Source organism: Lentibacillus halophilus, assembly GCF_039522485.1.
Taxonomy (GTDB): domain Bacteria; phylum Bacillota; class Bacilli; order Bacillales; family Amphibacillaceae; genus Lentibacillus; species Lentibacillus halophilus.
The window spans coordinates 1-57671 of the sequence record NZ_BAAADM010000006.1 but is presented as its reverse complement, the minus strand read 5'-3'; the positions used below and the strand labels follow the sequence as shown (position 1 = coordinate 57671).

Genomic DNA, 57671 nt, shown 5'->3' with positions numbered 1-57671 from the left:
CAGATGCTTGGTTTCCTTGTGTAACGCTTCATATAACGAGTAATTTCCTTGCATATCTCCGTCCCGCAATGCTTGAAGATAGCCGTTCAAATTGGTGATAGGGGTACGTAATTCATGCGACAGGTCGGAGATGATTTTTTGTCGGTTTTCATCGTTGGTCTCCAGCTGACGGATAAGTGCGTTGAAGTGCGTTACCAGCTCGCCGACTTCCCCTTGAGCTGTATCCGGCGCTGGGGCTGGGTACGCCCCTTTTTTTAATTGTTTGGTCGCTTCAATCAAATGGTTAATAGGCTTGATAAGCTTTTTTGTTAAATAATAATGAAGCAGGCTTCCCGTAATAAACGTTAAAAGAGCGAACATCAGTAAGTATTGAAGCAAAGTGGCATTAAAACGTTGCTGTTGCGGCCTATTGAAATTTCCCATGGCATCCGCCAAAAAACAAGCCGTCTCGTAAATGGCCAAACCGCTCAGCAGAATAGCAGCGGCGATAATCATCATGTTAAGGGCGGATAGCCGCCATAAAAATCCCTTTGGCAGCAGAGACAAAAGTCGTTTAAACACGTGCAAATTTATACCCCATTCCCCGCACAGTCAAGATATGTTCCGGTCGGGAGGGTGCTGTTTCGATTTTCTCCCGGAGTTTTTTAATATGGGCATCAACCGTCCGGTCTAGTACAGTATGTTCAGCATGTGGATAGAGCTGGTCGATTAGTTTTTCCCGGCTGAATACAAAGCCTGGGTTCTGCATGAATAAATGTAGCAAATGGAACTCATGTGTCGTTAGCTGGATCGGTTCATTATTAAGATGTACTTCCCCTTCTCGTGGCTTGATGCACAATCCGTTATGGACCATGGCTTGGCAATGATGGCTTGTTCGGCGCAAGACAGCTTCGACATGGGCCACAAGTTCTTCAGGTTCAAAAGGTTTGGTGAGATAGTCGTCAGCTCCCATTTTTAAACCTGAAATTTTGTCATCGACGCGAGATTTTGCCGACAGCATAATAATGGATGGTTTCGTCTGTTCCTGAGCTTGAACCCATTCACAGAACGCTTCGCCGCTCATAGTCGGCAGCATCAAATCGAGTATGATTAAACACGGGTTGTATTTGCAATAGGCTTTTTGAGCTTCTTCTCCGTCGTGCGCTTCCACAACGTCATATTGATGCTTTTCCAGATGCATTCGTATCAATCCACGAATCATTGAATCGTCGTCCACGACCAAAATGGTTTGTTTCATTCAGAACACCTCTATGTTCCATTATAAGACAACGTGTTCATCATTTCATCTTTTCAAACTCCTGGACCATCTGTTCATAATTCATGGGTCCCAGCTGTTTATACTGAATGCGGCCTTCCGAATCAATCATATACGATGTGGGAATGGGCTTAATCTGATACGTATTGGCGACGTTGCTATTTTTATCCATCGGTATCGGAAAGGTGAGGCCGTATTCATCGACGAAATCCACCACATCGCTTTCACTGTTTTCGGCCGTTGTTAAGTTAACAGCTAAAATTTCAATATCTTTATTCTCATAAAATTTCTGCATATCCGGCATTTCTGCGCGGCAAGGTGCGCACCACGATGCCCAGAAGTTAACGAGAACCCGTTGCCCTCGGTAATCAGTCAAGGAAACCTTTTCTCCCTGCAACGTTTGCAGTTCAAAATCAGGGGCTTTTTTCCCGATTTGAAGCCCATACGAATCGGCACCGCTGTTGTCACCACTGTTTTCATTTTCCTCCGCTGTGGTAAAATCTGAGTTATCAGCTGTGTCCTTGTTATCGGAACTGAGTGCCAAATCATAAATAGCCCACACAAACATGCCTGCCAAAACGACGATAATAATGGTTTTTTTCATAAGCGAATCCTCCCGTTCATCCTAAATTTCCCATCCATGTCCCCTCGACCAACTTCAACAGATAACTGGAAATACGTGACATTTGTCCGGTGAATAATAATACCCCCATGACAATCATAACCGCGCCGCCAGCTTTCATGATCTTTTGGCTTTGCCGGACAATCCACCGTGTGGAACCAAGGAAAAACGTCAGTATGAGAAAAGGGAGTGCAAAGCCGATAACATACATGATCGTATAAATGGTTCCCTGTCCTGGGTTACTCGCGGCTATAACCAAGATGGAAGAAAAAATCGGACCGATGCATGGGGTCCATCCGGCTGCAAACCCGATGCCGACAAAAATGGTACCGATATAGCCAACCGGTTTTTTCGTGAATTGAAGACGTTTTTCCTTCATAAAACTGCCAATTTGCAGCCATCCCGCAACAAACAGTCCCATGACAATGATGAAAATCCCTGCTATTCGCTGCAGAAACAGACCGGACTCTCCTGTCAGAAGCCCCTGAATCCATTGTCCGAGAAACGATACACCGACACCGAGACTAATGAATACCAGGGAAACGCCAAATAGGAAAAAGACAGAGTGAAGAAGCAATTTGCTCCGAATCCTAATATCTTTGTTACCTTCTAATTCCTTTACACTCATGCCTGTAATATACGACAGATACGCCGGGAAAATAGGCAGTGTGCACGGGGAAAGGAACGACAGAATCCCGGCTCCTACTGCAAGCAAAATGGTTACGTCTGCAGACATGATGCCACCTTCCTTCTGTTAAAAATAAGTACGATGATACTCGTGATAAATACGGGAAGCAAAAACCAAACTGTCATCATATACCCGAATAGCGATGTGAATGGCAAAAAGAACGATAGGAGCAATTGCCCCGCGCTCCAACCGGCAAAGATCATACAGGCCATAGTGACGGGTGCAAGCTTTTCCCGCAGCAACATAAAAGCAACCATAAGTATGAGCAGCAGCCCTTGCTGCCATAGGGATAAATGATTGCCATGCCAAATAATATCCAGAAATTCATAGGAAAACGCTGCCCCTAGAAAAACGGGCAGAAAAGCTGTCAAAAATCCGTGGATATCCATCGCGTGGCGTTTAACCCGATATGCCACATTCACCACCATTAGGATAACAGCTGTGAAAAAAGCGGGTGAAGCGCTTGGGTAAGCCAGAACAGCCAGCGGATCTGACAGAAATATAGGGAGGTTCATTAATAGTTTGCCTGCCCATACAAACAGAATAAAATTGATCAAGATTGATACTATTTCCTCCCGTTCCTTCTTTTTTCCGGATTTGCGGGCGGAGGTGGCTATGTAATAAAACAAAAGACCGCCAGCCAAGCTTGCTATAATAAAAAATACGTTTTCCAGTGACCATGCATTCATTGTATTGCCTCCATTTGTATTTTATTATAAACCACTTATGTGAACGTTTGATGAAAATAGAGGATATTTTTAAAAAGAATTATTTCCTTTCATTTGAACAAACTAAAAACCATATTACCGAATTTCTAACTAGCACAATCGGTGTAACCAGTAATATATGTCTGAAAAGGTGTGTATTTCGAGCATTTTGGAGGAATTTTGCGATATAAACCTTGTAAACATTATAAAATAAAAAATGTACGGATTTTTAAAAGTTTATAAATGTATTTGCTTGTTTTCAGAATCGTGACGTTTCTTCTATACTAACCAACATGAGTTAAAGAAAGTCATTATGGAGGTGTGAACAATTGCTATCGTTTGAAAATGTGACTAAGCAATATACAGACGGAACACCGGCCGTCAAAGATCTTAATTTGAATATAGAAAAGGGTGAGTTTGTTTGCTTCATCGGACCGAGTGGATGTGGCAAAACAACCACCATGAAAATGGTCAATCGGTTAATTGATATTACCGGAGGCAACATTTATGTGGATGGAAAAGATATTAAGGAGCAAAATGCGGTTGAACTGCGTCGGTCCATCGGCTATGTGATCCAGCAGATTGGTTTGCTGCCGCATATGACGATCAAGGATAATATTGTCCTGGTCGGCACGCTTCTGAAATGGTCCAAAGAACAAAAAAATGCCCGTGCCCGTGAACTACTGAAGCTGGTTGACATGCCCGAAGATTATTTGAATAAATATCCGCATGAATTAAGCGGAGGCCAGCAACAGCGTATTGGCGTGTTGCGTGCACTGGCGGCGAACCCACCTTTGATTCTAATGGACGAGCCATTCGGGGCGCTTGACCCAATTACACGAGATTCATTACAGGAAGAGTTTAAGAAACTGCAAAAAGAATTGCATAAGACCATCGTTTTCGTGACGCACGACATGGACGAGGCTTTAAAACTCGGCGATCGCATCGTCATCATGAAAGACGGAGAAGTCGTACAAGCGGACACGCCGGAAGAAATACTCCGCAACCCCGCAAATGATTTCGTTGAAGCATTCCTTGGTAAAGAGCGTTTGATTCAGGGGCGTCCGGATGTCACAACGGTTGGTCAAATTATGGATGGGTACCCAGTGACAGTCCAAACCGGTACAACATTGAAATCTGCTATTGCCACGATGCGTGACAAGCATGTTGATTCGTTGCTTGTTGTTGATTCAAACAATACGCTACAAGGATTTCTGGACGTTGAGGCCATTAATCTTAATTATAAAAAAGCCAATACAGTCGAAGAGGTCATGGAGACGGATCTCTTTTACGTATCCGAGGATAGCCTGTTGCGTGATACCGTCCATAAAATCTTGCGCCGTGGTGTGAAATACGTCCCTGTTGTCGATGAAAACCAGCATTTGGAAGGCATTGTTACCCGTGCCACATTAGCAAATATTGTATATGACACGATTTGGGGCGATGGAACAGAATTAGAAGAAATAGCAACCACAACACAATAGGAGGTGAATAACAATGATGGATTTTTTTGCAGAACACGGTAGCAACCTAATGTACAAAACATGGGAACACTTTTATATTTCATTGGCAGCTATGTTGCTTGGCGTCATTGTCGCGGTACCATTGGGCGTAGCGCTTGCAAGAATTCCCAAATTCGCTGATCGCATTATTTCGCTCGTCGGTATTCTGCAGACCATCCCGAGTCTTGCTATTTTAGCGTTTTTCATACCGATCATAGGTATTGGGAAAATTCCGGCCATTATTGCCTTATTTGTTTATTCCCTTCTGCCGATTTTGCGCAACACTTATATTGGTGTACGTGATGTTGACCAAGGTGTAATAGAAGCAGGCAAAGGCATGGGGATGAGCCATTGGCAAGCTATCGCGAAAATGGAACTGCCGCTGTCCATCCCGGTTATTATGGCCGGCATTCGTCTGTCAACCGTTTATTTAATTGGTTGGGCAGCGCTGGCCGCATTTATCGGCGGTGGTGGTCTTGGTGACTTTATATTTGATGGACTGAATCTGTATAAGCCATCACTCATCCTGGCAGGAACCATCCCAGCCACTATATTGGCGGTGATAGCGGATCGTTCGCTTGCGCTTTTGGAAAGCAGTCTTACCCCTGAAGGGATGAAGGATACCCAGAACGCAACATAATAAACGTAATAATGGAGGTGAATACGGTGAAACGCGCACTTTATAAAGGGAGCATCCTTCTGATTCTCGTAATGGTATTAACAGGATGTTCCTTGCCCGGACTGTCCGGAACATCAAAAGAAACCATCAACATCGGATCACTGACGCAATCAGAATCCCAACTCATGGCAGAAATATTGTCGATCATGATTGAACGGCAGACCGATGCTCAGACGAATCTGGTTACCAAACTCGGTTCATCCATTGTGCAGCATCAGGGTATGCAACGTGGTGACCTTGATATTACAAGCACACGCTATACGGGGACAGATATATCCGGTGCTCTCGATATGGAGCCAATCAAAGACCCGGAAAAGGCGTTAAAAACCGTCAAACGCGAATTTGATGATCGCTTTAATCAAACGTGGGCCGAAACGTATGGATTTGCAAACAGTTATTCCATTGCTGTAACACAGGAATTCGCTAAACAGAATAACATTGAAACGATATCCGATCTGGAACCTTACGCTGACGATATGGATTTTGGCGTCAATAATGCCTGGATCAACCGGGAAGGTGATGGTTATGACGGATTCAAACAGACGTATTTTGACTTCGGTCAGGTTTTTCCGATGAATCTCGGTCTGGTATATCAGGCAGCGGCCAGCGGTAATATGGATGCTGTACTGGCGTATTCCACCGATGGGCGAATTAAAGAATATAATCTAAAAGTTCTCAAAGATGACAAACGGTTCTTTCCGCCTTATGATGCATCACCGGTCATTAATAACGAGACTTTGGAAAAATATCCTGAAATCCGCGAAATTACAAAACGGCTTAGTGGAGAAATTTCAACCGAAGAAATGCAGCAGTTAAATTATAAAATGGATGTTAAACGCATGAACCCACGCAAAATTGCAAAGCAGTTCCTTGAAAAGAATAATTACTTTAGAAATACCGGAAAAGGAGGGGAGTAGTATGGAGACATTGCAGGAATTTATTAATTATGCCAGTGCAAACGGAAATTACATTTGGACGCAATTTTACAGGCATTTTCTTATGGCCATATACGGCGTTCTATTTGCATCCATTATCTCTATTCCTCTAGGCATCCTCATTGCCAAATACACGAAATTAAGCAGTTGGGTGCTGGCTGTTGGAAGTATTATTCAGACCATTCCGGCATTTGGTGCTATGGCTGTCATCATGCTTATTATGGGACTTGGAACCAATACGGCTATTGTGACATTAGTGCTGTATTCCATCCTGCCGATCACACAGAATACGTACGTTGGTATGAAAAGCGTTGATAAAACAGTTGTTGAGGCAGGGCATGCTTCCGGGATGACCAAATTTCAATTATTGCGAATGATTGAATTGCCATTGGCGGTCAGTGTGATTATGGCCGGCGTTCGGACAGCACTGGTCTTAGGCATTGGAATTGTTGCCATCGGTGCATTCATTGGTGCTGGTGGACTGGGCGCCATTATCGTAACAGGGACAAACGCGACGGACGGAACACCTATTATATTGGCGGGAGCTATCCCGGCAGCATTGATGGCCATTATCGCGGACGTGGCTTTGGGATGGACAGAACGCTTATTGCAACCTGGTAAGACGTAAATGATATAAACATTATAAAATTTAAATTGTAAACAGTTTATGTTTTTCTTGCCTCTTTATGATTCCATATGTTTCTATGTAGACAGGTTCGGAATTTGATCGATGATGATTTATTAGGAGATGATTGGATAAATGAAGATGGGGGAAGAAACAGGTGATAACATGGAAAAAATTGAAGACATACGAACGCAATTTATTGAAAAAATAACAGATAATATGAATGCGTTCGGTGCACCAACAAGTGTTGGTCGTGTTCTGGGAATTATTTATATGAACGGGGAACCGATGACACTTGATGAATTATCCGATGAAACCGGAATGAGCAAAACTAGGATGAGTCAGGTTGTCCGGGAAATGATGGATATGAATGTGGCTGAACGGGTCTTTAAGAAAGGTGTCCGCAAAGATCTTTACCAGGTTGAAGAGGATTACTACCAGACGTTTATTTCCATTTTTACGTCGACTTGGCAAAAAGCCATCAGCCGGAGCCGTCATTTTGAACAGCGTTTGATGAAAAAACTGGACGAGCTTCAGCAACAGCCGGAATTGTCGGATGAGGACGAACAGGCGATTAATGACTTGTTAGCGGAACTCCATGAATGGACGGAATATTATGATTGGATACGCCGCGTAACCGACTTCTTTGAGAGCGGCGAAATATTTAATTATGTACCCAAAAAGCGAGCAGGAGGAGATTCGAATGAGTAAAAAAGTAATGCTTTCATGTGCATTGACAGGAGCTGGAGAGACGACGTCCAAAAATCCGGATGTGCCGGTGACACCGAAAGAAATCGCCGATTCAGCGATTAAAGCAGCGAAAGCCGGGGCCACAATCGCTCATATTCATGTGCGAGATCCGGAAACCGGGCAACTGAGTCACGACGTCAACTTGTTCCGCGAGACGGTGGAACGCATTCGTGAATCGGAAACGGATGTCATTATTAATATTACGTCCGGCGGCGGCGGTGACTGGATTCCAAGCGATGCCGATCCAACCAGAGGTGGCGAAGGAACGGATATACAGACACCGGAAGAACGCCATGAGCCGGTAGGTGAACTTCTGCCGGAGATGTGCACCCTCGACTGCGGCAGTACGAACATTGGCGATATGATGTATGTTGGCCCGACGGACTGGTTGCGCCGGCAAGCTAAACTCATCCAGGAAAGCGGTGTGAAACCGGAGCTAGAATGCTTTGACACAGGGCATGTACGTTTTGCGAACCAGCTCATTAAGGAAGGCCTTATCGACGAGGATCCGCTTTATCAATTTTGCTTGGGCATTCCATGGGGAGCAGCAGCTGATGCGGAGACATTGGCTTATATGAAAAGCCGCATCCCAGAAAACGGCAGATGGGCATCGTTCGGAATTGGCCGGATGCAAATGCCGATGGTCGCCGAATCCGTCCTGCAAGGTGGCAACATTCGTGTCGGCCTGGAAGATAACCTGTACTTGAAAAAAGGCCAGCTGGCAACCAATGAACAACTGGTTGATAAAGCGGCCGGCATTGTTGAAACGCTTGGATCAGATCTCATGACACCGGCAGAAGCCCGGGAAGAATTAAATTTGCGTAATCCACACGGAAAGGAAGACTAACATGACTGCACCATCATCCATCAAACAAATTACCATTGTCGGTACAGGTGTTATCGGCAATGGTTGGATCACCAGATTTCTGGCCAACGGTTACCGTGTAATTGCCTCCGATCCGGACCCGGAAGCGGAGGCGCGTACGCGGGATTCCGTTAAACGGTCTTGGAGCTCGGTGGAAAAAATGGGGCTCGCAGACGGGGCTTCTCAGGATAATCTCATTTTCGAGCCGGATTTGCAAAAAGCTCTGGCTCAAGCTGATTTTATTCAGGAAAATGTTCCCGAACGTGAAGAATTAAAACGAAGCGTGATTGCGTCAATTGATCACTATGCCCCGCAGAATGCTGTTATCGCGTCAAGCACATCCGGTATCCTGCCCAGTACATTGCAGGCTGATTGTGTGCATCATCCGGAGCGGGTCATCGTTGCGCACCCGTTTAATCCGGTTTATCTTATGCCGCTTGTTGAACTGGTTGGCGGTGAGAAAACGGATGATACGTTCGTTGAAAACGCTAGGCAGTTTTATGAAAGCATGAATATGAAACCACTCGTTGTTCATCAGGAAATTGAAGGGCATATTGCTGACCGCCTGATGGAGGCTATTTGGCGCGAATCGTTGCATATCGTCAATGACGGTGCGGCGACAACGGAGGAAATTGACGCGTCCATTGTGTATGGCCCTGGACTGCGCTGGGCATTGATGGGGCCATTCATGACGTTGCATATGGGCGGCGGCAAACAAGGCATGCGTCATATGCTGGAACAGTTCGGCCCGGCCTTGAAACTGCCTTGGACCAAACTCGAAGCACCGGAATTAACTGATGAACTGTCGGAAAAAGTTGTTACCGGCTGTGAAGCACAGACTGGTGATGTGGAAATGGAAAAACTGGAAGAACGCCGGGATGCTTTTCTAATTGAACTGCAGCAGCTTCTGGAAAAATACTGGCCAAGTGCCAATTTATCCGCAGGCGTGAATGAAAAGGCCTAACAGCAACTAAAAAGGGGGCAAATAGCGTTGAGCGATGGTAAGGTGATAATCCAACATCACGTACCCGACGAATGGATAGACTACAACGGTCACATGAACGACGCCGAGTATGTACGTGCTTTCAGTTGGGGCGTTGACCGTTTCATGAAACACATTGGTATTACTGATGCATTTCGTGAGCAACATATGTATACCATTTACACATTGGAAAGCCATGTATGTTATCTGGATGAAATGAAACAGGACGAACCGTTTGAGGTTCACTTGCAAATGATTGATTATGATGCCAAACGTGCTCATGTCTTTTTTGAGCTATTCGGCGAAAACGGCAAACGTGCCGCCACGAGTGAACAAATGCTTATGGGCATTGACCAGGAAAGCGGACGACCGTCTCCTTTTCCGGACGATGTATGGACCAATGTTGAAGAATTGGCGGAAAATCATACACCGGCGGAAAAACCGAAAGAAGCTGGCCGTGTTATTGGTATCAGACGAAAAAAATAGCAATGTACAACGTTTCCCGACCGAAATGCCGGTTTGGGAAACGTTTTTAGTACGATAACAACTGGAATGACTATGATTTTCTCTCAGCCACACGAGAACGTTTAAGGAGAGGAAATGTCCTTGAGGCCACTTCTCTCAGCCACACGAGAACGTTTAAGGAGAGGAAATGTCCTTGAGGCCACTTCTCTCGGCCACATAGAGAACGTTAAAGGAGGGGAAATGTCCTAGAGACCGCTTCTCTCGGCCACATAGAGAATGTTAAAGGGGAGAAATGTCCTCGAGAATGTCTCTATTGGACGTCATAAGAGAATCAAGGGCGCTAAACGTCGTCGAGACCGTCTTTAATATTCAGGCGGGTCAGATTCATCACATAGAAAAAGGGCTCTTATGCAGAGGAGTATATGAATCCTTTTTTATTATTTCGCTGATTGACCTCGCTTAAGTAATAGCCGGTGCATGATCCAGCCCACAATAAGACCGATAGGCAAAAACATTATTGGCAGCCACATCGGACCGATAAGGACACCAAATATGGTAAATGAAGGCGAAAAAATTAATCCCACGGTGACAAAGTAGGCAGCAGAAACGAATACTACAAAGATATATGGTTCACGTTCACCTGAAGCATCACGGTAGGCATCCCACATAGCAAAAAAATAAAGACACGGATAAAACATGAGCCATTGGTAATTGGTATGATCAATGGCTTGTTGAATGTCTCCATGGAAACTAAGGACAATGACCTCATTAAAATTTCCCATCACATTAATAATAATTTCCAACGCAATAAAAATAAACCCTTTGAAATAGTTGTTGTTCAGTAATTGAGCAAATCCGGGAAGGGCAATACTCCAGAGCAGCTTTTCGAGTTTATCATGCTTTTTTCCTGTCGCTGTCTTCATATGCCCGACCTCCTAAAAAACGTTGTACGGATAGTTTGGCTTATACCAAATGTCTTATACCGTATAAATAACCAACATTTAGGGAAAGCGAAGGGCAGCGGTTAAAGTTGGGAGGGAAACATATGGGACTTGGATCATTATTTAAACGAAAGGACAAACAGCCATCGAAGCAGGAGCCAACGATTGAATTTGATGCTGAGTTGAAGGCCAATCTGGATCAAAACCTTGAAACCTTGGAAATCATGCTGGAAAAACCGAACGACCTGGTCATCCGCCCATTTTCCCTTGGATCACAGGATCATCGCTGTGCGGTTGTCTATATTGATGGATTGGTCGACAAACAAGAAATAAACAATAATATATTGAAAAATCTGCAATACTATGCGGAGGAACAGGAACTTCCGACTAATAGCCATGCGTTACTGGATGAAATCGAAAGTGATCTTGTATCCATAGGTGATGTCAGTAAAGGAAAAACCCTTGATGAATTGTCATTTGCTCTTTTATACGGCAGCGCCATTCTTTATGTGGATGGTGTTGATCAAGCGTTAATGTTTGATTTAAAAGGGTGGGAGATGCGTGCCATCGAAGAACCTGTAACCGAATCTCTCATCCGTGGGCCTCGGGAAGGGTTTATCGAAAATTTACGCACAAATATGATTTTGATCCGGCGGCATATTCGCGATCCAAATTTGCGCTTTAAAACATATCAAATCGGGCGACGTTCCAAAAAGAATCTTGTTGTTACGTACATAGAAGGCGTCATCCATCCGGATATTGTAAAGGAGGTCAATCGGCGGTTGAAAACCATCGATCTTGATGATGCACCGGAATCCGGATACGTTGAGGAGTGGATCGAGGACAGCTTTTTATCGCCATTTCCGCAGTTGGCCAATACGGAACGGCCAGACCGGGTAGCCACATCGTTATTACAAGGGAAAATTGCCATTATGCTGGACGGAACACCGTTTGTTTTGGTTGCACCGGTTACATTGGGAAACATGCTGCAGTCACCGGAAGATTACTATGAGCGCTGGCTCATTGGGACGTTTCTCCGTTTCCTGCGTTATGGGGGAGCATTCCTGGCGATGTTTTTGCCGTCATTGTATATTGCATTAGTCTCTTATAATCCGGGGTTAATCCCTGCTAAATTGGCTTTTTCGATTGCAGCTACACGTGAGGGCGTTCCGTTCCCGGCAGCGATTGAAGCATTCATCATGGCCTTTACGATGGAATTGCTACGGGAAGCAGGTGCCCGCCTCCCGAAAACCATTGGCCAGACCATCGGTATTGTAGGGGGGCTGGTGATTGGTGATGCTGCAGTTCAAGCAGGGATTGTCAGTCCCATTATGGTTATTGTGGTGGCGGTGACCGCTATTGCATCATTTGCCATTCCTTCATACAGTGCGACGATTTCGTTTCGTCTTATCCGGTTTGGTTTTATGCTTGCGGCGTCGTTCCTTGGGTTATATGGTGTTATTCTCGTTTACATTATGATCAATATTCATATTGTCAATCTGAAAAGCATTGGGGTTCCTTATTCAAGTCCCTTTGCACCAAGCTTTTTCCACGATTGGAAAGACCTTGTACTGCGGACGCCGGTTACAATGCGGACAAGACGGCCGGCTTATATGCAGACGGTTGATAAAAAATCGAGGAATAAGGAGAAAAGCTGATGAAAACGTTTGAGTATGCGGATGATCAAATCAGTGATAAGGAAATAATGATTGCCACCCCATCCGTTGTTATCGGCGTTAGTGTTCTTTCGCTCCCAAGGACACTTACTTCACCGACCAATGGCATGGACGGGGTGATCGCGTTGGGGGTCGCAGGGCTGTTCGTGATAGCTTTGACGTGGCTGGTAGCGAAACTTGCTGTCCAATTTCCACACGAAAATTTTTATTCGTATGCGTCATCACTCATCCCGAAGCCCGCAGCCAGCATGTTTACGATGTTGTTTGCGGTTTATGGACTGTTGACCACCGCCTATGAAACGCGAGTCATCGCTGACGTTGCCGAGCAATATTTGTTCACCCGGACGCCGTTTGGTGTCATCGCTCTTACCTTTTTATTGGTTGTTATATACGCGGTTTCCGGGTCAAGGGCTGGGCTATTTCGGTTGCATATGATGTTTTTTCCGTTTATTGTTCTGATTATTTTAACTTTGGTACTGTTCACGTCTGGACTGTTTGACCCTGACAATCTGTTTCCCGTTTTGACGACCGGCGCCGGCAATCAATGGCCTGCATTCATTGGCAGCACGTTTTCTTTTATGGGATTCGCCCCTCTGCTATTTTACACATCATTGGTGAAGAAACCTCGTAACGTTCCGAAAAAAGCCGCCATTGGTATGTCTATAGCAGTGACGCTATATATGGTGATTGCTGTCATGAGCATTGGAGCATTTGGCAATCTGACAGCAGGCAATTTGCAATACCCGACGGTTGAGCTGGCTAAAGATGTGGAGATTCCCGGGGGGTTCTTTGAACGGTTTGAAACGGTCTTCTTTGTCATTTGGATCATGACTATTTTTAATACAACCATCATGTTTTTGGATATGGCTGTTTTTGCCATGAATCAACTGTTCACAAAAATTAGTAAAATGCAGCTTATTTTTATATGTTCCCCGTTTATATACATGGCTGGTATGATCCCAAAAAATAATGAGGACGTTGATGCACTTGGGACGTTTATCAGTATGTATGGGTTTACCGTTGTGATTCTTATAGTGGCGTTGTTCTTTATAGCACGGAAATGGAAAAGAGGGAAAAAACAATGAACCGTCAAACGTATTGCTATGTGCTCATGGGTCTGTTGATGATTCTGTTGCTTACCGGGTGCTGGGACCGGGTGGAGATAGAGGATCGCGGCTTTGTTGTTGGTGCAGCATTGGATTTGCCGGAAGACAGCGCACAAAGCAAAAAGGTGAAGCTTACGAATCAATTTGTCGTTCCATCCGGAATCGGAGCGCCCAGTCAGGGCTCATCAGGCGGACAGCCGGCTCATGCGAATGTCGCAGCCACCGGCAAAAGTCTGCTTGCGATCGAACGGGAAATGGGAGCTATGACGAGCCGTTCGCCGTATTTACCGAATATGAAGCTGATTTCCCTTTCCAGTGAGTTGGCCAAAACAGACATGTTTGAAAGCGTGCTGGATTTGTTTATTCGGGATCATGAAATGCGTCGAGGCGTTAAAGTGGCCATTACGGAGGGAAATGCAGCGGGGATATTTAATATTGATGCTAAGAATGCAAAGCTGCCAGTCAATCATATAGAATCGGTCATGAATAATCATTTCAAGTATTTAGGCAATATCAGACCACTACGGGTTGGGGGGTTGCATGAATATTTGCTGAAGAAAGAAAGCTTTCTTGTTCCGAAAATCACGAAACAGGGAAATGACATGACGTATCAAGGGGCGGGGGTTTTCCATGGGTATAACAATCGTATGACCGGCGTTATGAATGTGAAGGCGACAAAAGGCTATAATTTATTGACCGGCCAGGCCCACAGCGGCACGATAAAAATAAAGATGGACGATAGTCCCGTTACATTGGAACTTATGGAAGTGACTAGTTCAATGAAAGTCAGAAGCCAAGCACAATCGGCTATTAAAGCGTCGATCCAAACAGATGTCGAGTCGAGGGTAGCCGAAACATTTGCCAGCCAAAGTTTACAAAACGAAAAAAGACTCCAAACGATGGGAAAGAAAGCCGAAAAGAAGATGGAGAAGCTCATGAAAACAACTATAAAAAAAGCTCAGAACGAATGGAAGGCTGACATTTTGGGAGTGGGCCGGAAATTGCATAAATACCATTATGACGTGTGGCAAACAGTAAAGAAGGACTGGGATCGCGGACAAAATTATTTTTCTGAAGCGGACATCGATGTTGCATCGGATATCACCATTAAAACTACGGGGGTTACGGATCAGTCGAAAAAATAGGAGGTGTGGCCATGTGGCATGCGGTGCTTGAACACATTCCGGACATGTGGGTGTTTTTAAATGCGTTTCTTGTTTTTATCATCCCGTATACGATCTATAAAGTGAACCAAAAACTTCATCACTACGGCGATCCGCCCTGGAAGAAAGACAACCAGGACGAATAGATAAGGCAATCATTCATGCACGTCGTCGGAACTGGCTCTAACACGTGATACAATGGGATCATCTGATAAAGAAGTGGAGGAGTATCGTTGAAGTTCGAGACGTACGCACGTTTGCAAGCAAGAGATATGGCTGAGTTGGTGAACATGAAGGAGATTCGTCCTTGTGAGCTGTTGGAAGCGGCTTTCACACGGTTGGAACAAGTGAATCCGTCTTTAAATGCGGTCGTCCATGACCGGAAAGATCGGGTGATGGCTGAAGCGGATGACATAACGAATGGACAGCCTTTTAGCGGAGTACCGTTTTTATTGAAAAATTTGTCCCAGTCATTGGCCGGAGAACAAATTACATCGTCATCCCGATTGTTGAAAAAAACAGTCAGTAAAACGGATTCCCATTACGTCCGGCGACTCCGGGAATCAGGTCTGCTCATGATGGGGCATACGAACACACCGGAATTTGGTCTGAAAAATACGACCGAACCAGAGTTGCATGGTCCATCAAGAAATCCTTGGGATACGACGCATTCCCCCGGTGGTTCCAGTGGCGGGGCTGCGGCGGCCGTTGCTGCTGGTGTCGTTCCGGCTGCCGGTGCAAGTGACGGTGGGGGCTCGATTCGCATCCCGGCCTCATTTACCGGCCTGTTCGGGTTGAAGCCGACACGCGGACGTACACCTGTTGGCCCTGGTGCAGGACGGCAATGGCAGGGGGCGTCGATTGATTTTGCACTCAGCCGGAATGTGCGGGACAGTGCTGCATTGCTGGATGTGTCACAGGTTGTCCAGCCGGAAGCGGCATTTCAGACCCCTTTGTTTTCCGGTTCGTACCAAGAAGCGATAGCAGCCCCGTTTAAGCAGCCGCTTCGGATTGCCTATACAATGACGTCGCCGGTTGACACACCGGTTTCCAGAGACGCACGAAAAGCGGTGGAAAAAACGGTCGGATGGCTGGAGCAGCAAGGGCATATTGTGGAAGAAACAGATAATGGCGTGGATGGTATTCGGTTAATGCAAGATTACTATACTATGAACAGCGGGGAAATTTCATCCGTAACCCAGCGGCTGGAATACGCCATGGGACGAACACTCACTGCTGACGATATGGAAATCGAAACGTGGTTAATGCATGAGGCCGGAAAATCTGTGTCAGCTGCAGCCTTTTCCGACAGTTTGAAATCATGGGACACGGCAGCGGCATCCATGGAAGCACTGCATCGGACCTATGATTTGTATATAACGCCTGCCACAGCGTACACAGCACCGAAAATAGGCGAACTGTCGCATTCGCCGGCAGAACAGGAAGAATGGCGCCGAAAAATGAACGAAGCAGAGGGAAACGATCAGCAACAGTTGATTTGGGACATCTTTCTTCCAAGCCTGACGTACACACCGTTCTCGCAATTGGCTAATTTGACCGGCCAGCCGGCTATGTCGGTTCCGGTTCATCTGTCGGAAGAACAGCTGCCCCTTGGTGTCCAGGTTATGGCGTCCAAAGGTGACGAAAATAAACTGTTGCAACTAGCCTTCCAGCTTGAGCAATCGGATATTTGGGTAGGTCAGAAAGGGAACCCAATGATGACAAGTACATGAGCCGACTGGTGAGAATTCGCTTTTACTTTATAGGCCATTTTTAGTATGATAAAAAGTGTATACGTGCTAAAGATGGGGAAGGAGTTTTGGCTCATGCAGGATACTGCTGTTTATAATGAAAAAATCGAACGCGTGTTAACCAATATAAATAATGTCATCGTCGGGAAACAAAAAGAAGCGGTGCTGAGCCTGGTTGCTCTGTTGGCCAAGGGACACGTTTTGCTGGAAGACGTGCCGGGTGTTGGTAAGACCATGCTTGTCAGAGCCCTTGCCAAATCATTGGGTTGTGATTTCAGACGGATTCAGTTCACACCTGACTTACTGCCAACCGATGTAACCGGTGTTTCCATTTATAATCCGAAAGAAATGGAATTTGAGTTTCGGGCCGGACCAATACTCGGGAACGTGGTTCTAGCCGATGAAATCAATCGCACCTCACCCAAGACACAATCCGCCCTTCTGGAAGCCATGGAAGAAAAGAATGTAACGGTTGATGGTACCACGTTTTCGCTCAAGGAACCGTTCTTCGTTATGGCAACCCAAAACCCGATTGAGTATGAAGGCACCTACCCGTTGCCCGAAGCCCAACTTGACCGGTTTATTTTAAAAATGCGATTGGGTTATCCATCAGCTGAACAAGAGATGCAAATGCTTGGTTTGACGTCCAAAGACCACCCAATCGACTATCTGTCAGCTGTTATGAATCAGGAAGAATTGTTAGCTATCCAGGACGAGGTAAACCATATATATATGGATGAGAATGTACAGTTTTATATTATTAAACTAGTAACCGCTACCCGCGATGATGCATCTATTTATCTCGGTGCCAGCCCTCGTGGATCCATTGCTCTTATGAAGGCTGCGAAGGCCTATGCCTATATTCAGGGGCGTGATTATGTGCTGCCGGATGATGTCAAATACCTTGCGCCGTTCGTTCTGGCCCACCGGATTATTTTAACCGGTGAAGCTAAGTATGACGGTCTTTCAAGCCATCAGGTCATTGAAATGGTGATTAAAAATACACAGGTGCCGATACGGAAGGAATTTCATTCATGAAAGCAATAATCCAATTCGTGGGAAAGCTAGCGTTTGCCATTATTTTGTTTTTGCTTCTTTTTTCGTTTGCCATGTTTCAAGGTGGCTTTGTCAGCTGGTTTCTCTTTTTTGGTTTTTTGCCTATTTTTTTATATCATCTTGGCCTACTATTATATCCGATACAAAAGTGGAAGGTAACGCGGGAACTCTCCCGTCGTGTTATCCGTGCCGGTGACCGAGTTTCTGTGACCATCCGGATCAAGCGTTCCACTCCTTTTCCACTATATTATTGTATTTTTGAAGAGGTTTTTCCCGATACATTGCAGGAGGTGGGTGGTGCCCCAGAGCGTTATTCTGATCTGGACAGACCGGATAAGCGGCATGTGAATCGCACCATTAAAAAGATCATTTTCCCCGGGTTCCGGCGTACCATTAAACTTCCCTATGTGATCGAGCAGGTTCCGCGCGGGGAACATAAACTGACGTCAATTCGGATCCGGACCGGGGATATGTTTGGAATGGTGACGAAAGAGCATGTATTTCAAACAGCGGATCGGTTAACGGCATTTCCGAATGAGCGCCCTGTCCGAATTCCGGAAAACACCACCCGCGTTGAACAGGAAGCGGTCCCGTCCCAGGCCATGAGTGCGAAAAATACCAATGTGGCAGCAGGCATTCGCGAGTACACGCCGGGAGACAAGTTTTCCTGGATTGACTGGAAGCAGACAGCGAAAAAGAATACGTTGATTACCAAGGAATTTGAACAGGAAAAACGGACGGACACAGTGATTGTGTTGGATGCCTGTCGCTACCAGGGCATGAATGAACTGGCGTTTGAGGCGGCTGTGGAGCTGACGTTGTCCTTGCTCGGTGTGATACGTAAACAAACATCGCAAGCAGGCTTTTTGTCTGTGGGCGAACAAGCGGCATATTTTCCATTGACTCAGGACCCATTGAACCAGGATTGGATCAATCGGTATTTGACGAGGCTTCATCCGGGTGGGAACGTTTCGTCTCCGGTGAGATTGCGTGAAGAAATCATGCAGTTGCCCTCGAGTGCTGTCATGATTCTGGTGACAACTCATATGGATTCATCATTTCCGGAAATGATACGGCAAACCGGTCGACGCATGAAAAAAATAGCGGTTGTTTTGATTCAAGGATCTTCTTGGCTAACACACGATGTACAGATGATTATCCGGCAGCTTCGTTTGGAAGGCGTGACCGTTAATGTACAGACCGAAAACGAACTAAGTCAAAAAACGATTGAGGTGATGATGACTTGAACACAAAAGTTCCTTTTCTGTTCACCTCATTATTGTATATATGTGCTTTTCTTCTGTTTTTGGAATGGCTCTACCCGGTGCGGGAGATTGGTGACGTAACCAATCTGACTGTATTTATCTTATACACACTTTTTTGTTTTCTTTTATCCATGCTTCATGTGACTTGGTGGCTCTCCATTCCGTTAAAAGGAATTGGTATGCTTGTGATACTGGATGCCCTGTATTTGCCGGGACCATTTCTGGGCAGTCAGTGGATGACGGCGTTGGCAACACAGATCAGTTTTAATGTCAATGTGTTGTTTTCCGGGCAATGGCATGAGTTGACACCAATGTTCCGAAGTGTGCTGTTTCTCATCATGATCTGGATGTTGAGCTATCTGCTTTATTATTGGTTTATTGTCATGAAGCGCATTTTCATTTTCATTATGCTGACGTTTGTGTACTTGAGTGTGCTGGATACATTTACGGCGTATAATGCGAACATGGCCATTGTTCGTACCTTTATCGTATCCTTTGCCGCGTTGGGAATGTCCCATTTGTATAAGGTGGTTGATCAGGAATCCATCCGATTTGCGTGGTTAAAGAAAGCATTGTTTTGGACCGTTCCATTGGTCGCTGTTATTGCATTGTCCACATTGATCGGCTATGCGGCACCAAAGTTTTCCCCGCAATGGCCGGATCCGGTTCCATTCATCCAAAATGTTGCCGAAAATGGTCCTGGTTCCGGCTCCACCGTTCGGAAAATTGGCTATGGAAGCGATGATACCAGGCTTGGTGGCGGTTTCGTACAGGATGACACACCAATCTTTCATGCAACAGCGATGAATGATCATTACTGGCGGGTCGAAACAAAAGATATTTATACCGGGAAGGGTTGGAAAAAATCGGATAACGCAAGCTTTGAGCCACAACCGAATGGAAACATTTCATTGGACACGTTTCAGGATTCCGTGAAGACGGAGCAACGAATGACCACGGTGGATTTTCAAAAACAGGAAGCGATGCAAAAACTTGTTTACCCCTATGGAATCGACAACGTGGAAACAGCGCAACCGACAAAATGGCTGTTGGATAACACATTTGATGAAATAAGGCCGGAACGTAACGGAAAAGCGGTTGGTCTCAGCCAATATACCGTGACGTATGAGGCGCCGTCCTTTTCGGTGGATAAGCTCAGGGACGTGAGTGACAATGACAGCGGCCTTACGGAACGTGTGCAGGCACGTTATACACAGCTGCCCTCGTCATTGCCGGACAGGGTTGGGGAACTTGCTGCGGAGATAACGGCCCAGGATGATAATCGCTATGACAAGGCCAAATCGCTTGAAACCTATTTTGGCCGAAATGGTTTTACGTACCAAATACAAAATGTGCCGGTTCCGGATGAAGATCAGGATTATGTTGATCAATTTCTGTTTCATTCAAAGGAAGGGTACTGTGACAATTACTCCACGTCCATGACTGTTATGCTCCGTTCGCTGGATATTCCCGCCCGATGGGTGAAAGGTTTTACAAGCGGGAAGATTATTCAATCCGGTGATAAGCCAAATGACGACGATGTGTATGAAGTGACGAACGCTAACGCCCACTCTTGGGTGGAAGTCTACTTTCCGGGATCAGGATGGGTGCCGTTTGAACCGACACAAGGTTTTTCCAATCTGGCAGATTTTCATAACGACGATGGGGCGACAGAGGATGATGAGCTGAATGCACCGGATAACGAAGACCAGGAACAGCAACCGGAAGAGGAAACGGAACCGGAAACGTCGCAAAACGCCGAAAGTGCAACAGGGTGGATCCGGAACGGGTGGTATATACTGGCCGGTATCCTTTTGATAGCAGTTGCTGCATGGCTTGCCTACCGCTGGCGTTTTCGATGGATGACGGCATACGTATTCCGGAAACTGCAGCGGAAAAACGATGCAAAAGCATTCCAGGACGCGTATCATTATCTACTGAAGGCATTGGCCCATTATGGCATGCCGAAATATCCGGGGCAGACACTAAGGGAATTTGCTGAACAAGTTGACAAACACTATAATATGGAGGCTATGAAACCATTGACCCTATATTATGAACGAGTGCTGTACAATAATGAGCTGTATATGCGGGAAACGAATGACTGGTTGCAGTGGTGGAAACAGTTGATGGATCAGATACTTTCTTGACGTCCCATTGATTGCTTAGTAAAATATTGTTCGTTATGACGATAATAAACGATAAGCATCATATATCCTCGATAATATAAGCTGACATTTTTGCGAAAGCATCGGCCCCTGCCTTGATGCTGAAGACGGACTATGCTTTGACAAAACGATTAAGAAAAACAGGAAAAGCTAAAACGCAGATGGTAATTGCCATAGAATGGAGCGAAATGACATGGAACACAATGAAAAAGTTGTCGTGCTGGATTTCGGTAGCCAGTATAATCAACTGATTACAAGACGAATCAGAGAGCATGGTGTATATAGTGAGTTACATTCACACCGGATAAGCGCTGATGCCATTAAGGAGATGAATCCGAGTGGTATTATTTTATCGGGTGGTCCGCACAGTGTGTATGATGAACAGAGTTTCCGTTGTGACCCGGATATTTTTGAATTGGGTATTCCGGTGTTAGGTATATGCTATGGAATGCAGCTGATGGCATCGCATTTCGGCGGTGATGTGTCTAAAGCGGCTAACCGGGAGTATGGAAAGGCGGAGATCAATCTGCAGAGTGAGCCGACGTTGTTTCAAAACACACCAACGACGCAGACTGTTTGGATGAGTCATGGCGATAAAGTGTTGGAAGCACCGCGATCATTTCGGATCGATGCCACCAGTCCGTCCACACCGATTGCGGCGATGAGTGATCAAGACCATCGGCTGTATGGGGTGCAGTTTCACCCGGAGGTGCACCATACCGACCACGGCGATACGTTGCTGCGCCAATTTGTGTACAATGTTTGCGGATGCATCGGTGATTGGACCATCGACAATTTTATTGACATGAAGGTCGAGGAAATCCGCCATCAAGTGGGAGACCGGAATGTACTGTGCGCCTTGAGTGGTGGGGTGGACTCATCCGTTGTTGCTGCGCTTATTCATAAAGCGATCGGCAATCAGTTGACATGTATCTTTGTTGATCATGGTCTCCTGCGCAAAAATGAGGCTGAGGACGTGACAACAACCTTTTCAGACGACTTTGATATGAATTTTATTAAGATCGATGCTGCTGATCGGTTCCTGTCCAAGCTGGAAAATGTTACGGACCCGGAACAGAAGCGAAAAATTATCGGCAACGAATTTATTTATGTTTTCGACGACGAAGCGGATAAACTGACCGACATTGATTTTCTGGCACAGGGAACGCTGTATACCGATGTGATTGAAAGCGGCACGGAAACAGCGCAGACGATTAAATCCCATCATAATGTCGGGGGATTGCCGGAACATATGCAATTTGATCTGATTGAACCGTTGAATACCCTGTTCAAAGATGAAGTCCGTGAGCTTGGTCTGCAGCTGGGATTGCCGGAAACGATCGTTTGGCGGCAGCCGTTCCCCGGTCCGGGACTTGGTATTCGTGTTTTGGGCGAAGTCACCAGGGAAAAACTCGAGATTGTTCGTGAATCGGATGCCATTCTTCGTGAAGAAATTGCCGCAGCCGGGTTGGAACGCGACATCTGGCAATATTTCACTGTTCTTCCGGATATCCGCAGTGTCGGCGTTATGGGGGACGTGCGCACCTACGATTATACCATCGGCATTCGGGCCGTGACGTCGGTCGACGGCATGACATCGGACTGGGCGCGTATTCCATGGGAGATATTGGAGAAGATTTCCACAAGGCTCGTCAATGATGTTGAACAAATCAACCGCGTTGTGTATGATGTCACCAGTAAGCCGCCGTCAACCATTGAATGGGAGTAAAATACGAATGTTGAGACGAATAGATAAATAAAAGTTCGCAATTTATATTGACGTTTTCTCTTTTTTCACGTAAACTCGCCTCGTAAATAAAACATGGCGTATAACTTCGGGGATATGGCCCAGAGCGTTTCTACCGGATCACCGTAAATGATCCGACTACGCAAGCATGTCATTATGAGGCTGGTTGAAATGATGATGTTTCTAATGACTAACGCTTGTATTGCTTTTTCAGCCACTCTTGTCCCAGGGCAGGAGTGTTTTTTTATTTGATGTTTATACGTGAATAAATGGCATGTCTGTTTGTTCGGATGTTTATTTTATAAACGTGACGTAACCCTGAGGACATCGGCCACGAAGGAGAGAGTGGAGGCAGAAAACGCCCACGAGGTCACGTCTTTTGGCTGAACATTAAGAAATGCTATATAGGAATAAACAGAAAAGCTGGGGGGAGAACCTTTGAGGAAGTATTTTCGCTTTAACGAACTGAATACGAATTACAGGCAGGAATTTATGGCTGGCATGACCACATTTTTAGCGATGGCGTATATTTTATTCGTTAACCCTTCCACATTGGCTCTCGTCAGTGTCGACGAACTGCCGGAAGGGATGACACGGATTGACCAAGGGGCAGTGTTTACGGCGACAGCTATAGCTGCTGCACTCGGGACACTGATCATGGGGGTCTTTGCAAAATATCCAATCGCTCTGGCGCCCGGAATGGGATTGAATGCGTTTTTTGCCTATACGGTTATCTTGGGCTACGGAATACCTTGGGAAACCGCTTTGGCCGGTGTGTTGGCATCCGGATTAATATTTATTGTGTTGACACTGACCGGCCTCAGACAAAAAGTGATCAATGCTATACCATCCAATTTGAAAATGGCTGTTGGTGCTGGAATAGGTCTTTATATTGCTTTTATCGGCTTTCAAAATGCCGGCATTATTGTCGGTGATGAGGACACGTTGGTAGCCCTTGGGAACCTGACCTCGCCGACCGTCCTTCTCGCAGTCTTCGGTATCGTTATGTCGGTCATTTTACTGAGCCTGAATATAAAAGGCGGTATTTTTTACGGCATGATTATCACAACGGTCGTTGGTATGGTCACGGGCTTGATTGATCCGCCCTCGGGTCTTAGCGGGATTGTCGGTGATGTTCCAAGTGTAGCGCCGACATTTGGACAGGCGATTTCGCATTTCGATGATATTTTTACGCTTAATATGCTTGTCGTCATTTTAACGTTTTTGTTTGTTGATTTCTTTGATACGGCCGGTACGCTTGTTGCGGTTGCCACACAGGCGGGTCTGATGAGGAATAATAAGCTTCCGCGTGCCGGAAAAGCATTGTTTGCCGATTCGGCTGCGACTGTTGCTGGTGCGGTTATCGGAACATCGACAACAACATCGTATATTGAATCCACGGCCGGCGTTGGTGCGGGCGGCCGGACAGGGTTTGCTTCCATTGTAACGGCAGGATTCTTTCTTCTTGCACTGTTTTTCTCACCGTTATTAAGTGTTGTCACACCGCAAGTGACAGCACCGGCATTGATCATTGTCGGGGTGCTCATGTCTGCTTCCCTCAAAGACATCGCCTGGGATCAGTTTGAAATCGCGGTTCCGTCGTTTTTGACGATTGTTTCGATGCCCCTCGCGTACAGCATCGCCACAGGTATAGCGATTGGATTTGTTTTTTATCCGATCACGATGCTTTTGAAAGGACGCCGCAAGGAAATTAATCCGGTCATGTATGGATTGTTTATTATCTTTATTTTTTACTTTATATTTTTGAGTTAATAATAGAAAAGGCGCGGGACTATCATGAATTGGTTCCGCGTCTTTTTCCGATAGTCAAGACATGTTTGAATTGCTATTTTTTCCGTCATGAGGATACAATAAAATGAAAAACGTCAGTAAAACGGCTAGTCATCATCGTCCAATTGGATGGACACTTTGCTGCGGTTGGTTTCCTCCGATATAAGTCGGTGTAAATGAATGATCAGTAGGCCGTTGCGATAGTTGGCATGCACTTTATCTTTTCGTACGGGGAATGGCAACGTCACCTCCCGTTCAAAAACACCTTGAAGAATTTCGTCTTTAATAACCGTCCCGCCGGTATAAGCTATGTCAATGGCTCCCTTAAGTTCCAGGGTTGCATGATCCACATAGATGTCAATCTTGTTAAGATCTCTTAACCCCGGCATGCTGGCGATGCATATGATTTCATGATCGTACTGATACATATTGATGGCTGGTATTGTTGGTTTGACGATATGTTCAAATTCATTCCAGAATTGCTCACCGAAAAAGTGATCCATATTCCTTCGCCAGTCAGTCATTTGTTGAAATGGATCCATGATGATACCCCCATTCGGCAAATACTCTTTACAATCTATGCATAGGCGCGTCGTCCGGTGAATAAAATCGTGAGCTGTCGTTAACTGATTTCCTGTGTGACCATCAATGAAGGAGGGGTTATATTGCTTGATAATGCCATAGCTATGGTTACGATTATTCTGATCATCAATATTGTTTATGTGTCGCTTTCCACCATGCGCATGATTCTCACGTTGAAAAATCGTCGCTATATGGCTGCGTTTGTCAGCATGTTTGAGATTGTCGTCTATGTTTTGGGGTTGGGTCTTGTATTGGACAATTTAAATGAAATTCAAAATCTGGTTGCTTATGCGATTGGCTTTGGTACGGGGGTGATTGTCGGCACGAAAATTGAAGAAAAATTGGCGCTTGGTTATATTACCGTCAATGTCATTTCCTCCAATCCGGATATTGATTTTACAAGACAGGTTCGTGACAAAGGGTATGGTGTCACGAGCTGGTTCGCATATGGCATGGAAGGCGATCGTCTGGCCATGCAAATTTTGACACCCCGAAAGTATGAATTGCGATTGTACGAAACGATTAAGCAAATAGACCCGAAAGCATTTATCATTTCCTATGAACCAAAACAGATTCACGGTGGTTTCTGGGTGAAACAAGTGCGAAAAGGCCGGCTGTTTAATCAAAAAAAGAACGCAAAGGCCAGCGATGCGGTAGCTACGCAGCATTTACCTCAGTCAAAACCGGGTGGCGATCAAGAAGATCAATAGCTTTGTCGTGAATCTCTTTAGAGCAAGGGTTTTTATTGATACAACATATTTAAAAGCAGCCTGAGCACGTGACAGGTGCTCAGGTTATTTTCTTTATTATCATTATCACTGTCGGCATTTTGTTCCTCATTATTACCATTACAGGCAGCCAATACAAACAATATCAATGTCACTGTAACAAAAACCAATTTTTTCATGCATTTCGCTCATCATTATCTGATTGAGATTGAATCCATTCGATGGAATCATCCATTCGCTTCCTCCCGCGGCTGCGGGGTATTTTGTTTGGATAGCCAACTTGAAGCACTGCTATCAGACGTTGCTTCTCAGCCGATAACCCGACAGCTTTGATGAATATTTCATCGAGTAATACAGGTTTGGCCGTCCACATCGTTCCTATTCCTTTTTCCCATGCCAGCAACTGAAAATTTTGAATGAATGCACAAACTGCAGCATAATTTTCATCATCCTGATAACCGGCGTCATTTTCTTTATCCATGTAAAAAAGAATGTGATGCGGTATCGAATAAAAAAAGCGATCGTATTTCCGTCGGGCTTTTTCCAAGTCTTCTTTTGAAAGGTTGTTTAATAAACCAAGCCGTATGTAACTTTCAACGATTTTCCTGCCGAATACCAACCGTGCTTCATCTTGATATACTTTTAACTTCCACGGTTCTTTCATATGATGATTCGGTGCATATGCTGCATCATTAAATAAGGAAATAAGCAGATTGTGATCAATCTTCTCAGGCTTGTAATCAAAAATGGTACGTCTGCCCAGAATGCTGTCCCTTATATTTATTTTTCTCACCTACTTCGCATAGTTTGTACTGATAAAGATTATCATTATCAGTAATAATCATACGTTTCACCCGAAAAACTGTCAAGGATGTGTTTTTGAAATCACTTGCTTTTTTATTTTAAAAATAAATCCCCATCAGTCGCTCTGTTGATGGGGATAGTGTCCTATTGCATATTCTGGACGAAATAACACACACGTAAGTATACAGCCCAGTGCCCCAATTCTTTATATGTCCAGTTTATTTCCTAATTAGTCAGAAGTCGATGATTTTGAGAATCATTATCATTAAAACGCTGGGGAAACAGCATAAACGAGCATTTGGCACGTCATTAGCTTATTAATTATCATTAATTTTGACGTTTTCGCTCTAAAATACGAACAATAAGAAATGAAAACATAATAATATTCGATTTATATTGACTGAGGTTCAGATGCTTGTTATACTTGGGCCAATAACATACGGTACCTCATATATTTTCGGGAATATGGCCTGAAAGTCTCTACCCGGCACCGTAAATGCCGGACTATGAGGGGAGATGACTCATGGCTTGTGGGCCAATGATCTGTTTTGTCAGTGAGGAGTCCATTCATCTTCTCTTATGGATTTATGGGGAGGAGAATGGATTTTTTTATTTAAATAGTGAAGGATGAAAGAAGGGATTCAAGTGGCGCAAGTTGGTGTTATTATGGGCAGCATATCAGACTGGGAAACGATGACACATGCTTGTGATATGCTGGACGAATTGCAGATCTCGTATGAAAAAGAAATCATTTCCGCGCACCGCACCCCGCAGGACATGGCGACGTATGCAGCATCGGCACGGGAGCGTGGATTGCGGGCAATTATTGCCGGAGCGGGTGGCGCTGCCCATTTGCCGGGCATGGTGGCGGCGCAGACGACACTCCCTGTCATCGGCGTTCCGATGCAGTCCAAGGCATTGGATGGTCTGGATTCCCTCTTGTCCATTGTGCAAATGCCGGGCGGTGTGCCGACAGCTACTGTTGCCATCGGCCGTTCCGGTGCAAAAAATGCTGGTCTGCTTGCCGCTCAAATGATAGGTGCGTTTGATGGTACAGTGGCATCCCGGCTGCAGGAACACCGGGAGACGATGAAAGAATCTGTGACAGAAATGAGGGAGGAGCTTGACAAACAATAATGTCATTCTTCCGCCGAAGACAATCGGAATCATCGGCGGAGGACAGTTAGGACGTATGATGGCGATTTCGGCAAAATATATGGGATACAGGATTGCCGTTCTTGACCCGACATCGGATTGCCCTGCCTCTCAGGTTGCTGATGAACACATTGTTTCCAGCTATGATGACGAGGAAGGGATCAGACAGTTGACCGACATGAGTGCTGTTGTTACGTATGAATTTGAAAACGTCGATGCGGATGCAGCTGAATTGGTTAAACAGCAAGGAAAACTTCCGCAGGGGACGGATGCTCTGGAAGTAACCCAGAACCGGCAAAAGGAAAAATCGACGGTGGATGAGTCCGGTTTGCCGGTACCTCCCTTTTTCATTGTTACGAATGCTCAGGAATGCAAAACAGCTCTGGAAGACATGCGATTTCCGGCTGTTGTGAAGACACTCAGCGGTGGTTATGACGGCAAAGGACAGCAAAAGGTAACGGCTGAGGAAGATGTACCCGAGGCCTGTACATTTGCTGAAGAACATGATTCCTGTATTGCTGAGGAATGGATTTCATTCGACAAGGAAATTTCTGTTGTGTTCACACGAGGTCAGTCGGGTGATATCACGTATTTTCCGATTGGTGAAAATGAACACAAGGAACAAATCTTATACAAAACCACTGTCCCCGCGTCTATTAGTGAAACCGTGCACCGTAAGGCGATTGAAGCAGCGGCGATTATTGCCGAAAAACTTAATGTTGTTGGCACCTTTGCCGTTGAAATGTTCGTAAAAGATGATTCTGTTTATATCAATGAAATGGCACCGCGCCCACACAATTCGGGTCACTACACGATTGAAGCATGCAACGTATCCCAGTTTCAGCAGCATATCCGGGCTGTTTGCGGACTTCCACTTATGCCTGTCCGGCTGCTTAATCCAGCCGTAATGATTAACCTGCTTGGGGAAGAGACACATCCAGCATTGGCTCAGTCATCCGTATGGGAACATGCATTTGTTCACGTTTACGGCAAGGAAACAGTGAAACCGAAACGCAAAATGGGCCACTTGACGTTTACTGGCGAATCGTCGGCTGAAGTAAGCCGTAATGTTGCTGTCTATCAGGAGGAAGAGACATGATTGATCGTTATACACGAGAAGAAATGGGAACGATTTGGACGGAAGAAAATAAATATAACGCATGGTTGGAAGTAGAGATTCTAGCCTGTGAAGCGTGGAGCGAACTCGGTGTCATACCTGCCGGTGATGTGGAAAAAATCCGCCATAACGCTTCCTTCGACGTGGAGCGGATCCAAGCGATTGAAGCGGAGACCCGGCATGATGTCATTGCCTTTACACGGTCGGTTTCGGAAACACTAGGCAACGAACGCAAGTGGGTGCATTACGGTTTGACGTCCACCGATGTCGTGGATACCGCACAGTCGTATTTGCTGAAGCAGGCCAACGATATTTTGCGCAAGGACTTGCACCAGTTTTTGGACATTTTAAAGGAGAAGGCCATCGAGCACAAATATACGGTGATGATGGGACGGACACACGGTGTTCATGCCGAGCCGACAACATTCGGCCTGAAACTTGCCCTTTGGTACGAGGAAATGAAACGTCATCTCGACCGTTTTGAACAGGCCGCGAACGATATCGAGTATGGCAAGCTGTCCGGCGCGGTCGGCACGTATGCGAATATTGACCCGTATGTCGAGGAGTATGTGTGTGCCAAACTTGGCCTGACACCGGCCCCGGTATCAACACAGACGTTGCAGCGGGACAGGCATGCAGCGTATATTTCGGCACTGGGGCTCATTGCTGCATCGATTGAAAAATTTGCAACTGAAATCCGCGGCCTGCAAAAAACCGAAACGCGCGAAGTGGAAGAATTTTTTGCGAAAGGACAGAAGGGGTCATCGGCCATGCCGCATAAACGCAATCCGATTGGTTCGGAAAACATGACCGGCTTAGCCCGTGTGTTGCGGGGACATATGGTAACCGCAGCTGAAAATGTGTCTCTCTGGCACGAACGCGATATTTCCCATTCCTCAGCCGAACGGATTATATTGCCGGATACGACATCTGCCCTCAACTATATGCTGAACCGTTTTGCCGGCATTGTCCGCAACCTGACCGTTTATTCCGAAAACATGCGGGCGAATATCGACCAAACATACGGCGTTATTTTTTCCCAGCGTGTGCTGCTTGAGCTTGTAGAACATGGCATGACCCGTGAGAATGCGTATGATCTTATCCAGCCGAAAGCTATGGAGGCTTGGGAACAGGGGATTTCTTTCCGGGATTTGCTTGAAGCGGATGAACACGTCACTGACAAGCTGACATCGGCTGAATTGGATGCGTGCTTTGACCCGACTCATCATTTAAAAAATGTCGATCACATATTCCGTCGAATTGGACTGGATGGCTGACCTTGAAAGGAAAACTGCTGTGTGAAAAAAGCTAAAGGGGCTTGTCTTTGCAAACAAGCCTGGAGAACTTATCTACACTGATGCTTTGCGATATAACGCATGAGGACGCGACGACGCAGATGTGCACGATCATATTCGAATATGACTGGTCGCATGACTGGTCAACCATTGGAGGGATACCCATGCCGTCAACGCATGACGTTACACCGGAAAAGATTGAACAGGAAAAATTGTATTTGGATTCAGGATTGAGTAACGAGGAATACAGACGGGTGAAGGACATACTGCAGCGACGTCCAAACATGACGGAAACCGGAATTTTTTCGGTAATGTGGTCGGAGCATTGCAGCTATAAAACGTCCAAGCCGTTGCTGAAAAAATTCCCATCCAACGGTAAGCACGTTCTCCAGGGACCTGGGGAAGGTGCCGGCATTATTGACGTCGGTGATGGACTGGCTGCCGTTTTTAAAATTGAAAGTCATAACCATCCGTCTGCTGTTGACCCCTACAATGGAGCAGCTACCGGTGTTGGCGGCATTGTCCGTGACGTTTTTTCCATGGGGGCACAGCCTGTTGCTTTAATGAATTCATTGCGATTCGGCACGTTGGGAACGGAAAGAGTCAATCATTTGTTTCAGGAAGTCGTCCGTGGTATGGCGGAATACGGAAGTGGTGTCAGTATTCCGGCAATAGGCGGTGAAGCACAGTTTGATAGCACCTATGAAGATAATCCACTCGTTAATGCCATGTGTGTTGGACTTATCCGTCATGGCGATATCCAAAGAGGCATTGCAGCAGGCCCCGGCAATACGGTTTTGTATGCGGGGGCGCCGACAGGACGAGACGGTATTCATGGTGCAACATTTGCCTCCGGTGATCTGGCAGACGACGAATCGGATCCGGAACTTCCGACTGGGGACCCGGCCATGGAAAAACAGCTGATAGAGGCGTGCCTGGAGGTTATGCAGTCCGATGCGCTTGTCGGAATACAGGATATGGGTGCTGCCGGATTGACATCATCGGCAAGTGAAATGGCCAGTAAGGCAGGAACCGGTATCACGATGGACTTGGATTCGGTACCGAAGCGTGAATCGGATATGAATGCGTATGAATTGATGCTGTCAGAAACCCAGGAACGCATGCTGCTTGTCGTGAAAAAAGGTCGTGAACAAGAAATCATCGACGTATTTGCCAAGCATGGGCTGGACTGTGCCGAGGTAGGGAAAGTAACCGAAGATACATCGTTCCGGTTGCTTCAGCACGGAGAAACCGTAGCCGACGTACCAGCTGATGCTTTGGCCGAAGAAGCTCCAGTATACGACATGCCGTCGAGGGAAGCAGACTATTTCCGGTCATTTCAGCAGATGGAGGATACAATTCCTGATGTGGATGACCATCAAGCCATGCTCAGACAAATTCTCCAGCAACCGACCGTCGCCAGCAAAGAATGGGTGTATAACCAAATGGATTCCGACAGCCAGACGAATAACGTTGTCGCATCAGAATCGGAGGCGGCTGTCATACGTCTGGAAGGAACCGATAAAGCCCTCTCTATGACGACTGACTGTAATTCTCGTTATCTGTATCTTGACCCGGAAATGGGAGGAAAAATCGCCGTTGCTGAAGCGGCCCGCAATATTGTCTGTTCCGGTGCTCAGCCGCTTGGACTGACAGACGGACTGAATTATGGCAATCCGACCAATCCGGATGTTTTCTGGCAGATGGAACAAAGTGTCGATGGTATGAGTGCCGCCGCCAATGCTCTTGAAACACCCGTCATCAGCGGAAATGTATCTTTATACAACCAATCCAATGGGTATTCTATCTTTCCGACACCGGTTGTTGGCATGGTTGGTTTAGCCGCATCGCTTGATCACATTACACCAAGCTTTTTCCAACAAGCGTATGACGTGGTCTATTTGATCGGTGAAACAAAGGCTGAATTCGGTGGCAGCGAACTGCAAAACATCGTTTCCGGACGCTACGAAGGAAAGGCACCAGCAATTGATATGCAAGTCGAAGCCAATCGGCAGGAACAGTTGCTGCAGGCGATTCAAACCGGTCTGGTTCAATCCGCTCGGGATGTCAGTGAGGGCGGACTGGCTGCAGCACTGGCAGAATCCGTGTTCAACGGCAAAGGACTAGGTGTTAAAGCATCTGTCACAGGTGATGCCACGGCTGCCCTTTTCAGTGAATCCCAGTCACGGTTTCTTGTCACTGTACGACCGGAGAATAAAGATGCCTTTGAAAGCATGGTCGCCGACGCAGCACCTATTGGCTATGTGACAGACAATGATCGATTGGATGTCCATGTTAACAAAAGATCAATTATTGATGAATCAGCCAGCATGCTTGAGAACCTGTGGAAAGGAGCTATTCCATGCCTGCTGAACAAAAAAGCATAACCGAAGAATGCGGCATTTTTGGTATTTGGGGGCATCCAAAGGCAGCGGAACTGACGTATTATGGTCTTCACGCAATGCAGCACCGTGGACAGGATGGAGCCGGCCTTGTCGTCAATAACGGCAAGCGTCTCCTCTCCCATAAAGGACTCGGGTTGGTCAATGATGTATTCAGTTTTGCTGAATTTTCCCAACTATCAGGCAATGTTGCCATTGGTCATGTGCGAAGTGCTACGGAAGGAAGTCAAGTGTATGAAAATGTACAGCCGCTTTTGTTTCAGTCACAGATACAAAGCATGGCATTGGCGAATAATGGAAACCTCATGAATGCTGATAGGCTCCAATCCGAATTGGAACACAAGGGAAGTATTTTGCAGACATCATCGGATACGGAAGTGGTTGCTCACCTCATGAAACAACGAAGTATGGAAGTCAATGAAACAGCCATTGCCGATGCGCTTAATCAGACGAGCGGTGCTTACGGCTTTCTGATTCTTACCGATGACAAACTGTATGCGGCTGTTGATCCAAATGGTATCAGGCCATTGTCCATCGGCCGCTTGGGTGATGCCTATGTGGTGGCATCCGAATCGTGTGCGTTTGATCAGATTGGTGCTGTTTTTGAACGGGATGTGCTTCCCGGGGAATTGGTGACCATAAGCGACGATGGCCTCCAATCATCCAGATTCGCCATGCGGGGTCAGCGGAGAATGTGCGCCATGGAATATGTGTATTTATCAAGGCCAGACAGTGATGTGAACGCCGTCAATGTCCATGCGTCACGTAAACAGATGGGGAAGGAACTGGCCTCTGAAGCACCTGCTGCGGCTGATATCGTTGTTGGTGTTCCGGATTCCAGCATTTCCGCCGCTATCGGTTTTGCGGAAGAAAGCGGACTGCCATATGAGATGGGGATTATCAAAAATCGTTATGTCGGCCGCACATTTATACAGCCGTCTCAGGAATTGCGTGAACAAGGCGTGAAAATGAAACTGGCCCCTGTCAGAGGAATGGTTGAAGGCAAAAAGGTTGTCATGATCGATGATTCGATTGTGCGCGGGACGACGTGCAAACGGATTGTGCAAATGTTGAAGCATGCAGGTGCCAGCGAAGTGCACGTCCGCATCGCATCACCGACCATACAGCATCCATGCTTTTATGGTATCGATATGTCAACATACGATGAATTGATTGCAGCTAATTATTCGCTGGATCAGATACGAAGCATGATCGGTGCCGACAGCGTTTCCTTTCTGAGTGTAACGGGTCTGGAAAAGTCCATCATCAAAGATAAAACCATCCATCAAGGTATTTGTGCCGCATGTATGACAGGCTATTATCCGGTGACAACCGATTCAACCAATTCAGGAAATACCGGTTCACAAGTCGGTTTAAGAGGGGGTAGTGACCATGGAAAACAGATATAAACAAGCCGGTGTCGATGTGGAGCAAGGATATGAGGCCGTTAACCGAATGAAAACACACATCCATCAGACATCCCGGCCGGAAACGCTCGGTGGAATCGGTGCGTTTGCTGGTCTTTTCGATTTAACATCATTTTCATATCAAGAGCCCGTTCTTGTTTCCGGAACAGATGGTGTTGGTACGAAACTCAAATTGGCGGTACAGATGGGCAGACATGATACCATCGGCGTGGATCTGGTGGCCATGTGCGTGAATGACATTGTTGCCCAGGGTGCCGAACCGTTATTTTTCCTTGACTATATAGCAAGTGGGAAAACGGATCCCGAATGGGCTGAACAAATTGTCTCCGGCATTTCCGCCGGGTGTGTTGATGCTGGAGCTGCTCTGATTGGCGGAGAAACAGCAGAGATGCCGGGTATGTATGCGTCCGGAGCCTACGATTTATCCGGTTTTGCAGTAGGCATTGCCGAAAAGTCACGTCTCGTCACTGGTGAATCGATCGCTGTAGGTGATGCGGTCATCGGGTTACGTTCCAGTGGGATTCACTCGAATGGCTATTCCCTCGTTCGCAAGCTGGTAGAGGACCTTGAACTGACCAAAACATATGATGGGTTGGATGCTCCGCTTGGGGATGTGCTGCTGACGCCGACAAAAATTTATGCCACACCCATTCAGTCCGTCATGCAAGACGTGACAATCAAAGGAATGGCCCACATTACCGGCGGTGGTTTTCACGAAAATCTGCCCCGTATGCTGCCGGAAGGAATCGGCGTTGAGCTGCATACGTCGAGCTGGGATGAACCCGGTATTTTCACATTCTTGCAGGATATCGGCGACATGTCGGATGAGGAAATGTACCAAATTTTTAATATGGGTATTGGGATGAGTCTCGTTGTTGCACAAAAAGATGCGGACACGGTACTGCGTATTCTAGCTGATATCGGTGAACAAGCGTGGGTCATCGGTGAAACGGTGTCGGATGAAGGAGTGCATATCAAACGATGAAAAACATGCGTGCTGCTGTATTTGCATCTGGAACCGGGAGCAATTTTGAATCCATCATGAATGACACCGAACGTGCGGTCGACGTGGTCCTGCTAGTTTGTGATCGATCGGATGCACCAGTCCTTGAGAAAGCGGAAAAGTTTGGGGTGGAAGCATCCGTTTTTCATCCAAAGACGTTTGCCTCTAAAGCAACGTATGAACAGCTAGTGTTGGACAAACTGCGCGAAATGAACGTTGCATGGATTTTCCTAGCCGGTTATATGCGAATTATTGGAGAAACATTGCTGAAAAATTACGAAGGTAGAATTATTAATATTCATCCCTCCCTTCTTCCACAATTTCCCGGCAAAGATGCCATCGGCCAAGCTTACCGGGCAGGTGTGCGAACAACCGGGGTGACCGTTCATTATGTTGATGAGGGAGTGGATACGGGAGACGTGATTGCACAGCGGGAGGTTCCCGTTTTGCCTGATGATACGGAAGATACGTTGGCTGAACGAATCCAACAAACCGAACATCAGTTATATCCTGCTGTCATTCGGCAGTTGCTCGAACAACCGGAGTGACCGGAAAGCATGCGTTTTGATTTGTAAATCGATAAACAAAAGCGAGGAGTTCATGTTATGAAACGGGTACTGATAAGTGTATACGATAAACGTTATGTAGAATCGTTCGCGTCCGAACTGGCCGGATTGGGCTATGAGATTGTTTCTACCGGCGGTACGTTAAAAAAGCTTCGTGATGCCGGCGTTGACGCCACCGCTGCTGAGGACCTGACAGGCTTTGCGGAAATGCTCGACGGACGCGTGAAAACGTTGCATCCGGCGCTGCATGGCGGTATTTTAGCTGATCGCGGAAAAGATGTGCATCTGCGCCAGCTGGCCGACAATGACATAAAGCCTGTTGATATGGTCGTTGTTAATCTTTATCCATTTAAACAAACGCTTGATCAACCAAGTGCGACAGAAGAGACCATTATTGAAAACATTGATATTGGCGGCCCAGCCATGTTGCGCGCAGCTGCTAAAAATATGAATGATGTGACAGCCGTCGTTGATCCGGATGATTATGAAGACGTTCTCGATGCGATTCGTAATAACGCGCTCGACCGCAGCAAACGGAAAGCATTGGCTGCAAAAGTATTCCGCCATACGGCACAATATGATGCTTTGATTGCTGGTTACATGACGGAAGAGGCATTTCCAGAAAATTACACCGTTACCTATGAAAAAGTGCAGTCACTAAGGTATGGCGAGAACCCACACCAGCAGGCGGCATTTTATAAGAAGCCGCAGCAGACAGCAATGAGTCTGACCTCGGCGAGCCAATTGCACGGTAAACAGCTTTCCTATAATAACATTCAGGATGCCAATGCGGCACTGGCCATGATTGCTGAGTATGATTACCCGACTGTTGTGGCGGTTAAGCATATGAATCCGAGCGGCATCGGGGAAGCAGCCGATCTCAATGATGCTTTTGCCAAAGCCTACGATTCAGATCCGGTTTCGATTTTTGGCGGCATTGTTGCTTGTAATCGGACGGTCGATAAGGATGTTGCGAAAAAAATGGGAGAGATTTTTCTAGAAATTGTGATGGCGCCGCAATTCACCGAGGATGCGATAGCTATTTTAACTGAAAAGAAAAATATTCGTTTGCTGAAAGTGGATATGCAGCAAACAGAAACAGGGTCCCATGAGCTGACAGCTGTTCATGGCGGTGTGCTGATTCAGTCCGGTGATGACGGTTCCATTTCGGATAAACAGCTGGACTATCCGACAGAAAAACAGCCGACGGAAGCGCAAATGACGGACTTGGCGTTTGCCTGGAAAGCTGTGAAACATGTGAAGTCCAATGCGATTGTTTTGGCGAAAGAGAAGCAGACGCTCGGTGTCGGTGCCGGACAAATGAACCGGGTCGGTGCTGCGGAGATTGCGGTGACGCAGGCAGGCGACAAAGCGAAAGGTTCTGTGCTGGCGTCAGATGCCTTTTTTCCAATGCCGGACACCGTCGAAGCCGCTGCCAAAGCAGGTGTGACGGCGATTATACAGCCAGGTGGATCGAAGCGGGACCAAGATTCAATTGACATGTGCAACCAGTATGGTATTGCTATGGTATTTACAAGCATGCGTCATTTTAAACATTGACATGGGAAGTAGGTGTTTTTGTGAATTTATTGCTTATTGGACGAGGTGGACGGGAGCACAGCATTGCTAAAAAGTTGTACGAAAGTGAACGGGTGGACCGGATTTACGCGGCGCCCGGCAATGGTGGCATCCGTGATATTGCTGTTTGTGTGGACATTGATGAAATGGATACGAATGGATTGGTGGACTTTGCCACTGAAAACGTGATTGACTTGACGATTGTCGGCCCGGAAAATCCATTGCTTGCCGGCATCACGGATCGGTTTCATGAAGCAGGTCTGCCCATTTTTGCACCGACAAAAGCAGCGGCTATGCTGGAAGGAAGCAAACGTTACGCCAAAGACTTCATGTTGCACTATGATATTCCGACGGCTGCGTATGCTGGTTTTACCGAGCCAGCCGATGCCAAAGCCTATATCAATAAAATTGGCGTACCGGTCGTTGTGAAAGCGGATGGCCTTGCTGGCGGTAAAGGTGTCATTGTTGCGCGCACTATGGAGGAGGCACTTGAAGCCGTGGATCAGCTGTTGCCCCATGACGATCATTCGGATGAGGCATCGAGTATTGTCATTGAAGAATGCCTGGAAGGACCGGAACTCTCGCTCATGGCATTTGTCCACGGAAACCATGTGTTCCCGATGTTGCCTGCACGTGATTATAAACGGGCTTGTGATCATGATGAAGGACCGAACACGGGCGGAATGGGTGCTTATGCTCCTGTGGACGATGTGTCTCAGGAAACCCTTGATGACATAACAGAACACGTTTTACAGAAAGCCGCAGATGGCATCAGCCAGGAAGGGCATCCATTTACAGGCATTCTGTATGCGGGAATGATGATGACGGCGAAGGGACCGAAAGCCATCGAGTTTAATGCGCGATTCGGTGATCCGGAGACACAAGTCGTGCTGCCGCTGTTGGAAAATGACCTGCTGCAAGTATTGCTTGATGTACTGGATGGCAAGGATCCCAAGCTTTCGTGGGAATCAAAAAGCTGTGCCGGTATCGTCCTCGCATCCAAGGGGTATCCGGGTCCATATGAGAAAGGTGTTCCATTGCCTGATCAACTGACGGAAGATGGTGCATTCGTCATTCATGCCGGAACGCGCAAAGAATCTGACCAATTAGTCTCAGACGGCGGGAGGGTTCTTCTGGCAGGTGCCAAAGGAGATTCACTTGCCGAAGCTATCACAGATGCATACGAATGGATGGATCGTCGCATCCATTCCGACCGTTTCTATTACCGGAATGACATCGCACGATCTGCGGGAACAACATAATTAGTCGGTATGACAGTTTGCATTTTTGATACCCTATCCATTTCAAACAGCCCGCATGCCTTCTCAGGCGAATGTGGGCTGTTACATTTCCTGGACAGCTCTGATTATACCGGACTGCATATCAATTATGTCACAAAAGGTTCATTTTCTTTTATGAAAACGCTACCGCATACACGTGATATTTATGTTACGATGGATAAAACCATTTCTTTGGAGCATTGATTAGTATGTCAGAGAATAGATTTCAATGGAGAAACCGAGAATTGAGGGAACATGTCGCTGTTATGGATGGAAATGTTTCCCCAACGATTATCTTAAAAAATGGAATGTATTTAAATACGTATACGAAACAATGGCAACAGGCGAATATTTGGATTTTGTGCGACCGAATTGTGTATGCCGGTGATGCGATGCCGGAGAAGTACGACCGAGCGGAAGTGATTGATTGTTCGGGTCAGTATCTTGTTCCTGGATATATGGAACCGCATGCCCATCCATTCCAACTGTATAATCCGGAATCACTTGCACATCATGGTGCCGAATACGGAACGACAACATTTATCAATGATAATTTGCTTTGGAACTTTTTGCTGGACAAAGAGAAAGCGTTTTCCTTATTGAACGCTCTGGACCGATTACCCGTTTCCATGTACTGGTGGGCGCGACTGGATTCACAAACCGCGCTGCAGAAGGATGAGGATTTGTTCAGTACGTCGAGTGTCATGTCATGGCTTCAGCATCCTTCCGTTATTCAAGGGGGAGAGTTGACGGCCTGGCCAAGCTTATTGGACGGGGATGACCGTCTCCTGTACTGGATTCAGGAAGCTAAACGTCTGGGGAAACCAATAGAGGGGCATTTGCCCGGTGCATCAGAGCGGACATTGACGAAAATGAAATTGTTGGGCGTGTCAGCAGATCATGAAGCCATAACCGGAAAAGAAGTTATGACACGTTTGCAACTTGGGTACCAGGTTGGACTTCGTTATTCATCCATTCGGCCCGATTTGCCCAATTTGATTGACGAGCTGTTGGCCGAGGGGCTTCATTCATTCGATCATTTAATGATGACAACGGATGGATCGACACCGGGGTTCTATGAAAATGGTATCATGAACGTCTGCGTCGCTATTGCCATCGATAGGGGAATTCCGTTACCTGATGCGTACCGGATGGCTTCACACAATGTAGCCGCCTATTACGGCCTTATCGAAGAAGTCGGTTGTATTGCTCCGGGGCGGCTGGCAAATATTAACATACTGGAGGATCCAAACCATCCAACCCCGGCCGGCGTTCTTGCCAAAGGGGAATGGATTCATAAAGATCATCCCTCGAATGAGACAGTTTCGAGTGTTGACTGGTCCGGTCATGATATTCAACCGGTGACCTTCAACTGGGATCTGACGTTGGATGATATGCAATTTTCCGTTCCGCTCGGGTTGCAGCTTATTAATGATGTGATCATAAAAGCTTATGCCATTAATACGGATGTAACGCTTGATGTTATTCCGGACAATAACGATGATGCTTTTCTAATGCTTATGGACCGACAAGGGCAGTGGCGTGTGAATACTGCCATTAAAGGTTTCACTAATCGATTGGGTGGATTGGCAAGCTCATATTCAGCGAGTGGTGACATCGTCTTTATCGGTAAATGCAAGCAGGATATGTTATTAGCATGGCAACGGATGAAAGAGCTTGGGGGCGGTATTGTTGCTGCGCATGACGGAGAGATTTTATTTGAGTTGCCATTACCCCTTTCCGGAAGCATGTTCGCAGGTGGCATGCGGGAATTGATTGAGAAAGAAAAGACGTTGCAAACCCTCCTGCAATCGTTCGGCTATCCGTTTGACGATCCGGTTTATGCGATTTTATTTTTGTCGTCCACCCATCTTCCATATATCCGCATTACACAGCAGGGCATTATCGATGTAAAGAAACGGGATGTTCTCTTTCCAGCAACGATGAGATGACGTATAATAAATGTAATCAGTGATGGAAATCGGCTGTAATGCCGATTTCTTTTTGTCGAATAAAGGAGTGGGATTTTGAGACGAATTTTTATTTTTTTCGGACTGGTTGCGCTGTTCTTGACCGCTGCATGTTCGAGCAATGACGAGCAGCCGGCGGAAGATAGTGAAGCCAAAGAAAATGCTACTAATCAGAAGGCTGAAGCGTCAGGTGCGCTGCATACCTATCCTCTGACAGGGGTAAAAACCGATCAGCCTGTTGACAACCGGATGGTCGGTGTGATGGTCAACAATCATCGCAAAGCGCGTCCGCAGACAGGGATTTCTAAAGCGGATATTGTTTTTGAGGTGCTGGCGGAAGGAACGATTACTCGCTTTCTCGCCATGTATCAGAGCGAGACGCCGGATGTTGTTGGTCCGGTGCGTAGCGCAAGGGAATATTATTTTGAGCTCACCAGAGGCTATGGGGGACTCTACATTTATCACGGTGCAGCCCATTTTGTTAACGACATGATTCAGAACCGTGGCATTGAGCATCTGGACGGAGCTTTACATGACAATGACGGCCAATTGTTTAAACGGGCATCATTCCGGACTGCGCCGCACAATTCCTATTTGCAGTTCGATGGTATTGATGACGCTGCCCAGCAGAAAGGCTATGACATGACCCGGTCTTATGAGCCGCTCCCGTTCGCATCAGAAGAGGAAGCTGCGTCGATTAACGGTGATTCGGCTGAACGTGTTACAATTGTATATTCCAATCGTCCGAAAAATATTGTAGAATATCGGTATAATGCGGAAAATGGGACGTATACACGATATAGCGACGGAACGAAAACCGTGGAACGAAATGGAGAAACAGCTATCACGACAGATAACATATTTATTGTGGAGACCCCCCACCAAGTGATTGATGATGCCGGCCGCCGACAAGTAGACATAACATCAGGCGGTGATGCGTATCTCATTCAAAAAGGCAATGTCCAAAACGTCCAGTGGGAAAATCGTGATGGCCGGCTGATTCCGGTCAAAGACGGAGACCCTGTTCCGTTTGTCCCTGGCCAAACATGGGTTAATATTGTTCCATCAAGTCCGGGTATGGAGCAATCTGTCACGATTTCAAACGAATAGAAAGCGGGTGGTTCCAGAATGCAGATTGATAAGTTGCGCGGTGAACAACTCGATCAATTGTTTGATGCCATTCTCTCTTTGAAAAATCGCGAAGAATGCTATCAGTTTTTTGATGATATCGCCACTATGTCAGAAGTTCATTCGATTGCTCAGCGCCTGCAGGTGGCTAAAATGCTGCGGGAGGGCTATACGTACAATGTCATAGAAGAGGAAACCAACGCTTCCACCGCGACGATTTCGCGTGTGCGTCGATTCGTTAACTACGGCAGTGACGGTTACCAAATCGTTCTTGACCGTTTAATAGATATGGAGACATAATGGGTACATGGAGCGCTGTCTTCCCCCTTGTGATAGCGCTCTGCTACGCTCTTTCATGAGTCAAGCGCCCGCATACCTGTGTCAGTGGTTCAAATGGCCATGACATCACCCTCGAATACCCATATCCTCAAAAAATAGAGTCCGTTATCCCCATTCTGAGCGTTATTTTTGGTATACTTAGAACCGGTGGACTGGCAAATCGACTTGGTTATGCCTGATCCAATGATTATGGTCAAATTGATGGAGGATGAGCATTGAATTATTCTTTACACGAATGGAATCATATATTTAAACTGGATCCTGCTAAAGACATTGCTGATGACGACCTTCGAGACATCTGTGAATCAGGGACAGATGCTATTATTGTAGGAGGAACGGACGGAGTGACGTTGGATGGCGTGCTTGATTTGCTTTCCCGTATTCGCCGTCATACCGTGCCGTGTATATTGGAGATTGCCAACATGGAATCCATCACGCCAGGCTTTGATTATTATTTCATCCCAATGGTCATGAACACGACGGAGAAAAAATGGATGATGGATTTGCAGCACCAGGCCATCAAGGAATATAAGGAACTGCTGAACTGGGATGAAATGTTTGTGCAAGGTTATTGCATCCTCAATGAGGAATCCAAAGCATTTAAGCAGACCAAATGTGTCATGCCGGATGCGGATGACGTGGAAGCCTATGCCCATATGGCCGAAAATGTTTTTCATTTGCCCATTTTTTATATGGAATACAGCGGGACGTACGGGGATCCGAAACTGGTTGAAAAAGTGAGGCAACAGTTGACGACGACCAAGCTTTTTTATGGCGGTGGTATTGAAAATCAGTTCCAGGCTCAGGAAATGAAAGAACATGCGGATACGATCATTGTCGGCAATCTCGTTTATGATAATATCAAAAAAGCGTTAAAAACGGTCCAGGCCGTCAAGAAATAATAACTGCTCACATCTTGAAAAGGTGGTGTCTTGATTGAGTCAGACAATGGACGATTTACTAAATGGATTAAATAACGAACAAAAACAGGCTGTCAAGCATACGGAAGGCCCGTTGCTTATTATGGCCGGAGCGGGAAGCGGCAAGACACGTGTATTGACACACCGAATTGCTTATCTGCTTGGTGAAAAAGACGTCGCTTCGAGAAATATTCTCGCTATTACGTTTACGAATAAAGCAGCACGTGAAATGAAAAATCGTGTTAACCAACTCATCGGTGCGGAAGGGAAACAGATATGGGTTTCCACTTTTCACTCCATGTGTGTCCGTATTCTAAGGAAGGATATCGACCGAATCGGATACAGTTCGAATTTTACGATTTTGGACAGTAGTGATCAGCTATCGGTCATGAAGCAGATTTTGAAAGACTTGAACATCGATACGAAGAAGTTTGACCCACGTGCGATGCTTAGTCAGATCGGTGGGGCCAAAAATGAATTGACCACTCCGGAAGAATATAGCAAACAGGTGTCCGATTATTTCCACGAGACCGTGGCGCAAATTTATGATCGGTATCAAAAAACATTGCGGAAGAATCAGGCGCTCGATTTTAACGATTTGATTATGCAGACGATTCATTTGTTCAAGCGGGTCCCGGAAGTGTTGGAATACTATCAGCGCCGGTTTCAGTATATTCATGTGGACGAATATCAAGACACCAACCATGCGCAGTACTATTTGGTGAAGCAACTGGCGAGCCGGTATCAAAACCTGTGCGTGGTCGGTGATTCGGATCAGTCCATTTATCGCTGGCGGGGTGCCGATATCAGCAATATTCTGTCGTTTGAGGAGGATTACCCGTCATCACGGACGATCTATTTAGAGCAGAATTACCGGTCGACGAAATCCATTCTCGATGCGGCGAACCATGTTATTGACTATAATACCGGACGAAAACCGAAGAACTTATGGACAGAGAACGATGACGGAAGAAAAATCCGTTATTATCAAGGGGCGACTGAGCAGGAAGAGGCACTTTATGTGACGGATAAAGTCCAGGAACTCACAGAGGAAGGACGTTTTTCGCTGAATGATATGGCCGTGTTGTATCGGACCAATGCCCAATCACGTGCTATTGAGGATACGTTTAGAAAATCAAACATCGCGTATCAAATGATCGGCGGTACGAAATTCTATGAACGAAAAGAAATAAAAGATTTAATCTCGTATTTGCGGCTTATTACGAATCCGGATGATGACATCAGTTTTGAACGGGTCGTGAACGTGCCGAAACGCGGCATCGGCAAGACGACTATGGATAAAGTACGGGCGTATGCTTCTGACCATGACATCTCATTTGCACAAACGATTAAGGAGATCGACTTTACTGGTGTATCGAAAAAAGCTGCGCAAGCACTGTCGGAATTCCTGAATTTTATCAATAGCCTTGTGCAGCAGCAGGAATTTTTAACGGCAACAGACATGGTTGAGACGGTTCTCGAACGGACAAACTATGAAACCATGCTGAAAAATGAGCGTAGTCTGGAGTCACAGAGCAGGCTGGAAAACTTGGAAGAGTTTAAGACCGTGACCAAGGAATTTGAAGAGAGCGCTGACGATAAAACAGTTGTCGCTTTTCTGACGGACCTCGCCCTTATTGCGGATATTGACCGTGTTGATGAGGATGAAGCGGACGATGAACCCAAAGTGACGATGATGACCCTGCACGGCGCAAAAGGATTGGAGTATCCGGTCGTGTTTTTAATCGGTATGGAGGAAAATGTATTTCCGCACAGCCGATCAATGATGGATGATGAGGAAATGGAAGAAGAGCGGCGTCTTGCCTATGTTGGTATGACGAGGGCTGAAGAGGAACTGTTTCTGACCCATGCCAAAATGCGTACACTGTATGGAAAAACGAATATGAATCCCATTAGCCGGTTCATTCATGAAGTTCCGGAAGAGTTGGTGGATGGCGTCGAACAAATACATGCCACGATGTACGGCGGGACTAATAAATCCAAAGAACCATCTGAGCTAAAACGTCGTGCAGGCCGGATGCAGCAAACAACCGGGGCCGAATCCAACACATGGAGCCCCGGTGATAAAGCGGAACATAACAAATGGGGGGTCGGTACGGTTGTCAACGTAAAAGGCGAGGGCGAATCCATGGAATTGGACATTGCATTTCCGGCACCAACCGGGGTCAAACGGCTTTTGGCCAAATTTGCGCCGATTACGAAACAATAGGAGGTGCCTCCTGAAGTGGATAAAGACACAGCACAGCAGCAGATCAAGGCATTAAGGGAGCAGCTGAATCATTACAATTATGAGTATTATGTCCAGGATAACCCAAGTGTTCCCGATGCTGTCTATGATCAGCAAATGCAGGAACTCATCAAACTGGAAACGGATTTTCCTAGTCTGGTCACAGCGGATTCGCCTTCTCAACGGGTTGGCGGCGAACCGTTGGATGCATTCCAGAAAGTACAGCACCGCATCCCGATGCTTAGTCTCGGAAATGCTTTTAATGAAAGCGAGGTACGTGATTTTGTCCGCCGTGCCAGTCAAGGATTGGATGAGCCCATTTCGTTCGTTTGTGAATTGAAAATCGACGGGCTCGCGGTATCGCTTCTTTATGAAGACGGGATGTTCGTCCGTGGTGCAACTCGTGGCGACGGTACAACCGGTGAAGATATTACGGCCAATTTGCGCACCATCCGCAGCATTCCTCTGTCGATTCCAGAAAAAAATACGATGGAAATCAGAGGAGAAGTGTTCATGCCGCATCGCTCATTTCTTAAATTGAATGAAGCACGGACGGCGAATGAAGAGACACCGTTTGCTAACCCACGCAACGCTGCCGCAGGGTCCCTCCGTCAGCTGGATCCTAAAATAGCATCCAATCGCCATTTAGATATTTTTTTATACAGCGTCGGTGAATGGGAAGCGGGGTCGCTGACTACCCATAGCGAGCGGCTGACGTATTTGGAAGAGCTCGGGTTAAAAACGAATCCGGAATGGCGGAGATGCGCAACGATTGAAGACGTTTTGGACTATATACGTTACTGGGAGGACAAGCGTCCGTCATTGGATTATGAAATCGATGGCATCGTTATTAAAATCGATAACCTTGCACAGCGGGAAAAGCTTGGATTCACGGCTAAAAGTCCGCGCTGGGCAATTTCGTACAAATTCCCTGCCGAAGAAGCGCTGACCGTCCTGAAGAATATAGAATTGAGTGTGGGGCGTACCGGCGTGGTGACACCAACGGCCGTTCTTGACCCGGTACAGGTTGCTGGAACGACGGTGAAACGCGCTTCGCTGCACAATGAAGATTTGATCCGGGAGCGGGATATCCGTCTTGGTGATAACGTCATCATAAAAAAAGCAGGGGATATTATTCCGGAAGTTATTCGATCTGTCGAGGACGAACGAACCGGTGCCGAAAGTGAATTTTTGATGCCAGATGAATGCCCTGTATGCGGCAGTGAACTCGTCCGTCTGGAAGAAGAAGTCGCATTGCGCTGTATTAATCCCAACTGTCCGCAGCAATTGAAAGAAGGCTTGATTCACTTTGTTTCCCGGGAAGCCATGAACATTGATGGACTCGGTGAAAAAGTCATTAGCCAGCTGTTCCGGAATGATCTCGTTCATACCATTGCCGATTTGTACCGTCTGCAACGGGACGATTTGCTGCAGCTGGAACGCATGGGCGAAAAATCTGTGGATAACCTTTTGCGGGCTATTGATGCGTCGCGGACCAATTCGCTTGAACGGCTTCTATTCGGGTTGGGAATCCGATTTGTCGGATCGAAAGCAGCGCGGACCTTGGCCGCTCATTTCAAAACGATGGCGGGTCTTCAGCAGGCGTCATTTTCCGACGTTGTTGCTATCTATGAGATTGGTGACAAAATGGCTGATTCCATTACACGCTATTTTGCCGAAGATCACGTAAAAGAACTGATTCAGGAATTGAAAACATTGGGCGTATCGATGACGTATGATGAGCCAGGGAACCAGGACATAAACGAGGAGACACCATTAACCGGAAAAACGGTTGTATTAACAGGGAGAATGGAGCAATTTACCCGTTCGGAAGCGAAAAAAATGGTGGAACAGCTCGGTGGCAGCGTTACCGGCAGCGTCAGCAGCAATACGGACGTTGTGATCGCCGGAGACGATGCCGGTTCAAAACTGGAAAAAGCGGAACAACTCGGGGTTACGGTATGGAACGAACAACAGCTCAGGGAAGCTTCAGACGGATAAGGGGTGGAGAATGTTGAAGAACGTTGGAATCTGGCTGATGATCACCCTCCTGATTCTATCAGGCTGTGCCCCATCGCTAAACAAGAACGAAGATGAAGTGGTACAAAAGGAAGATAAACAAAAAAAGCAGGAAAAGTCCATCGTTCCCAGTTATCAACTGTCGGATGAAACGTACCGGACCATTCTGCCGTACCGCACCAGTGCTTCACGTGGGGTTATTACGAACCAGGTCATGAACCGGATGGACATTGGTGAAATGGAGACAGGATTACGACGCCTTTCCAAATCGTATTACGATCCAGAGAAATATTTTTTTGAAGAAGGACAATATTTAACGTCTGACATGCTTTACAAATGGCTGGGCAGGAAGCTGACGAAAAAACAGTTGAAGAAAGCAGTCCAGGATCGAGTAGCGTTTCTTCAAGAAAGAGGACAGAAGGTTGATGAGGAACGGAAGCAGGCCATTCGTCACGACTTCCAGCTTGGTTTGAATCCGACGATTGCGAATGATAAATCCAAGAAACAGCAAAAAAATAACCCGAAGTATTTAACGCACATTCTGGAACACAACTTTTTGAAGAGGAATGACGACGATACGGTTGAACTCATCGGGGCATCCATCGGCATTGCAATGAAGTCCGAGTATGCGTTTAAGACGGAGATCGGTGGACCGACGTATCATAAGACCATCGATAAAGAAACGATGATGAAAAAAGGCAAGGCCATAGCGCAAACGGTATTAGAGCGCGTGCGGAACATCGAGGGACTAAGCGATATCCCGATCATGTTTGCTCTTTACCGGGAAGAGGACAAGGGATCACCGGTACCGGGCAGTTATGTTGCCAAGACCCAAGTATCGGATGATGACACGAACATCGGTGACTGGGAAACGGTCCACGAAGAAAATATTCTTTTTCCATCGGACGAAGGAGAAGAGAAATATTATGATCAGCAGCAGCAAATAAAAGATTTCGCTGATAAAATCCAGGAGTACTTTCCCAACTATACAGGTGTTATCGGTGAAGGTTTTTATATCGATGAAGAACTGCAAAAATTGACACTGGAGATACCGCTTGAATTCTATGGGAAAGGGGAAGTGATTGGATTTACTCAGTATACGTATGGGTTGGTCCAGGAGATGTTCCAAAATTACTATGAGTTGGAAATAAAAATTAAATCCAATAAGAAAATGGAAAGCGTCATTTACCGGAAGGCCGGTGACAACGAACCGAAAGTCCATATTTTTAACAAGTGAACAAACGTAGATACATTTGCCTGAAAGGATGTTATCTTAGGCATTCTCACGTAAGGTGCCAATCTGACTAGGAATTCTCTCTTACTGATTGCGATTTTGCTTTATTTGCTGAGTGATGCGAACTTTGCTATTATCAATAGTGTCTTAACCATCATAATGACGATTGTGCTATATAAACGATTTATTTTGGAGGTGTCGAACATTGACCGATATATCAAAAGATCAGGTGAAGCATGTTGCGGATTTAGCAAGACTCGCTGTTACCGAAGATGAAGCTGACAAATTTGCCAAACAGCTCAGTTCCATCATTGATTATGCGGAGCAGTTGAATGAATTGGATACCGAAAATGTGGAGCCGACAACTCATGTCCTGGATTTGAAAAACGTCATGCGCGATGATGAACCAAAAGAATGGATATCCAAAGAAGATGCATTACACAATGCACCGGACAAGCAGGATGGTTACTTCCGTGTGCCGTCCATATTGGAATAAGGAGGGAACCGCATGGCTTTATTTGACCATAGCATCAAACAATTGGAACAAATGATTCATCGGAAAGAAATTTCAGCCGAAGATCTCGTTGAAGCCTCGTACAATCGGATTCATGAAGTCGATGATCAAATCGGGGCATTTTTGACGTTGGATGAAGAAAATGCTCGCAGTCAGGCGAAACAGCTGGATGCCGCTCCGGACCAGCAAGCACGTTTATTTGGCATACCGACTGGCATTAAGGACAATATTGTTACGAAAAATTTACGGACGACGTGTGGCAGCCAATTTTTACGAAATTTTGATCATCCGCTTTATAATGCAACGGTCGTGGACAAGCTGGATGTGGAAAAAAACGTCACGATCGGTAAATTGAATATGGATGAATTTGCCATGGGGTCATCGACGGAAAACTCAAGCTTTACACCGACCCGCAATCCGTGGAATACAGCGCATGTTCCGGGTGGTTCCAGTGGTGGCTCCGCAGCGGCAGTAGCGGCCGGCGAAGTGCTATTCTCGCTTGGATCAGACACCGGCGGATCCATCCGGCAACCGGCGTCGTTTTGCGGTGTGGTCGGAATGAAACCTACATATGGCCGTGTTTCCCGCTTTGGTCTCGTGGCCTTCGCGTCATCGCTTGATCAGATTGGACCACTTACTCGCCGCGTGGACGATAATGCACGTGTCTTGGAAGTTATTTCAGGCATTGATCAAATGGATGCCACAAGTGCCAATGTGGCTGTTCCTTCCTATACGGATGCTCTGACCGGGGATGTCAAGGGGCTGAAAATTGCAGTGCCGAAAGAATATCTTGGTGAAGGGGTCGCACCAGATGTGAAAGAAGCGGTTATGAATGCTTTGAAAGTCTATGAACAGCTCGGTGCCGAATGGGAAGAAGTATCCCTACCGCATTCCGACTATGCCATGGCAGCGTATTATCTGTTGGCATCATCGGAGGCGTCGGCGAATCTGGCTCGATTTGACGGGGTTCGTTATGGTGAGCGTTCCGATAACTCGGACAATATGATGGATATGTTTAAGTACTCCCGCAGTGAAGGGTTCGGCGATGAAGTGAAACGCCGGATTATGCTTGGAACGTTCGCTCTGAGCTCGGGCTATTACGATGCTTACTATAAAAAGGCCCAGCAAGTACGGACACTGATCCGCAACGACTTCGAAAGCATCTTTGAAAACTATGATGTCGTCATTGGCCCGACAGCACCGACACCAGCGTTTCAAATCGGCGAAAAAATGGATGATCCACTGACTATGTATACCAACGATATTTTAACCATACCGGTGAATCTGGCCGGTTCGCCGGGGATATCCATTCCGTGTGGTTTTTCCAATAACGGACTGCCCATCGGTATGCAAATTGTCGGCAAAGCGTTTGATGAACATACAGTTTACCGCACGGCTTATGCGTATGAGCAGGCAACAGACCATCATCTCAAACGACCGCAGCTGGGAGGTGCTGAAGCATGAATTTCGAAACAATCATTGGACTTGAAGTGCACGTGGAGCTGAAAACGGAAACGAAAATATTCAGCCCAAGCCTGAATGCCTTCGGAGATGAGCCTAACGCTAACGTGAATCCGATTGACCTTGCGTATCCCGGTGTATTGCCGGTCATGAACAAAGAAGCGGTGAATTATGCGATGAAAGCAGCGATGGCGTTGAATTGTGATATTGCCACTGATACCAAATTTGATCGGAAAAACTATTTTTATCCGGATAATCCGAAAGCTTATCAAATTTCTCAGTTCGATAAGCCGATCGGTGAAAATGGTTGGATCGAGATTGATGTCAATGGTGAGAAAAAACGCATAGGCATCACACGGCTGCACATGGAAGAAGACGCCGGTAAGTTGAATCACCAGGATGACGGCTATTCCCTTGTGGACTTCAATCGGCAGGGCACACCGCTCGTTGAAATTGTTTCCGAACCGGACATAAGCTCGCCGGAAGAGGCATACGCCTATCTGGAAAAACTGAAAAACATTATCCAGTATACAGGCGTTTCTGATTGTAAGATGGAGGAAGGCTCACTGCGTTGTGATGCGAACTTATCCATCCGTCCCGTTGGCCAGCAAGAGTTTGGTACTAAAACGGAATTGAAGAACCTGAATTCGTTCTCCTTTGTTCAAAAAGGACTGGAATATGAAGAAAAACGGCAGGAAGAGGAACTGCAAAACGGCGGCGAGATTCTGCAGGAAACGCGTCGGTTTGATGAAAAGATGAAAAAAACTGTCCTGATGCGCGTTAAAGAAGGTTCTGATGACTACCGCTACTTCCCTGAACCCGATCTCATTCCATTATACATTGATGAGGACTGGAAAGAGCGAATTCGTCAGCAGATTCCGGAATTACCTGATGCCCGGCTGCAGCGATATATCGATGAACTCGACTTACCGCAATATGATGCGGCCGTTTTGACCAATTCCAAGGAAATGTCTGATTTCTTTGAAGAGACGGTGCAAAACGGTGCCGATATCAAACAGGCGTCCAATTGGATTATGGGCGATGTATTCGGTTATATGAATAAAAACTACAAAGAACTTCATGAACTTGCTCTGACCCCGGAGGCACTGGCACGAATGATTAAATTGATTGAAGACGGCACCATTTCGTCCAAAATCGCTAAAAAAGTGTTTGCTGAACTTATTGAAAACGGCGGCGATCCGGACAAAATCGTGAAGGATCAAGGACTTGCCCAAATCTCGGATGAAGGGCAGTTGACGGAAATCATCACGAAAATCCTTGATGAGAACGAACAATCCATCATTGATTACAAAAACGGAAAAGACCGTGCCATTAAATATCTCGTCGGGCAAGTCATGAAAGCAACAAAAGGACAGGCTAACCCACCCATGGTCAACAAGATTTTGCAGACCGAGATTGATAAACGGTAAAAGGAAAAAACGCCAAATAATAGCACGAAATCGCCAAAGTATGTGCTGAAAACGCCAAATAACATGATAAAAACGCCAGACTTGATGATAAAAACACCAAATTGGGGCGATTTCCCCATCCAGTTAATCGTCATTGCCTTCATGACCGCTGCCATAAAACGGCAGCGGTCTGATTTCATTTCGGAAAGCTTTTCAAAACATATAAAAAGAGCTATGATGGATAGTGGTATACACCAACGATGAAGCAGTGGGGAGGAGCACTATGAAAAAAGCCCGTATCATTTACAATCCAACTTCCGGCAGAGAATCGTTTAAAAGGGAACTGCCGACTGTTTTGGAGCGATTGGAAGTTGCCGGGTTTGAAACATCCGCCCATGCAACGGTCTGTGAAGGGAACGCCAGCAGAGCGGCCAGGTTAGCTGCGGAACGACAGTTTGATTTGGTGATTGCCGTCGGCGGTGATGGGACGATTAATGAAGTTGTCAATGGAATGGCCGAACAGGAATACCGACCGAAACTCGGTATTATCCCGACCGGCACGACGAATGACTTTGCCCGTGCGCTTTGGATTCCCCGCGACATTGAAAAAGCAGTCGATGTTATTCTATCAGGGCAATCCATGCCTATGGATATCGGACGTGTCAATGATCAATACTTTATGAATATGGCTGGCGGCGGAAAGTTGACGGAATTGACATACGAAGTTCCGAGCAAACTGAAAACAATGCTTGGTCAGCTGGCTTACTATATGAAAGGGATTGAAATGCTTCCATCGCTAAAACCGACTCATGCTAGAATCGAATACGATGGGACGGTTATTGAAGAAGATATTATGCTTTTTTTGGTATCCAATACAAACTCAGTTGCCGGATTTGAAAAACTGGTGCCTGATGCAAAATTGGATGATGGGTATTTTGACTTACTCATTCTTAAAGAGATGAACCTTGCTGAATTCGTTCGCATAGCGACTCTTGCACAAAGAGGATCACATTTGACGAATCGAAAGATCATTTATACCCAGGCGGAATATATTAACGTCGAAACGGACGACGATATGCAATTGAATATTGACGGAGAGTTCGGCGGCATGCTTCCGGGGGAGTTTCTGAATTTGCAGCAGCATATTGACGTGTTCATACCGGAAAGGTTTTTGGAAAAAGATAACCAAAACGACTCACACCAAACCAATGGCATGTTTGATGACGAGTAATGCCTATTGGTGTCTTCTTTAACTCTTTTGTCCCGACATTGTCGGGATATGTTAAGAAGATATATACATACACGTACAAAAAGGAAGATCGTATAATGGCCAAACCATCAGCACCAGTCCAAAAAAACCAGACCGTTTCTCTTGCGTTTGAGGATTTGACTCATGAAGGCAATGGCGTCGGAAAAATCGACGGGTACCCATTGTTTGTCCCATATGCGTTACCTGGGGAAGAAGGCGACGTAAAAGTGGTCAAGGTAAAGAAAAATTTTGGGTTCGGCAAATTACTCAACCGGCGTCAAACCAGTCCGGAACGTGTGGAGCCGCCTTGTGATGTTTATTATAAGTGCGGTGGATGTCAGCTGCAGCATATGGGCTATGATACGCAGCTCACGATGAAACAGAATCAGGTCAAAAATGCAATGAAAAAAATGGCGCATTTGGACCATGTCCCAGTTCATCCGACTATAGGCATGAAAGATCCGTGGCGCTACCGCAATAAGGTGCAGATGCCTGTCGGGGCTAAAGCAGACGGCGAGCTTATTACCGGTTTTTACCAGAAGCGCAGCCACCGGATAATTGAAGGTATGGAAACGTGTATGATTCAAGATGAAGAAAATGACCGCATGGTGGAAGCGGTTCGTCGAATAGCAGATAGGCTTAACATGACGGCATACCATGAAGAAAATGACCGCGGTGTTCTTCGTCATATTATGGTACGGACAGGCGAAGAAACGAATGACGCGATGATTGTGCTTGTGACACGTACGCAAACGCTCCCGCACCAAGATGAACTTATAAAGGAATTGACGGAGACATTTCCCCATGTTAAATCCATCGTTCATAACGTTAATGATCGTCAGACGAACGTTATTTTTGGTAAGAAAACGGAAATCATTTGGGGCGACGGCTATATTTATGACAAAATCGGCGACATCACATTCGCCATTTCCCCGCACTCGTTTTACCAGGTCAATCCGAAACAAACGAAAGTGCTGTATGAGAAAGCGATGGAGTACGCACGGATTAAAAGCACAGATACCGTTGTCGATGCTTATTGCGGTATAGGTACGATTTCTCTGTTTCTTGCCCAGCAGGCTAAACAAGTCTACGGTGTGGAAGTTGTTTCAGAGGCGGTTCATGACGCTAAGGAAAATGCTAAACTGAACGGCATCACCAATGCGGCGTTCTATGTCGGAGAAGCGGAAAAAATTATGCCTTGGTGGACGGCTCAAGGCATGCGCCCGGATGTCATTGTTGTTGACCCGCCACGTAAAGGGTGTGACGAACAGTTGCTGACAGCCATGGCCGGCATGAAACCGGATCGGATCGTCTATGTCTCCTGCAATCCGTCCACACTCGCCCGGGACCTGCGAATACTTGAGGACAGCGGCTATGACGTTCAAGACGTGCAGCCGGTAGATATGTTTCCACAGACCATGCATGTGGAGTGTGTATCGCATCTAACGTTGAAAGACAAAGACGTGTAGTCGGAAGTGGATTGAAAAAAAGCGGCCCATAAAGCTGAAACGTTTGTCCTTTCGCTATAACGCAAGGACATCCGGAAAAGTGAATTTTGACAATAATCATGCCCGTGATATAATATCGTTGAATGATTCAAATGATATGGAACGTATTGTATAAAATGAGCTAGAGATATAAAGAAAGGAAGACGATGGTGGAACAAGATTCAGATATGCAACAGATTGAGGAATCGCGGGATATTTTGATCAGTGCCATTGCACAAACGATGGTTATTTATGGCGTCACCCCATCTGTTGGACGAATTTACGGTGTCCTTTATTTTGCCGATAAGGCACTCAGCCTGGATGACATAAAGGATCAGGTTGCCATGAGCAAAGGAAGCGTCAGTACGGGTTTGCGCGACCTTCTCGATACGGAGATGGTCATTAAAGTCTGGAAAAAAGGAAGCCGGAAAGACCACTATATAGCCGAAAAGGACTTCTTTAAAAACTTTTTCTCCTTTTTTATAAAAAACTTGCGCCAGGAACGTAATATTATTTCAAGGGCCAACGAACAGGTGGAAGACACTCTAAAGGATATTGCGGCCAATGGGACATCCGAGGAAGCTAAAAAAATGGCCCAGGGGGATTTGGAAGATATTAAGCAAACCATGATTTATTTTGAATGGACGATGAAATTAGCAAATGCCATGGAATCGCGGGAGATCTTTAAGTACTTTCCAGTTAACAATGACGACGATAACGATCATGGATCATCCTGAAGCCGTACATATTGATGCGCTCTATTCGAGTGACCCTACCTTGATCAACGTTTATTCACACTGTTATAGTTAGAGACACATAAAAATTAAAACCCGTCATGACAACGATTTCAAATAGTTAAGCAAGTCGCAAAACGCTCAGTTAAAGGCTGGGCTTTTTTTGTATGATGGGGGTTATGAAAGCCTTTGCCCAATTTTCGTAAAATATATTGACACAAAATAGCTGGTCAGCTATGATTATCGTATAATTCTTACTAAATTTATAGGAAAAGGATGATTACTATGGAATCCAAGACACTGGTTACGGCCATAGATGATAAAAAAACGTTAAAAAATGAAAAGGATACAACGTTAAATAGACCGCAAATGCCGCTCATTATTAGCGGATTGGTGATTGGAATGGCACTTCTGGTGTATCTGATGGCGACGCAAACGATTGTCCAGTCATTATTGCTCGTCATTGGTCTTTTGCTCGGCTATACGCTGTTTCATGCGAGATTCGGGTTCACATCTGCATTTCGTCGGTTGATGAGTGTTGGAAATGGGCGGGCACTGAGATCCCATTTGGTTATGCTGGCTGTCGCTGTTACGCTGTTCGCGCCGATTTTGGCTTTGGGTTATTCATTTTTCGGAGATACCGTCTCCGGCTATGTTGGACCGATTGGAGTTAGCCTTTTCGTTGGATCCTTCCTGTTTGGAATTGGCATGCAGCTTGGCGGTGGATGCGCTTCCGGAACATTGTATGCTGTTGGCGGTGGCCGTTCGGTGATGTTGGTAACATTACTATTTTTTATTATCGGTTCCACCATTGGTGCCTATCATCTTCCCTTTTGGACAGAAGAGTTGCCGTCATTTGAGCCTGTCTCCTTGGCGACGTCAACAGATCTTGGTTATGCAGGTGCATGGGCACTGTCGATTGCTCTGTTTGCCCTGATTGCCTGGGTAACGTTGGTTGTGGAGCGTAAGAAACGGGCGCCAAAAATGGCTTCGAACCCTTCTACGCATGGTTGGAGACGGTTATTCCGGGGGTCCTGGCCCTTATTCATCGCAGCCGTTGTGTTGGCCGTTCTCAATGCACTGACGCTTATGACCCGGGGTGCGCCATGGGGCATTACGTCCGCTTTTGCCTTGTGGGGATCAAAGGCGGCACAGTTTTTGGGAATGGACGTGGCCAGCTGGGGATACTGGCAGGGCGCCAATGCCGAAGTCCTGAATGCGTCCATGTTTGCTGACTCAACAACCGTCTTGAATATCGGTGTTATATTGGGGGCTTTTCTGGCCTCAGCGGCTGGTGGATTGTTCAAACCGTCCGCATTCACCGGAAAAAATGCAGCTGCATCCGTATTTGGCGGATTGCTGATGGGATATGGGGCTCGTTTGGCATTTGGTTGTAATATCGGAGCTTATTTCGGTGGTATTGCCTCATTCAGTCTGCATGGCTACATCTGGGGCGTGATGGCACTTGCGGGAACATTCGCAGCACTTTATATGCGGCCCAAATTCGGGTTGTCTGTACCGAAATCAAACGACTCATTTTGCTAACATCATCGTATGAAAATTAAATGAACAAATTGTGACCTTTTTGTGTATTTTTTATTAATAATTTGTTACAATGCAAATAGGAAACGTTTTCATGATTTAAAAGGAGATGTTACACAATGGGTATTATTCTTGCATTTATGCTGACATCAACACTGACACCCTTCTTCTTTTTACAGTTAAGAAAAAAGTCGTTTGCCATTGTACAAACCATACTGTTGATCGGCATGTGGGTTTACTTCTTTCAGGCAGCTTTTCAAACGGCACCGCCTGTATTGTCCGTTACATCGATCATGTTTTATGCAAGCTTGGTCATGGCGGAAGTCGGATGGATCATGTTTATTATCCATCACGTTAAAACAGCCTCGAATAATCAACAGGCTTATATATAAAAAAGCTCGCTCTTTCGAATGAGCGAGCTTTTTTATATCATGATAGTTGTTTTTCCATAGCAACCAGTTGCAGGATGGCCAGAGAAGTGGCAAGAACGGCGATGGCTGCTGCAATCCCTTTGAACGCATAATGAGAGTAAAAGAACGTCCATAGTGCAAAAGCCGATAAAATGATGCAGGCTATAAACCCGATCACGCATTTCCACTGCAACGCGTCCGATTGTTTCGTGTGTTCATCATCATTATGGTGTGGCATGTCATCACATCCTTTTATTCGTCTAGAAGTCCGGTGAAAAAGTCAACCTGTTCTAGGAATTTCCTAGCTTTATGTCGAATATAGTCATACAGA

Annotated in this window: 53 protein-coding genes and 2 riboswitches (1 of these 55 running past the window's edge); of the genes, 43 read left to right on the top strand and 10 right to left on the bottom strand. The window is 46.2% G+C overall.

The window, feature by feature from the left end; all coding sequences use genetic code 11:
• The 5 genes in view from ABDZ72_RS01760 to ABDZ72_RS01740 are tightly spaced (at most 40 nt apart) and all read right to left on the bottom strand, a layout consistent with a single transcriptional unit that may run on beyond the window.
• Positions 1–561: the 5' portion of a sensor histidine kinase gene (locus tag ABDZ72_RS01760; RefSeq protein WP_343750773.1), read on the bottom strand. 528 nt of this gene lie to the left of the window's left edge; 561 of the gene's 1089 nt are visible here — the first part of the coding sequence; its start codon is at positions 559–561; its stop codon lies beyond the left edge, outside the window.
• Entirely contained in the window at positions 554–1237 is a 684-nt protein-coding gene (locus ABDZ72_RS01755) for a response regulator transcription factor (RefSeq protein ID WP_343750772.1), read from the bottom strand. Before ABDZ72_RS01755 ends, ABDZ72_RS01760 begins: the two co-directional genes overlap by 8 nt.
• 40 nt (positions 1238–1277) lie before the next feature.
• Positions 1278–1859 (bottom strand): TlpA family protein disulfide reductase, encoded by a 582-nt coding sequence (locus ABDZ72_RS01750; protein WP_343750771.1) that lies wholly within the window; start codon positions 1857–1859, stop codon positions 1278–1280.
• A gap of 16 nt (positions 1860–1875) precedes the next feature.
• On the bottom strand, positions 1876–2613 hold the full coding sequence (locus ABDZ72_RS01745; protein WP_343750770.1) for a cytochrome c biogenesis CcdA family protein: 738 nt from the start codon (positions 2611–2613) through the stop codon (positions 1876–1878).
• The gene (locus tag ABDZ72_RS01740) at positions 2598–3254 is read right to left on the bottom strand and encodes a hypothetical protein (protein WP_343750767.1); all 657 of its coding nucleotides are present in this window, start codon (positions 3252–3254) and stop codon (positions 2598–2600) included. The genes ABDZ72_RS01745 and ABDZ72_RS01740 overlap by 16 nt, the downstream gene beginning before the upstream one ends.
• Positions 3255–3601: 347 nt before the next feature.
• On the opposite strand from ABDZ72_RS01740, the gene ABDZ72_RS01735 reads away from it, so the two are divergent.
• The 8 genes from ABDZ72_RS01735 to ABDZ72_RS01700 all read left to right on the top strand — a co-directional run bounded on the left by ABDZ72_RS01735 (position 3602) and on the right by ABDZ72_RS01700 (position 10096).
• Positions 3602–4756, top strand: coding sequence for a betaine/proline/choline family ABC transporter ATP-binding protein (locus tag ABDZ72_RS01735; protein WP_343750766.1), 1155 nt, complete (start codon positions 3602–3604; stop codon positions 4754–4756).
• A gap of 13 nt (positions 4757–4769) precedes the next feature.
• Entirely contained in the window at positions 4770–5414 is a 645-nt protein-coding gene (locus ABDZ72_RS01730; protein ID WP_343750765.1) for an ABC transporter permease, read from the top strand.
• Between the two features lie 71 nt (positions 5415–5485).
• Positions 5486–6370, top strand: coding sequence for an osmoprotectant ABC transporter substrate-binding protein (locus ABDZ72_RS01725; RefSeq protein ID WP_425542328.1), 885 nt, complete (start codon positions 5486–5488; stop codon positions 6368–6370).
• A 1-nt stretch (position 6371) separates the two neighbouring features.
• Positions 6372–7016 carry an ABC transporter permease gene (locus ABDZ72_RS01720; protein ID WP_343750763.1) on the top strand — a complete coding sequence of 215 codons (645 nt, stop codon included), beginning with the start codon at positions 6372–6374 and terminating at the stop codon, positions 7014–7016.
• Between the two features lie 162 nt (positions 7017–7178).
• Positions 7179–7724 (top strand): GbsR/MarR family transcriptional regulator, encoded by a 546-nt coding sequence (locus ABDZ72_RS01715; protein ID WP_425542327.1) that lies wholly within the window; start codon positions 7179–7181, stop codon positions 7722–7724.
• Positions 7717–8610, top strand: a complete 894-nt coding sequence (locus ABDZ72_RS01710) for a beta-keto acid cleavage family enzyme (protein WP_343750762.1) — start codon at positions 7717–7719, stop codon at positions 8608–8610. The genes ABDZ72_RS01715 and ABDZ72_RS01710 overlap by 8 nt, the downstream gene beginning before the upstream one ends.
• 1 nt (position 8611) lies before the next feature.
• Positions 8612–9592 carry a 3-hydroxyacyl-CoA dehydrogenase NAD-binding domain-containing protein gene (locus ABDZ72_RS01705; protein WP_343750761.1) on the top strand — a complete coding sequence of 327 codons (981 nt, stop codon included), beginning with the start codon at positions 8612–8614 and terminating at the stop codon, positions 9590–9592.
• Between the two features lie 27 nt (positions 9593–9619).
• Positions 9620–10096 carry a thioesterase family protein gene (locus tag ABDZ72_RS01700; RefSeq protein ID WP_343750760.1) on the top strand — a complete coding sequence of 159 codons (477 nt, stop codon included), beginning with the start codon at positions 9620–9622 and terminating at the stop codon, positions 10094–10096.
• Positions 10097–10512: 416 nt separating this feature from the next.
• On the opposite strand, the gene ABDZ72_RS01695 is transcribed toward ABDZ72_RS01700, so the two are convergent.
• The gene (locus ABDZ72_RS01695; protein WP_343750757.1) at positions 10513–10998 is read right to left on the bottom strand and encodes a hypothetical protein; all 486 of its coding nucleotides are present in this window, start codon (positions 10996–10998) and stop codon (positions 10513–10515) included.
• Positions 10999–11120: 122 nt separating this feature from the next.
• On the opposite strand from ABDZ72_RS01695, the gene ABDZ72_RS01690 reads away from it, so the two are divergent.
• From ABDZ72_RS01690 to ABDZ72_RS01645, 10 genes are all read left to right on the top strand, one after another.
• Positions 11121–12674 carry a spore germination protein gene (locus tag ABDZ72_RS01690; protein ID WP_343750756.1) on the top strand — a complete coding sequence of 518 codons (1554 nt, stop codon included), beginning with the start codon at positions 11121–11123 and terminating at the stop codon, positions 12672–12674.
• Positions 12674–13777 (top strand): GerAB/ArcD/ProY family transporter, encoded by a 1104-nt coding sequence (locus tag ABDZ72_RS01685; RefSeq protein ID WP_343750755.1) that lies wholly within the window; start codon positions 12674–12676, stop codon positions 13775–13777. Before ABDZ72_RS01690 ends, ABDZ72_RS01685 begins: the two co-directional genes overlap by 1 nt.
• Complete coding sequence (locus ABDZ72_RS01680; protein WP_343750753.1) at positions 13774–14943, top strand: Ger(x)C family spore germination protein; 1170 nt, start codon at positions 13774–13776, stop codon at positions 14941–14943. The genes ABDZ72_RS01685 and ABDZ72_RS01680 overlap by 4 nt, the downstream gene beginning before the upstream one ends.
• Positions 14944–14954: 11 nt before the next feature.
• Positions 14955–15107: a hypothetical protein gene (locus ABDZ72_RS01675; RefSeq protein ID WP_343750751.1), complete on the top strand. Its 153-nt coding sequence runs from the start codon at positions 14955–14957 to the stop codon at positions 15105–15107.
• 87 nt (positions 15108–15194) lie between these two features.
• Positions 15195–16694, top strand: coding sequence for an amidase (locus ABDZ72_RS01670; RefSeq protein ID WP_425542325.1), 1500 nt, complete (start codon positions 15195–15197; stop codon positions 16692–16694).
• Between the two features lie 93 nt (positions 16695–16787).
• Complete coding sequence (locus ABDZ72_RS01665; RefSeq protein ID WP_343750750.1) at positions 16788–17750, top strand: AAA family ATPase; 963 nt, start codon at positions 16788–16790, stop codon at positions 17748–17750.
• Positions 17747–19015, top strand: a complete 1269-nt coding sequence (locus ABDZ72_RS01660) for a DUF58 domain-containing protein (protein ID WP_343750749.1) — start codon at positions 17747–17749, stop codon at positions 19013–19015. Before ABDZ72_RS01665 ends, ABDZ72_RS01660 begins: the two co-directional genes overlap by 4 nt.
• Positions 19012–21183, top strand: coding sequence for a transglutaminase TgpA family protein (locus tag ABDZ72_RS01655; RefSeq protein ID WP_343750748.1), 2172 nt, complete (start codon positions 19012–19014; stop codon positions 21181–21183). The genes ABDZ72_RS01660 and ABDZ72_RS01655 overlap by 4 nt, the downstream gene beginning before the upstream one ends.
• A gap of 211 nt (positions 21184–21394) precedes the next feature.
• Positions 21395–22930 (top strand): glutamine-hydrolyzing GMP synthase, encoded by a 1536-nt coding sequence (guaA, locus tag ABDZ72_RS01650; protein WP_343750746.1) that lies wholly within the window; start codon positions 21395–21397, stop codon positions 22928–22930.
• Between the two features lie 76 nt (positions 22931–23006).
• Positions 23007–23109: riboswitch (purine riboswitch) on the top strand.
• A gap of 277 nt (positions 23110–23386) precedes the next feature.
• A complete protein-coding gene (locus tag ABDZ72_RS01645) occupies positions 23387–24721 on the top strand; it encodes an NCS2 family permease (protein ID WP_343750744.1) in 1335 nt (444 codons plus the stop codon).
• A gap of 125 nt (positions 24722–24846) precedes the next feature.
• Here the strand turns inward: ABDZ72_RS01645 and ABDZ72_RS01640 are convergent, their stop codons facing one another.
• Entirely contained in the window at positions 24847–25281 is a 435-nt protein-coding gene (locus tag ABDZ72_RS01640) for an Hsp20/alpha crystallin family protein (protein ID WP_343750742.1), read from the bottom strand.
• A 123-nt stretch (positions 25282–25404) separates the two neighbouring features.
• On the opposite strand from ABDZ72_RS01640, the gene ABDZ72_RS01635 reads away from it, so the two are divergent.
• On the top strand, positions 25405–26031 hold the full coding sequence (locus ABDZ72_RS01635; RefSeq protein ID WP_343750741.1) for a DUF2179 domain-containing protein: 627 nt from the start codon (positions 25405–25407) through the stop codon (positions 26029–26031).
• A 32-nt stretch (positions 26032–26063) separates the two neighbouring features.
• Here the strand turns inward: ABDZ72_RS01635 and ABDZ72_RS01630 are convergent, their stop codons facing one another.
• Together ABDZ72_RS01630 and ABDZ72_RS01625 are read right to left on the bottom strand one after the other, a co-directional pair.
• The gene (locus ABDZ72_RS01630) at positions 26064–26228 is read right to left on the bottom strand and encodes a hypothetical protein (protein WP_343750739.1); all 165 of its coding nucleotides are present in this window, start codon (positions 26226–26228) and stop codon (positions 26064–26066) included.
• Positions 26225–26842, bottom strand: a complete 618-nt coding sequence (locus ABDZ72_RS01625) for a nitroreductase family protein (protein WP_343750738.1) — start codon at positions 26840–26842, stop codon at positions 26225–26227. Before ABDZ72_RS01625 ends, ABDZ72_RS01630 begins: the two co-directional genes overlap by 4 nt.
• Positions 26843–27280: 438 nt before the next feature.
• Positions 27281–27380, top strand: a riboswitch (purine riboswitch).
• Between the two features lie 118 nt (positions 27381–27498).
• Here ABDZ72_RS01625 and purE point away from each other — a divergent pair.
• The 24 genes from purE (at position 27499) to ABDZ72_RS01505 (ending at position 57322) form a co-directional block, all read left to right on the top strand.
• On the top strand, positions 27499–27990 hold the full coding sequence (gene purE, locus ABDZ72_RS01620) for a 5-(carboxyamino)imidazole ribonucleotide mutase (protein ID WP_343750736.1): 492 nt from the start codon (positions 27499–27501) through the stop codon (positions 27988–27990).
• Positions 27977–29107 (top strand): 5-(carboxyamino)imidazole ribonucleotide synthase, encoded by a 1131-nt coding sequence (purK, locus tag ABDZ72_RS01615; protein WP_343750734.1) that lies wholly within the window; start codon positions 27977–27979, stop codon positions 29105–29107. The genes purE and purK overlap by 14 nt, the downstream gene beginning before the upstream one ends.
• Positions 29104–30402 (top strand): adenylosuccinate lyase, encoded by a 1299-nt coding sequence (gene purB, locus ABDZ72_RS01610; protein ID WP_343750732.1) that lies wholly within the window; start codon positions 29104–29106, stop codon positions 30400–30402. Before purK ends, purB begins: the two co-directional genes overlap by 4 nt.
• Before the next feature lie 182 nt (positions 30403–30584).
• Positions 30585–32807 carry a phosphoribosylformylglycinamidine synthase subunit PurL gene (gene purL, locus ABDZ72_RS01605; RefSeq protein WP_343750731.1) on the top strand — a complete coding sequence of 741 codons (2223 nt, stop codon included), beginning with the start codon at positions 30585–30587 and terminating at the stop codon, positions 32805–32807.
• Positions 32783–34231, top strand: coding sequence for an amidophosphoribosyltransferase (gene purF / locus ABDZ72_RS01600; RefSeq protein WP_343750729.1), 1449 nt, complete (start codon positions 32783–32785; stop codon positions 34229–34231). The genes purL and purF overlap by 25 nt, the downstream gene beginning before the upstream one ends.
• Positions 34215–35234, top strand: a complete 1020-nt coding sequence (gene purM, locus ABDZ72_RS01595; RefSeq protein WP_343750727.1) for a phosphoribosylformylglycinamidine cyclo-ligase — start codon at positions 34215–34217, stop codon at positions 35232–35234. The genes purF and purM overlap by 17 nt, the downstream gene beginning before the upstream one ends.
• Positions 35231–35800, top strand: coding sequence for a phosphoribosylglycinamide formyltransferase (gene purN, locus ABDZ72_RS01590; protein ID WP_343750725.1), 570 nt, complete (start codon positions 35231–35233; stop codon positions 35798–35800). Before purM ends, purN begins: the two co-directional genes overlap by 4 nt.
• A 57-nt stretch (positions 35801–35857) precedes the next feature.
• Positions 35858–37378 carry a bifunctional phosphoribosylaminoimidazolecarboxamide formyltransferase/IMP cyclohydrolase gene (purH, locus tag ABDZ72_RS01585; RefSeq protein ID WP_343750723.1) on the top strand — a complete coding sequence of 507 codons (1521 nt, stop codon included), beginning with the start codon at positions 35858–35860 and terminating at the stop codon, positions 37376–37378.
• Positions 37379–37398: 20 nt separating this feature from the next.
• On the top strand, positions 37399–38658 hold the full coding sequence (gene purD, locus ABDZ72_RS01580) for a phosphoribosylamine--glycine ligase (protein ID WP_343750721.1): 1260 nt from the start codon (positions 37399–37401) through the stop codon (positions 38656–38658).
• Between the two features lie 227 nt (positions 38659–38885).
• Positions 38886–40628, top strand: a complete 1743-nt coding sequence (locus ABDZ72_RS01575; RefSeq protein WP_343750719.1) for an adenine deaminase C-terminal domain-containing protein — start codon at positions 38886–38888, stop codon at positions 40626–40628.
• A gap of 75 nt (positions 40629–40703) precedes the next feature.
• Positions 40704–41756 (top strand): DUF3048 domain-containing protein, encoded by a 1053-nt coding sequence (locus ABDZ72_RS01570; protein ID WP_343750717.1) that lies wholly within the window; start codon positions 40704–40706, stop codon positions 41754–41756.
• A gap of 18 nt (positions 41757–41774) precedes the next feature.
• Positions 41775–42074, top strand: coding sequence for a YerC/YecD family TrpR-related protein (locus ABDZ72_RS01565; protein WP_343750715.1), 300 nt, complete (start codon positions 41775–41777; stop codon positions 42072–42074).
• A 254-nt stretch (positions 42075–42328) separates the two neighbouring features.
• Positions 42329–43015 (top strand): heptaprenylglyceryl phosphate synthase, encoded by a 687-nt coding sequence (gene pcrB, locus ABDZ72_RS01560; protein WP_343750713.1) that lies wholly within the window; start codon positions 42329–42331, stop codon positions 43013–43015.
• Positions 43016–43061: 46 nt separating this feature from the next.
• The gene (gene pcrA / locus ABDZ72_RS01555) at positions 43062–45263 is read left to right on the top strand and encodes a DNA helicase PcrA (RefSeq protein WP_425542326.1); all 2202 of its coding nucleotides are present in this window, start codon (positions 43062–43064) and stop codon (positions 45261–45263) included.
• Positions 45264–45278: 15 nt separating this feature from the next.
• Positions 45279–47282 carry an NAD-dependent DNA ligase LigA gene (ligA, locus tag ABDZ72_RS01550; protein ID WP_343750709.1) on the top strand — a complete coding sequence of 668 codons (2004 nt, stop codon included), beginning with the start codon at positions 45279–45281 and terminating at the stop codon, positions 47280–47282.
• Between the two features lie 10 nt (positions 47283–47292).
• Complete coding sequence (locus ABDZ72_RS01545; RefSeq protein WP_343750708.1) at positions 47293–48537, top strand: CamS family sex pheromone protein; 1245 nt, start codon at positions 47293–47295, stop codon at positions 48535–48537.
• A gap of 202 nt (positions 48538–48739) precedes the next feature.
• A complete protein-coding gene (gene gatC / locus ABDZ72_RS01540) occupies positions 48740–49030 on the top strand; it encodes an Asp-tRNA(Asn)/Glu-tRNA(Gln) amidotransferase subunit GatC (RefSeq protein WP_343750707.1) in 291 nt (96 codons plus the stop codon).
• A 12-nt stretch (positions 49031–49042) separates the two neighbouring features.
• Positions 49043–50512, top strand: a complete 1470-nt coding sequence (gene gatA, locus ABDZ72_RS01535; RefSeq protein ID WP_343750706.1) for an Asp-tRNA(Asn)/Glu-tRNA(Gln) amidotransferase subunit GatA — start codon at positions 49043–49045, stop codon at positions 50510–50512.
• Positions 50509–51939, top strand: coding sequence for an Asp-tRNA(Asn)/Glu-tRNA(Gln) amidotransferase subunit GatB (gene gatB / locus ABDZ72_RS01530; RefSeq protein WP_343750704.1), 1431 nt, complete (start codon positions 50509–50511; stop codon positions 51937–51939). The genes gatA and gatB overlap by 4 nt, the downstream gene beginning before the upstream one ends.
• Positions 51940–52201: 262 nt before the next feature.
• Positions 52202–53149: a diacylglycerol kinase gene (locus ABDZ72_RS01525; protein WP_343750702.1), complete on the top strand. Its 948-nt coding sequence runs from the start codon at positions 52202–52204 to the stop codon at positions 53147–53149.
• Positions 53150–53244: 95 nt separating this feature from the next.
• Positions 53245–54636, top strand: a complete 1392-nt coding sequence (gene rlmD / locus ABDZ72_RS01520) for a 23S rRNA (uracil(1939)-C(5))-methyltransferase RlmD (protein WP_343750700.1) — start codon at positions 53245–53247, stop codon at positions 54634–54636.
• Between the two features lie 188 nt (positions 54637–54824).
• The gene (locus ABDZ72_RS01515) at positions 54825–55391 is read left to right on the top strand and encodes a GbsR/MarR family transcriptional regulator (protein WP_343750699.1); all 567 of its coding nucleotides are present in this window, start codon (positions 54825–54827) and stop codon (positions 55389–55391) included.
• A gap of 282 nt (positions 55392–55673) precedes the next feature.
• On the top strand, positions 55674–56933 hold the full coding sequence (locus ABDZ72_RS01510) for a YeeE/YedE family protein (protein WP_343750698.1): 1260 nt from the start codon (positions 55674–55676) through the stop codon (positions 56931–56933).
• Between the two features lie 116 nt (positions 56934–57049).
• Positions 57050–57322 (top strand): hypothetical protein, encoded by a 273-nt coding sequence (locus ABDZ72_RS01505; protein ID WP_343750697.1) that lies wholly within the window; start codon positions 57050–57052, stop codon positions 57320–57322.
• Between the two features lie 37 nt (positions 57323–57359).
• Here the strand turns inward: ABDZ72_RS01505 and ABDZ72_RS01500 are convergent, their stop codons facing one another.
• On the bottom strand, positions 57360–57578 hold the full coding sequence (locus ABDZ72_RS01500; RefSeq protein WP_343750696.1) for a hypothetical protein: 219 nt from the start codon (positions 57576–57578) through the stop codon (positions 57360–57362).
• Positions 57579–57671: the final 93 nt, after the last annotated feature.

Excerpts from the sequence above, each read along its gene's own strand:
- ABDZ72_RS01630 (WP_343750739.1), bottom strand. The coding sequence starts at position 26,228 with ATGAAAAAATTGGTTTTTGTTACAGTGACATTGATATTGTTTGTATTG.
- purM (WP_343750727.1), top strand. The coding sequence starts at position 34,215 with ATGGAAAACAGATATAAACAAGCCGGTGTCGATGTGGAGCAAGGATAT.
- ABDZ72_RS01690 (WP_343750756.1), top strand. The coding sequence starts at position 11,121 with ATGGGACTTGGATCATTATTTAAACGAAAGGACAAACAGCCATCGAAG.
- ABDZ72_RS01675 (WP_343750751.1), top strand. The coding sequence starts at position 14,955 with ATGTGGCATGCGGTGCTTGAACACATTCCGGACATGTGGGTGTTTTTA.
- ABDZ72_RS01685 (WP_343750755.1), top strand. The coding sequence starts at position 12,674 with ATGAAAACGTTTGAGTATGCGGATGATCAAATCAGTGATAAGGAAATA.
- purN (WP_343750725.1), top strand. The coding sequence starts at position 35,231 with ATGAAAAACATGCGTGCTGCTGTATTTGCATCTGGAACCGGGAGCAAT.
- purF (WP_343750729.1), top strand. The coding sequence starts at position 32,783 with ATGCCTGCTGAACAAAAAAGCATAACCGAAGAATGCGGCATTTTTGGT.
- ABDZ72_RS01565 (WP_343750715.1), top strand. The coding sequence starts at position 41,775 with ATGCAGATTGATAAGTTGCGCGGTGAACAACTCGATCAATTGTTTGAT.
- ABDZ72_RS01705 (WP_343750761.1), top strand. The coding sequence starts at position 8,612 with ATGACTGCACCATCATCCATCAAACAAATTACCATTGTCGGTACAGGT.
- ABDZ72_RS01745 (WP_343750770.1), bottom strand. The coding sequence starts at position 2,613 with ATGTCTGCAGACGTAACCATTTTGCTTGCAGTAGGAGCCGGGATTCTG.
- gatA (WP_343750706.1), top strand. The coding sequence starts at position 49,043 with ATGGCTTTATTTGACCATAGCATCAAACAATTGGAACAAATGATTCAT.
- gatB (WP_343750704.1), top strand. The coding sequence starts at position 50,509 with ATGAATTTCGAAACAATCATTGGACTTGAAGTGCACGTGGAGCTGAAA.
- ABDZ72_RS01695 (WP_343750757.1), bottom strand. The coding sequence starts at position 10,998 with ATGAAGACAGCGACAGGAAAAAAGCATGATAAACTCGAAAAGCTGCTC.
- ABDZ72_RS01750 (WP_343750771.1), bottom strand. The coding sequence starts at position 1,859 with ATGAAAAAAACCATTATTATCGTCGTTTTGGCAGGCATGTTTGTGTGG.
- purH (WP_343750723.1), top strand. The coding sequence starts at position 35,858 with ATGAAACGGGTACTGATAAGTGTATACGATAAACGTTATGTAGAATCG.
- guaA (WP_343750746.1), top strand. The coding sequence starts at position 21,395 with ATGGAACACAATGAAAAAGTTGTCGTGCTGGATTTCGGTAGCCAGTAT.
- ABDZ72_RS01665 (WP_343750750.1), top strand. The coding sequence starts at position 16,788 with ATGCAGGATACTGCTGTTTATAATGAAAAAATCGAACGCGTGTTAACC.
- ABDZ72_RS01710 (WP_343750762.1), top strand. The coding sequence starts at position 7,717 with ATGAGTAAAAAAGTAATGCTTTCATGTGCATTGACAGGAGCTGGAGAG.
- ABDZ72_RS01740 (WP_343750767.1), bottom strand. The coding sequence starts at position 3,254 with ATGAATGCATGGTCACTGGAAAACGTATTTTTTATTATAGCAAGCTTG.
- ABDZ72_RS01525 (WP_343750702.1), top strand. The coding sequence starts at position 52,202 with ATGAAAAAAGCCCGTATCATTTACAATCCAACTTCCGGCAGAGAATCG.
- ABDZ72_RS01660 (WP_343750749.1), top strand. The coding sequence starts at position 17,747 with ATGAAAGCAATAATCCAATTCGTGGGAAAGCTAGCGTTTGCCATTATT.
- ABDZ72_RS01640 (WP_343750742.1), bottom strand. The coding sequence starts at position 25,281 with ATGGATCCATTTCAACAAATGACTGACTGGCGAAGGAATATGGATCAC.
- ABDZ72_RS01500 (WP_343750696.1), bottom strand. The coding sequence starts at position 57,578 with ATGCCACACCATAATGATGATGAACACACGAAACAATCGGACGCGTTG.
- ABDZ72_RS01545 (WP_343750708.1), top strand. The coding sequence starts at position 47,293 with ATGTTGAAGAACGTTGGAATCTGGCTGATGATCACCCTCCTGATTCTA.
- ABDZ72_RS01720 (WP_343750763.1), top strand. The coding sequence starts at position 6,372 with ATGGAGACATTGCAGGAATTTATTAATTATGCCAGTGCAAACGGAAAT.
- ABDZ72_RS01715 (WP_425542327.1), top strand. The coding sequence starts at position 7,179 with ATGGAAAAAATTGAAGACATACGAACGCAATTTATTGAAAAAATAACA.
- purB (WP_343750732.1), top strand. The coding sequence starts at position 29,104 with ATGATTGATCGTTATACACGAGAAGAAATGGGAACGATTTGGACGGAA.
- ABDZ72_RS01755 (WP_343750772.1), bottom strand. The coding sequence starts at position 1,237 with ATGAAACAAACCATTTTGGTCGTGGACGACGATTCAATGATTCGTGGA.
- ABDZ72_RS01510 (WP_343750698.1), top strand. The coding sequence starts at position 55,674 with ATGGAATCCAAGACACTGGTTACGGCCATAGATGATAAAAAAACGTTA.
- purL (WP_343750731.1), top strand. The coding sequence starts at position 30,585 with ATGCCGTCAACGCATGACGTTACACCGGAAAAGATTGAACAGGAAAAA.
- pcrA (WP_425542326.1), top strand. The coding sequence starts at position 43,062 with ATGGACGATTTACTAAATGGATTAAATAACGAACAAAAACAGGCTGTC.
- ABDZ72_RS01680 (WP_343750753.1), top strand. The coding sequence starts at position 13,774 with ATGAACCGTCAAACGTATTGCTATGTGCTCATGGGTCTGTTGATGATT.
- ABDZ72_RS01575 (WP_343750719.1), top strand. The coding sequence starts at position 38,886 with ATGTCAGAGAATAGATTTCAATGGAGAAACCGAGAATTGAGGGAACAT.
- rlmD (WP_343750700.1), top strand. The coding sequence starts at position 53,245 with ATGGCCAAACCATCAGCACCAGTCCAAAAAAACCAGACCGTTTCTCTT.
- ABDZ72_RS01730 (WP_343750765.1), top strand. The coding sequence starts at position 4,770 with ATGATGGATTTTTTTGCAGAACACGGTAGCAACCTAATGTACAAAACA.
- ABDZ72_RS01725 (WP_425542328.1), top strand. The coding sequence starts at position 5,486 with ATGGTATTAACAGGATGTTCCTTGCCCGGACTGTCCGGAACATCAAAA.
- ABDZ72_RS01505 (WP_343750697.1), top strand. The coding sequence starts at position 57,050 with ATGGGTATTATTCTTGCATTTATGCTGACATCAACACTGACACCCTTC.